Source organism: Hymenobacter sp. 5516J-16, from assembly GCF_022919335.1.
Classification (GTDB): domain Bacteria; phylum Bacteroidota; class Bacteroidia; order Cytophagales; family Hymenobacteraceae; genus Hymenobacter; species Hymenobacter sublimis.
This window is the reverse complement of sequence record NZ_CP095058.1, coordinates 3715428-3773098: the sequence shown is the minus strand read 5'-3', so window position 1 is coordinate 3773098 and position 57671 is coordinate 3715428. Positions and strand designations below refer to the sequence as shown.

46 protein-coding genes, 2 tRNA genes and 3 pseudogenes (2 of these 51 cut by a window edge) are annotated in these 57671 nt (G+C 58.1%); 24 read left to right on the top strand and 27 right to left on the bottom strand.

Annotated features, from left to right (window positions below):
* From MUN84_RS18710 to MUN84_RS18635, 16 genes are all read right to left on the bottom strand, one after another.
* Window positions 1-1696, bottom strand: partial view of a DUF4209 domain-containing protein gene (locus MUN84_RS18710; protein WP_244695484.1) — the 5' portion only. 215 nt of this gene lie to the left of the window's left edge; 1696 of the gene's 1911 nt are visible here — the first part of the coding sequence; it begins with the start codon at window positions 1694-1696; its stop codon lies off the left edge, out of view.
* A gap of 28 nt (window positions 1697-1724) precedes the next feature.
* Window positions 1725-3521 (bottom strand): DUF7017 domain-containing protein, encoded by a 1797-nt coding sequence (locus tag MUN84_RS18705; protein ID WP_244695483.1) that lies wholly within the window; start codon window positions 3519-3521, stop codon window positions 1725-1727.
* 35 nt (window positions 3522-3556) lie between these two features.
* A complete protein-coding gene (locus MUN84_RS18700) occupies window positions 3557-5662 on the bottom strand; it encodes an ATP-dependent RecD-like DNA helicase (RefSeq protein ID WP_244695482.1) in 2106 nt (701 codons plus the stop codon).
* A 12-nt stretch (window positions 5663-5674) separates the two neighbouring features.
* The gene (locus MUN84_RS18695) at window positions 5675-7738 is read right to left on the bottom strand and encodes a DUF1998 domain-containing protein (RefSeq protein WP_244695481.1); all 2064 of its coding nucleotides are present in this window, start codon (window positions 7736-7738) and stop codon (window positions 5675-5677) included.
* Window positions 7739-7763: 25 nt separating this feature from the next.
* Window positions 7764-10499: a DEAD/DEAH box helicase gene (locus MUN84_RS18690; RefSeq protein WP_244695480.1), complete on the bottom strand. Its 2736-nt coding sequence runs from the start codon at window positions 10497-10499 to the stop codon at window positions 7764-7766.
* Window positions 10418-11644: a hypothetical protein gene (locus MUN84_RS18685; protein ID WP_244695479.1), complete on the bottom strand. Its 1227-nt coding sequence runs from the start codon at window positions 11642-11644 to the stop codon at window positions 10418-10420. Before MUN84_RS18685 ends, MUN84_RS18690 begins: the two co-directional genes overlap by 82 nt.
* Window positions 11645-11665: 21 nt before the next feature.
* Window positions 11666-14083, bottom strand: a complete 2418-nt coding sequence (locus tag MUN84_RS18680) for a hypothetical protein (protein ID WP_244695478.1) — start codon at window positions 14081-14083, stop codon at window positions 11666-11668.
* Window positions 14053-14277: a hypothetical protein gene (locus MUN84_RS18675; protein WP_244695477.1), complete on the bottom strand. Its 225-nt coding sequence runs from the start codon at window positions 14275-14277 to the stop codon at window positions 14053-14055. Before MUN84_RS18675 ends, MUN84_RS18680 begins: the two co-directional genes overlap by 31 nt.
* A gap of 132 nt (window positions 14278-14409) precedes the next feature.
* A complete protein-coding gene (locus MUN84_RS18670) occupies window positions 14410-17415 on the bottom strand; it encodes a type I restriction endonuclease subunit R (RefSeq protein WP_244695476.1) in 3006 nt (1001 codons plus the stop codon).
* 128 nt (window positions 17416-17543) lie between these two features.
* Window positions 17544-18896 (bottom strand): restriction endonuclease subunit S, encoded by a 1353-nt coding sequence (locus MUN84_RS18665; protein ID WP_244695475.1) that lies wholly within the window; start codon window positions 18894-18896, stop codon window positions 17544-17546.
* A 5-nt stretch (window positions 18897-18901) separates the two neighbouring features.
* Window positions 18902-20632 (bottom strand): class I SAM-dependent DNA methyltransferase, encoded by a 1731-nt coding sequence (locus MUN84_RS18660; RefSeq protein WP_244695474.1) that lies wholly within the window; start codon window positions 20630-20632, stop codon window positions 18902-18904.
* 60 nt (window positions 20633-20692) lie between these two features.
* The gene (locus MUN84_RS18655) at window positions 20693-21706 is read right to left on the bottom strand and encodes a hypothetical protein (protein WP_244695473.1); all 1014 of its coding nucleotides are present in this window, start codon (window positions 21704-21706) and stop codon (window positions 20693-20695) included.
* Between the two features lie 3 nt (window positions 21707-21709).
* Entirely contained in the window at window positions 21710-23518 is a 1809-nt protein-coding gene (locus MUN84_RS18650; protein WP_244695472.1) for an AAA family ATPase, read from the bottom strand.
* Between the two features lie 304 nt (window positions 23519-23822).
* Window positions 23823-24857 carry a hypothetical protein gene (locus MUN84_RS18645; RefSeq protein WP_244695471.1) on the bottom strand — a complete coding sequence of 345 codons (1035 nt, stop codon included), beginning with the start codon at window positions 24855-24857 and terminating at the stop codon, window positions 23823-23825.
* Window positions 24858-24911: 54 nt separating this feature from the next.
* Window positions 24912-26528 (bottom strand): AAA family ATPase, encoded by a 1617-nt coding sequence (locus MUN84_RS18640; RefSeq protein ID WP_244695470.1) that lies wholly within the window; start codon window positions 26526-26528, stop codon window positions 24912-24914.
* 146 nt (window positions 26529-26674) lie between these two features.
* Complete coding sequence (locus MUN84_RS18635) at window positions 26675-28156, bottom strand: RNA repair transcriptional activator RtcR family protein (RefSeq protein ID WP_244695469.1); 1482 nt, start codon at window positions 28154-28156, stop codon at window positions 26675-26677.
* Window positions 28157-28715: 559 nt separating this feature from the next.
* On the opposite strand from MUN84_RS18635, the gene MUN84_RS18630 reads away from it, so the two are divergent.
* From MUN84_RS18630 to MUN84_RS18615, 4 genes are all read left to right on the top strand, one after another.
* Window positions 28716-29546, top strand: a complete 831-nt coding sequence (locus tag MUN84_RS18630) for a hypothetical protein (protein WP_244695468.1) — start codon at window positions 28716-28718, stop codon at window positions 29544-29546.
* 47 nt (window positions 29547-29593) lie between these two features.
* The gene (locus MUN84_RS18625) at window positions 29594-30190 is read left to right on the top strand and encodes a hypothetical protein (RefSeq protein WP_244695467.1); all 597 of its coding nucleotides are present in this window, start codon (window positions 29594-29596) and stop codon (window positions 30188-30190) included.
* A gap of 89 nt (window positions 30191-30279) precedes the next feature.
* Entirely contained in the window at window positions 30280-30798 is a 519-nt protein-coding gene (locus MUN84_RS18620; RefSeq protein ID WP_244695466.1) for a GreA/GreB family elongation factor, read from the top strand.
* A gap of 57 nt (window positions 30799-30855) precedes the next feature.
* Window positions 30856-31191, top strand: a complete 336-nt coding sequence (locus MUN84_RS18615; protein ID WP_244695465.1) for a hypothetical protein — start codon at window positions 30856-30858, stop codon at window positions 31189-31191.
* Between the two features lie 587 nt (window positions 31192-31778).
* Here MUN84_RS18615 and MUN84_RS18610 read toward each other — a convergent pair.
* Entirely contained in the window at window positions 31779-32321 is a 543-nt protein-coding gene (locus MUN84_RS18610) for a helix-turn-helix domain-containing protein (RefSeq protein ID WP_244695464.1), read from the bottom strand.
* Between the two features lie 538 nt (window positions 32322-32859).
* On the opposite strand from MUN84_RS18610, the gene MUN84_RS18605 reads away from it, so the two are divergent.
* The gene (locus MUN84_RS18605) at window positions 32860-34458 is read left to right on the top strand and encodes a recombinase family protein (protein ID WP_244695463.1); all 1599 of its coding nucleotides are present in this window, start codon (window positions 32860-32862) and stop codon (window positions 34456-34458) included.
* On the opposite strand, the gene MUN84_RS18600 is transcribed toward MUN84_RS18605, so the two are convergent.
* A tRNA-Ile gene (locus MUN84_RS18600) sits at window positions 34421-34497 on the bottom strand. The genes MUN84_RS18605 and MUN84_RS18600 overlap by 38 nt on opposite strands.
* A gap of 152 nt (window positions 34498-34649) precedes the next feature.
* Between MUN84_RS18600 and MUN84_RS18595 the strand changes: the two genes are divergently transcribed.
* Genes MUN84_RS18595 through MUN84_RS18580 form a run of 4 tightly spaced genes read left to right on the top strand, consistent with a single transcriptional unit; the run spans window position 34650 to window position 37214 of the window.
* Window positions 34650-35309 carry an HAD family hydrolase gene (locus tag MUN84_RS18595; protein ID WP_244695462.1) on the top strand — a complete coding sequence of 220 codons (660 nt, stop codon included), beginning with the start codon at window positions 34650-34652 and terminating at the stop codon, window positions 35307-35309.
* On the top strand, window positions 35269-36522 hold the full coding sequence (locus tag MUN84_RS18590) for a site-2 protease family protein (RefSeq protein ID WP_244695461.1): 1254 nt from the start codon (window positions 35269-35271) through the stop codon (window positions 36520-36522). Before MUN84_RS18595 ends, MUN84_RS18590 begins: the two co-directional genes overlap by 41 nt.
* Before the next feature lie 42 nt (window positions 36523-36564).
* Window positions 36565-36771, top strand: a complete 207-nt coding sequence (locus MUN84_RS18585) for a hypothetical protein (protein WP_244695460.1) — start codon at window positions 36565-36567, stop codon at window positions 36769-36771.
* Window positions 36772-36785: 14 nt separating this feature from the next.
* The gene (locus MUN84_RS18580; RefSeq protein ID WP_244695459.1) at window positions 36786-37214 is read left to right on the top strand and encodes a hypothetical protein; all 429 of its coding nucleotides are present in this window, start codon (window positions 36786-36788) and stop codon (window positions 37212-37214) included.
* A gap of 238 nt (window positions 37215-37452) precedes the next feature.
* Here MUN84_RS18580 and MUN84_RS18575 read toward each other — a convergent pair.
* Window positions 37453-38636 (bottom strand): annotated as a pseudogene (locus MUN84_RS18575) (phosphoglycerate kinase).
* 200 nt (window positions 38637-38836) lie between these two features.
* Entirely contained in the window at window positions 38837-39121 is a 285-nt protein-coding gene (locus MUN84_RS18570) for a GIY-YIG nuclease family protein (protein ID WP_244695458.1), read from the bottom strand.
* Window positions 39122-39351: 230 nt separating this feature from the next.
* Here MUN84_RS18570 and MUN84_RS24735 point away from each other — a divergent pair.
* From MUN84_RS24735 to MUN84_RS18540, 6 genes and pseudogenes are all read left to right on the top strand, one after another.
* A pseudogene (locus MUN84_RS24735) lies at window positions 39352-42185 on the top strand (D-alanine--D-alanine ligase).
* A 224-nt stretch (window positions 42186-42409) separates the two neighbouring features.
* The gene (locus tag MUN84_RS18560) at window positions 42410-43195 is read left to right on the top strand and encodes a PASTA domain-containing protein (protein WP_244695457.1); all 786 of its coding nucleotides are present in this window, start codon (window positions 42410-42412) and stop codon (window positions 43193-43195) included.
* 115 nt (window positions 43196-43310) lie between these two features.
* A complete protein-coding gene (locus MUN84_RS18555; protein WP_244695456.1) occupies window positions 43311-45185 on the top strand; it encodes a T9SS type A sorting domain-containing protein in 1875 nt (624 codons plus the stop codon).
* Window positions 45186-45299: 114 nt separating this feature from the next.
* Window positions 45300-45575, top strand: coding sequence for a rhodanese-like domain-containing protein (locus MUN84_RS18550; protein WP_244695455.1), 276 nt, complete (start codon window positions 45300-45302; stop codon window positions 45573-45575).
* A gap of 367 nt (window positions 45576-45942) precedes the next feature.
* Window positions 45943-46395, top strand: coding sequence for a MarR family winged helix-turn-helix transcriptional regulator (locus MUN84_RS18545; protein ID WP_244695454.1), 453 nt, complete (start codon window positions 45943-45945; stop codon window positions 46393-46395).
* 36 nt (window positions 46396-46431) lie between these two features.
* Window positions 46432-46869, top strand: a complete 438-nt coding sequence (locus MUN84_RS18540) for an organic hydroperoxide resistance protein (protein ID WP_244695453.1) — start codon at window positions 46432-46434, stop codon at window positions 46867-46869.
* Between the two features lie 144 nt (window positions 46870-47013).
* Here the strand turns inward: MUN84_RS18540 and MUN84_RS18535 are convergent, their stop codons facing one another.
* The 5 genes from MUN84_RS18535 to MUN84_RS18510 form a co-directional block, all read right to left on the bottom strand.
* Entirely contained in the window at window positions 47014-47160 is a 147-nt protein-coding gene (locus tag MUN84_RS18535) for a hypothetical protein (RefSeq protein WP_244695452.1), read from the bottom strand.
* Window positions 47161-47863: 703 nt separating this feature from the next.
* Window positions 47864-48424 carry a helicase-related protein gene (locus tag MUN84_RS18525; protein WP_244695451.1) on the bottom strand — a complete coding sequence of 187 codons (561 nt, stop codon included), beginning with the start codon at window positions 48422-48424 and terminating at the stop codon, window positions 47864-47866.
* Complete coding sequence (locus MUN84_RS18520) at window positions 48412-48930, bottom strand: DEAD/DEAH box helicase (RefSeq protein WP_244695450.1); 519 nt, start codon at window positions 48928-48930, stop codon at window positions 48412-48414. The genes MUN84_RS18525 and MUN84_RS18520 overlap by 13 nt, the downstream gene beginning before the upstream one ends.
* A gap of 244 nt (window positions 48931-49174) precedes the next feature.
* Window positions 49175-49987, bottom strand: a complete 813-nt coding sequence (locus MUN84_RS18515; RefSeq protein WP_244695449.1) for a hypothetical protein — start codon at window positions 49985-49987, stop codon at window positions 49175-49177.
* Window positions 49988-50550: 563 nt separating this feature from the next.
* Window positions 50551-51207: an ABC transporter ATP-binding protein gene (locus tag MUN84_RS18510; protein WP_110979954.1), complete on the bottom strand. Its 657-nt coding sequence runs from the start codon at window positions 51205-51207 to the stop codon at window positions 50551-50553.
* A 108-nt stretch (window positions 51208-51315) separates the two neighbouring features.
* Here MUN84_RS18510 and MUN84_RS18505 point away from each other — a divergent pair, with 108 nt between their 5' ends.
* The 4 genes and pseudogenes from MUN84_RS18505 to MUN84_RS18490 all read left to right on the top strand — a co-directional run bounded on the left by MUN84_RS18505 (window position 51316) and on the right by MUN84_RS18490 (window position 54951).
* Window positions 51316-52503, top strand: a complete 1188-nt coding sequence (locus MUN84_RS18505) for a glycoside hydrolase family 113 (protein ID WP_244695448.1) — start codon at window positions 51316-51318, stop codon at window positions 52501-52503.
* 243 nt (window positions 52504-52746) lie between these two features.
* Window positions 52747-53951: pseudogene (gene sucC, locus MUN84_RS18500) on the top strand (ADP-forming succinate--CoA ligase subunit beta).
* 215 nt (window positions 53952-54166) lie between these two features.
* A complete protein-coding gene (locus MUN84_RS18495) occupies window positions 54167-54493 on the top strand; it encodes a transglutaminase-like domain-containing protein (protein WP_244695447.1) in 327 nt (108 codons plus the stop codon).
* Window positions 54494-54504: 11 nt separating this feature from the next.
* On the top strand, window positions 54505-54951 hold the full coding sequence (locus MUN84_RS18490) for a hypothetical protein (protein ID WP_244695446.1): 447 nt from the start codon (window positions 54505-54507) through the stop codon (window positions 54949-54951).
* Window positions 54952-55071: 120 nt separating this feature from the next.
* Here the strand turns inward: MUN84_RS18490 and MUN84_RS18485 are convergent, their stop codons facing one another.
* Both MUN84_RS18485 and MUN84_RS18480 read right to left on the bottom strand, forming a co-directional pair.
* Entirely contained in the window at window positions 55072-55422 is a 351-nt protein-coding gene (locus tag MUN84_RS18485) for an Ohr family peroxiredoxin (protein ID WP_244699043.1), read from the bottom strand.
* Window positions 55329-55577 carry a hypothetical protein gene (locus MUN84_RS18480; protein WP_244695445.1) on the bottom strand — a complete coding sequence of 83 codons (249 nt, stop codon included), beginning with the start codon at window positions 55575-55577 and terminating at the stop codon, window positions 55329-55331. Before MUN84_RS18480 ends, MUN84_RS18485 begins: the two co-directional genes overlap by 94 nt.
* Window positions 55578-55725: 148 nt before the next feature.
* On the opposite strand from MUN84_RS18480, the gene MUN84_RS18475 reads away from it, so the two are divergent.
* The 5 genes from MUN84_RS18475 to MUN84_RS18455 all read left to right on the top strand — a co-directional run.
* A tRNA-Arg gene (locus tag MUN84_RS18475) sits at window positions 55726-55797 on the top strand.
* A 361-nt stretch (window positions 55798-56158) separates the two neighbouring features.
* Window positions 56159-56596, top strand: a complete 438-nt coding sequence (locus tag MUN84_RS18470; protein WP_244695444.1) for a hypothetical protein — start codon at window positions 56159-56161, stop codon at window positions 56594-56596.
* Between the two features lie 10 nt (window positions 56597-56606).
* Window positions 56607-56813: a hypothetical protein gene (locus MUN84_RS18465; RefSeq protein ID WP_244695443.1), complete on the top strand. Its 207-nt coding sequence runs from the start codon at window positions 56607-56609 to the stop codon at window positions 56811-56813.
* Window positions 56814-57074: 261 nt separating this feature from the next.
* Entirely contained in the window at window positions 57075-57602 is a 528-nt protein-coding gene (locus MUN84_RS18460) for a hypothetical protein (protein WP_244695442.1), read from the top strand.
* 25 nt (window positions 57603-57627) lie between these two features.
* On the top strand, window positions 57628-57671 hold the start of the coding sequence (locus MUN84_RS18455; protein ID WP_244695441.1) for a hypothetical protein. The gene runs 751 nt beyond the window's last position; the window shows 44 of its 795 coding nt (coding positions 1-44); it begins with the start codon at window positions 57628-57630; its stop codon lies beyond the right edge, outside the window.

Sequence of the window (57671 nt, the reverse complement as noted above, 5' to 3'; positions counted from 1 at the left end):
TGGCTAGGTCGAGCAGGTCGTCGAAGAATACCTCGCGCAAATCGTGGCGCTTGTGGGTGGCCAGCGTGTGGGCGCCCATGCGCTGAAGCACCTCGCGTAGCAGGCCTTCAATTTTCAACGTGAGCGAGTCAATGCAGAGCACAAAGCTGGCAGACTCGGGACCTTCGTGGATGAAGATGTGAAGCTGCGTGAAGAACTCGCGCAGGCTAGGATACAGCATGGGCTGCCAAGTGTAGCGAACTTCATTGCCACTAATGTCGTGCTCGGTTAAGGTTTGAGCGACCCAGCTGTGCGCATCGAGGTATTGACAGAATGCCTCGTAGGTAATCCGGCCGGCTTGGTACCCCTCAATGAACAACGGAATGAGGTATTGCAGGCGCAAGGACAAGCCAAGTGAATAAGAACGACGGATTCGCTGATGCAGGTCGATGCGCCGCCGGCGGGCTTCTTCGGTTTCGTTGTCGTCGCCTTTGTCGCGTAGGCTGATGTCGGCCCGGCTGGTATTCTTGTTGTCATCGATGTGCACCACGGAAATCATCGACATAAAGGACAACGGCTCTTGCTCGGCTTGGGACTTGATAGATGAGTAATCGGGCAAGGCATTGGCGTAATTTGCCAGGAAGTCGAAAATAGCCGACGGTTCACACTCCAGTAACGCGGTGGTGTGCCGTTTCACATCATCGAGCAGCAATTGGGTTTGCTCAGCCGTAAAGTCGATGCTGATGTTGCTTAGCTTCAGCTTAGGCTTAAATGCCTGGGCCTGTCGTAAGGCATCAGCTTCGGCGGTAGGGTTGCTGGCGAGCTGGTAAGCTTTGGCCGCCCGGGAATAGAACTCCATAACAATGAAGCTGGCATCGTCGTCGGCAAGTCGGTGGTTGGCCTCGCCTTCATAGGCTTGGCCGAGTAGTTGGTGCCACTCGCGAGGGTCGCGGTTTAAGCTCTGGGCATAGGGAGCGGCTTCTTTGCAGATGGATTCACAGGCGAAGTAATCAGCCGCGGCGTAGCACTCGGCGTACAGCTCGCGGGTACTGCGCAGGATGCGCTCTTGGTCGGCGGTTCTGAATAGCTTGGAGTACTCGGCTATTAGTCGTAACAGCGCCGGCCGGCTGTTGCGCTCGAATGGAATGGTACCGCTGTACCGTTCGAGTACGGCCGCCGCGGTGTCGGCTTCGCGGTGGCGAACGGTACTGGCCAATGCGCAAGCCTGATGTAAGAGGTCGAGGCAGTCGCGCCGGGCCTCGCGGGTACTAGCTGCGTGGGTTACCAGCACGCTTAGCAGGTGGTCGAGGGCGCTCTGGGCGTAGCGGATGTGCCTGAATGGCTTTGGAGCGTTCCACAAGAGCAAGGCGTATCGTGCTTGCAGATATGGATTGGTGCTGTGCTCTAAGCGTTGTTGGTAATAGCTAAAAGGCAGCGGCTCCAGCTCCTGCGGAAGCGCAGAGCCCCAGGTTTGTCCGACCTCGTCGGTATAGGAGCTTTCGCGTTGCACGGTACAGCCTTTGAACCAGACGCTCAAGCCGACCTTTTCGGCCTGCAGGTTGGGCAGCAGCTCGGCGGGGACAGTAGCTGTTTCAAGCACGGACAGCAGGTCCCGGTCGCGCATTCGCAGGTTCCAGTCTTCACAATTGTTGTCAAGAAAATGGGCCAGCTCGGTAAGCGTGGCAAAGTGCTGGGGTGCTTGGTAGGCATCAGACATGGTCACAAGCGAACTTCCAGTATAACTGCTATGAAATCAACGCACGAACAGCTACCCACCCGGATTTATTTTTCTTGTTGTCGTGGTTCCATACTGCCTGCAGGGAGACCGTTTGGCCAGTTTCCCACCCATGGGCACGAATCAATCCCGGAGGCACAAAAATCTGTTCAAGAAATCCGAACCCACCATCAAGCACTCGCAAGCTCCCAGTAGCACAGCGGCTCACACTTGCGGGAGGATTTTGCTGGGTAGCCAGTACCGACAACACATCAACCCGCGGCTGACCTTCTTTGTTGGTCCGATGGCGCAGCCGTACTTCCAAACTGTCGCCGGGCACTGGCTCGGGCAGATTGTGCTGCGGATACTTGAAGGTGCCTTGCTCCTGAGGACTGAGCACGAAACCAGCCGTCTGTTTTGCTGCGTTAGTGTAAGTCACCACGGCGCACCGGGCAGGAACTACGTCCCAAGGTTGCCCAATCGGCCGGTCGGTTAGTTGTAGAATCCGGTTGCGACCTGCTTCCGCTTGCAGGCGAACTTGTAGCGGATGTCCAAGCTGGCGCTTGCTCAACCATGCATAGCGCTTTAGCGGGACCCTCACGGGTGGAGTATCGGGCATCAGCAGCACCCGGGCCGCAGCAGGTTTTTCATCGGTGGCCTCTATAATGTCTAGTAGCACAGCTGGCTGCCAAAGCAAGTCGCCGTAGAGCAACTCATCTGCTTGCTCTAGCCAGCGGAAGTGCTGCTTTTTGTTGGGTTGGCCGGCAGTTACGCACCAAGGTTCGGCTAGCTGCTGCCGCAGTATAGCCGGCACATGGTACCCCTCGGCATCTTTGTGCGCAACTAGAAGCCGAAGTTGATGAGCAGCCTCTGCCTGAAAGCCCGCGTCACGCAAGAGGTAAAATAAGGCCTCCCGCACCTTACCCAAGAAGTGTTCTTCGGTGCGACAGTTAGCGGCCCTGTAGTAGCAAGCTAGGGTTGCGGCCTCATTGGTTGGTCGTAACACCTCGCCTAGCAGCTGCCAAGCCCAATAGTCGGTACTCTTCTGCCTTACCACGGGCATCAATGCCTGTAAGGCTGCCGTCAGGTCGTCGCCCAAGGCCACCAGCAATTTAGCGCGCTGATACGGCAGCCACTGGTATTCCGGATGCTCGGTGGTAACGACCTCCAACAGGAGCAATAAGGCCTCTGCCTCCCGGCGCCAGTGCGGTACCTGGCCGCCAACCAGGGCCCGATGAGCGGCATCCCCGGTGCGGCTCTTTTGTAGCGACTCAGCCAGCTGATTGGCCCAGGCACCATAGGCCCGCTCGGCATTGGATGGCAGCTTACGGGCTTTACCGGAGGCCTTGTCTGTTATCGTATCCTGAACAAAATCTTCGGCTCGCAGCAAGTTCAGGTTCCACCAAGCTAGCCAACCATCTGGTAAGTAGTCTTTTACCTTCAAAGCCGCCTGTAGCAGCACAGATCTGCCTCGGCTGGGTACCAACTCCGTTTGCCACTGGAGCATGCTGCGCAGCAGTTCGGTGATGATGGCTCCGGGCACCGGTTGGCGGGAAGCCAGGTCGGCCAGCAGGCGGCGCAACTCCCAGAAAACAGACTCTTCCCGACTGACGCAGGGCACCAGGCTTAGGTCGGCTAGCTTCTGCAGGCAGCGCCCCGCCGCCCGTCCGTCGACTCCTGCTACGGCTTGCCGAAAATAGGCAAGCAGTACCTGGTGAATGTCAATCTGATTGAACACGCTTTCAGGGCGCAGCCGGTAATTCTCTTCGGCCAACTGATACGCTTGTTTTAGTTGGCCAGTGCGGCACAGTTCACTTACGGCAGCCATATAACGGAATGTGATGGATGAGGAAAGGTGGAATGCTAATCCAGAGATTGAAGGATGGCATGCACCTTTTCCAGTAAGGTTTGGGAATTATGCTGCTCTACACGCACGCCCGTGATTCGTCCTTTTTTGTCGTAGTCCAGCATCAGCACCGCTCGGCCAGAGTTATCCTGCACCTGGTAGCGTTCCGCGTAAGGCTTGTGTTGAATAGCCAGGATGCTGACGGCCTGCCGCTGAGCCTGTTCAGCAAACTGTTCGTAGAAACCAGCTAGGGCTGGTGGTGCATCCATTGGAAAATCTACTTGCTGCATATTCACCGCCTCCGGGAGCGGAGCGCTTAGGTGGCTGACTGCAGATTCCGTGATGGGTGAAACCGGACCCGTAGGCTGCACGGAGCTCAGCGGCTGGTCTTTTTTATAGTACACCAACACTTGGCCCCGCTCCTGCCCTTTGCGCATGGTATAGCGCTCGGCATGGGGCAGTGACTCCACGGTTTCAATTTCTGCCCCTAACTCTTGCAGTTGGTGTGCTACGCGCCGAAACTGTTGCTTCTGCGGTTCGGGCCGGCTACCGATACCCAACCGTGCTTCCAAAGCGTCGAGTGGGTCGAAACGAGCCGTTTGGGCCGTCACTACTTCGGGAAAAAGCGGCACGCTGGGACGGGGAGCCTGCGTAGCGGGGTCGAAGACTCGCATCTGTTGCCAGGGTGTGAAATCAGCTGCATTGAGCAAGTATAATTGGTGGCTGGCGCGGGTCAGGGCCGTGTACACCCAGCGAAAATAATGCGCGTGTTGCCGCCCGGAGAAGCCCTGAAAATCGACAAAAGCGGTGTGCCAGGTGCCGCCCTGCGCTTTGTGACAGGTTATGGCGTAGCCGTACTTGGCGCGAATAGCATGGAAATGCTCATCCTGCCGCAGGAAGCTGCTGAATTCGGGATGGTTGTCGTCGTAGCTGAGCTGCTGACGGCAGCGCATCACTGCATCCACATACAGTGCCTTAGTTTCTTCCGGTCGTAAAGCGCTGTCAGCTGAATTCAGAAAGCTATCAAGCAGCAGACGCTCCACCTCGTAAGTGGAGTTGTCGGGGCGAGTTACTCGCAGGCGCACGGCGCGCCACGTCAGCCGCACCAGCACGGCTGCTTTGTTGATATGCACCTTCACTTGCCGGGTATAGGCCAAGCCAGCATGCTGCACCTCGACAAAATCGCCGTTGTATAGCGGTTCCAGGGGGCTCAGGTAATTGTTCTGGGTAATAATAAGCCGGTCGCCGGCCTGCACCTGCGTTTGATCCGGGAAAAAGTGGGCCCGCACCTGTTGGTTGTACTGCCGGGCTAGATTGTTGGAGTACGTAATCATGATGGCCCGGCTACCAGCATGTGGCCCGCCTCCTGCCTGCAGGTAAGCAGGCAGCAACTTGCCCGGTGGCACATCCTGCACGTCGGGGCTACGCTGCAAGCGCAGACCAGCAAACTGCCCGGTACGCAGGCATTCGCGCACCGCAGTCGCATTGGCCAGAATGCCGCTATCAGCCTGCTGGCGCACCACATCGGTCAGCTCTACTTCGCGCACCGGTACGCTGCCGAGCCGGCGACGCAACTCCGCCGCATCTAGGGCCAGTGAGTCCCGGTCGCCGACGGGCGGCAGCTGCGCACGGTCGCCGACGAGTAATATCTTATAGCCATTCTGCGCCGTGGGTTGCACGAAGCGCAACAGATCTGTAAGCAGGTGCCCGCTCCCAAGCCGAAAAAATTCGGACTCGCTGAAGGCATCCCCAATCATAGAGGCCTCGTCCACCACGAACACCGTACCTAGCGGCCACTGATTGTTAGCTAGGTCAAAGAAAAACTTGAACGACTTATCGGCATCGGCCCGGCCTGTTTGCAGGGGCTTCAGGGCAGAGTAGTCGTAGATGCCCCGATGGATAGTGCTGGCTTCGCGCTGGGTTTGCTGGCGCAATACACCAGCAGCTCGCCCGGTGGGGGCTAATAACACAGCGGGGCGCGACAGTTCGGCCAGCAGGGTTTTCAGCAGGAAGGTTTTGCCAGTACCCGCGTAGCCGCGCAGCAAGAATACAGGCTCGTTCGGCTGTTGCAGAAAGGAGCGGAAGGCGGCGAGGGCAGCCTGCTGAGCCGGAGTGAGTGACATAACTTAGGATGGCTAATACTTAGAAACCTGTGCTCCAACGGCTATCAAGCTTCGGAAATAACCCAAGTCCTCATCGACCACCAGCCGTCTGTCCAGCAGAGAATTAAACTCTTCGCAGGAGGTTTCGGGTAGCAGGGCGCAGGAAGCACAGGCGGCCAAGTTCAGCCCACCCACACCCTGGCCCTGCTCATCAGTGTGCCAGCAGATGGGGTCGGCGGCACAGTCAGTGGCGCGGTGCAGAGCCGAGCGTAGCAGGCCAGGCAACTTGCCGGTGCGGGCCAGCGACACCAGACCACCATAGCTTCCTTCGGCGCCGGCAATGGTGTAGAGCAGCAAGCCCTGCATGCCGGGACCCACGTAAAGGCGCTCCTGCAACGAGGTGGCCGGGTAGCCGCACAAGAACTCGAGTTCCTTGATAAGCAAGTGTGAAAGGGTGTGTAGCAGCACCCGGCGCGGAGTAGCCACACGGGCCGCGCCGGGCGAGCCGGCGGGCAGGCGGCCTTGGTTTTGCACCAGCTGCCGCAGATGTGCTACTACGGCGGGTTGCTGCTCCCAAGCCGTTAGCTGAGCCGGATCGAGGGAGAAGAACAATCCTTCGCCGTAGTTTTCCACCCCCAGCAACGTGTGGGTCCGGAGCTTGTAGCGCGTGGTGTAGCGCCGCCGGATGCTTACGGGGCTGCCGGCTTCGTCCTGGGCCAGGTAAGCGTCCCGATCCAAAGGCTGCTGCCGGGTATAAGAAGTTTGCACGGAGGTCATTTTGAGCCGATCCAGCCGCAGACCCAGACCCATACCCGGCACATCCGACCAGTCCACGGGTTGGGCCAGCAGGTCTGGGCTGCCGTCGGGGCTGACCGTAGCGGCTTCCGTTGTCAGGTAAGCGTATTCGGCCCGTCGATACTCTTCCTCGCCTGGCTCGCTTGGCTCGGGTAAAGGTGGTGGGGGACGGCGCACTACAAAATCTTCAGCCTGTAACCGGTCAAACTCCTGCTGAGTAAGTTCTATCTGATATGTCCTAAACAATAGCCGTAGAATATTCTTGACGGGCATCTCATCCTCGTACTGCACCTTCAACCATGCGCCGATTTCGGGCGTTATGCCGGCCGTTCCGGCCATGGGCTGTACCAACGCAGGCTGCTTGCCCGGCAAGTACAGGCTCTGAACAATGTGGGGGTAATACACGCTGTTACTGGCTCGCAGTACTGGTTTCATCGGAACGCCCGGCCGCGGGTGGTCCCGCTCGGAGTCCCGGACGCGGTAGGCCTCCATGGCTTCTTCAGGCACACGCAGATTAAACAGCCCTGAGAGGGTAGCGCTGCCCAGTAGTTCGGAAGATCCATCGCCGCGCCGGCGGCGGGCTTCAATACGAATGCCTTTCAGGTCGGTGAAGCGGCCTGAGGTGCGGTAATACAACTCTATTCCTTCGGGCAGTTCCGCCTCTACATCCAGTGTCAGCTTACCGCTTTCCTCCAACTCGTCAGCGCCGGGCTCATTCGCTCCGGAATCGTCGTCGGCAGCAAAAGCGGCGTAGCGGTGGCGCAGGGCCCAGGCGGGCCAGGGCACATCGGCCAGCGAGCCAGCCGGCGAGGTCATTACAAAGCGTACCTGCTCCAGCGTCTGCCAACGGGCAGTGCCTTGCTGCTGATGGAAACAATAGTCGCAACGCGGGGCCTCGTCAAAGCGTAGGGTTTCGGCGGGTGATTTGCGGCCGGCCGTCCGGTACCATTGTTGGCGCCACTGGTCGTAATGGTCGAAACGGGCGCAACTGGGGCAGTACATCCACTTTGGGAAATACTCCACAGCCACGCGAGGCGGGCTAGGTGCCCCCGCGAAGGCCAATGGCCGGTTGTAGGGCATCCGTGAGAGGCGGCGTAGCTCTGTAAAGACGGACCGCAGGCGGGCCAGCAGCCGGTCGTCGTTGAGGCGGTTTTCGTCGCGGTTGACTTTATTAGTGGTCACATAGGGCCACTCGCTGGCTGACAGGACGCGCAGGGCGCCCAGGCGCGACTCTATTAGGGAGCCGACACCGCCATAGGAGCTGCACAGCTTTCGGGTTTGAAGCGAATCAGTGGTGGGCATGAAGTGCGGGAAAGAAAGCCGGCTATTAGAGAGTAGGCATAACAGGGGGAGCAACTGCCGGGACGGGGGCCAGGATGCCCAGGGTGGTTTCGGTATCCACGTCGCGCATGGAGGTCGGCAGATTCCAGAAATTGGGCTGAGCAGCCGAGCCAGGCTCCTTGGTGAGCAAGGGAGTATTGTGCTTTTTGCCCTTGTACTTGAGGGGCTTGCCGATGGCGTGCGCGGCCTGGAGCCGGTCCAGCCAGTCATGGGCCAGGATGGCCGCGCGCTGCTCCAGATTGGCGGCCAGGGCAGGGTCAGCGTCGAGAGAAGCGGTCAGCAACTCGGTCAATTCCGTGGCCATTTCCCACGTAAATCCGGTAGCTTCTTTGCCCTTGTGATGCCGGACCCAGGTCACCAGTAGGCTGTTTAGCATCCGGTCCAGCGTTTGAGGGGTGAAGGGCGTGAGACTGAGCGGCTCTACAAACTTGTAATACGCCTGGTTGAAGCTGGTGTACTGCTCGAAGATGGATTTTTCTCGGGTGCGGTTAGCATCGAGCAGCGAAAACACCACCCCTGTGGTGTTGCGGGCCACGCGCGAGCTGGCCTGGATGTACTCGGCGCTGTTGCGCGGCTGCCCGCAGAGCACCATCAGGTTGAGGCGGCTGATGTCGATTCCCACAGAAAGCATATTGCTAGCCAGCACCAGGTCCACGCCTGCTGCTACCCGGCGCTGGTCGCCGGGCGCGTCGTTGAGCTTAAGTGGCTCGCCCAGTTCATGCAAGGCGTCCTTTATCTTGTTGCTTTCCACGCGGCTAGTCAGCTCGCGGGTACGGCTCATCAGGCCGTAGTACAGCCACTGCCGGCCGGGGCCTTCGAGGCCTCGGTGCTGGTGCCCGGCCTGTACCAGCCCAAACACCTCAGAGCTAATCTTATTGTACATCTTGCCCACATCGCGCAGGCTGTTGTAGTAAAGCACCAGCGTCCAGTACGGGTCTAGGGCAGTGAGAGCCGCATCCTCCGTAGGACTAGCCGGGCGCAGAGCGCGCCAAGCTTCGCTACGGGCCAGCAGTAGCAGCGAGGTAAGCTGGAGTTGCATGTCCAGGTTGGTTTTGCCGGTGGCCATTACCCCCACATGCCGGCGCTGACTAGCAGGCGTGTTGTAAGCAAAGAACGAGTCGTCGTACCGGATACCGGCTGGTGGGAACACCGCCACCGACCGGTCGTATAGGGCACGCACCTGGGCCGAGGTATTGCGCGTGGTAGCGGTGGAGGCAATTATTTTGGGCGGGCGCTGGCCCAGGCGGTCGGTACACAGCGCCAGCACCAGGCGCTCGAACAGCCCGGTCAATGAGCCCAGCGGCCCGCTGAGCAGGTGTAACTCGTCTTGAATAATGAGGCCGGGCGGAGCCACTCCGTTTTGCGAGAAAAAGCGGCCGGCCTGCTCTTTGTGCGGTAGCATGGCAAATTTATCGACCGTAGCGAAGAGCAGCGTGGGCGGAGTAGCGTACAACTCCTCGTCCACCACGTGTACGGGCACGGGACAGCTGCCTTGGTCGGCGGCATCGCGCTGGCCGAAGTGGCAGCGACGGTTTAGGCAAGTGAGCTGGCCGCGGGCATCGAATCCGGTTTGGTAGAGGCCGTCTACCCGGCTTATGCTCTCGCAGCCACACCACGGACAGGCGGCCAGCTGAAATACGTTTTTGTAGAATTTACGGGGTGTGCCAGCCGGCAGATGATTGGCTAGCTGCACTTCCTGCAACAGCTCCTGGTATGCCTGGCCGGCTTCGGCACGGGTGTTAGGCGTAGTGGCCTGGCCCACCCACAGGCCTAGCGTGAGCGGCTCACGGCCCAACACACGCTGGCCGGCATCGTTACGCCAGTGCGTGCGCAGAAACTCCAAGGCACAGAGCAGGCGCGAAGCCCGCTCCGACTGCTGGGTAGTGAGCAGGCGCAGGGTATAGCGCATGAGCACGGCCACCCCCTGCTGCCCCCGTGGCCCGCCGTGCCAGCGCCGCCAGATAATGCTTAGCGCCGTGACGGCCAGGTAGGCCTCGGTTTTGCCGCCCCCGGTCGGGAACCAGATAAGGTCTACCAGCTCCCGGTCTGATAGCGACTTCTGCTCCGACTCGGCCGGCTCGCGCACCTCATTTACGGTTACGGAGTTCAAGCTTAGCAGCAGAAAGGCCAGTTGAAACGGCCGGTAGCTGAACGGCTCGTGGCCTCCCCCCTCGCGCTTGCGCCGGCCGGGGTGCTGACGAAACGCTTCCAGATCGGTGTAGCTAGTGGCGGCGAATCGGGCGGCAAAGTCGGCGTGGGACTTGGTTTCGCCGGCGTAAGCTGGGTCATCCGACACTATCATTTGCATCAGCATGGCCGTATTAGCCCGCCGGAAGGCTTCGCGCACGGCTTCGTTGCTTTCCAGCAGCGTTACGGCGTGGCGCATGCGCGCCAAGGCCTGTCCCTGCGCCTGCAGCAGCGGCGTGTAACAGGACTCATCGGCGGGGTGGCGCGTAGCGTCGAGGCGCTGTTGCGTGGTCCACCGCTCGTACTCATCGAGGAACGCCGTTAGCAGCGCCACGAGGCGCGGGGCGGGGTACTGCTCAGCTCCCCAATGCGAGAGGGTGCGCAGCATCAGCACCTCCCGTAAGTCCTGGTAGCGAGCCGGGCTGGCATCGGGCGGCAGCCGCAACTGGTTGCTCACGCCGGGCACATCCACGGTGGGGAAAAATGTGGAGCTGATGGCCTGAGGCGCGCCCCCTCTGGGGGAGCGGGCCAGCACACGGCGGCCCCGTGCCCGATACCGTAGGCCAGGCAGTCGCGGTACTGGTAGTTGAGGATGGCGGCTTCCTGGTCGCCGGTCAGGGTATGGGTACGGTCGGGCTTGTAGGGCAGCAGGGGCACCCCGTCTGGCAAAGCAGCCATTAGCTCCACCTGAAACCGGCACTTCGCGTTCAGGTGCTCGTTGGCGTTGCTGAACTGCCGGGCCGGGTGCCGCTCGGCGGCGTTGTGCACCAGCACCTTTACGTAGCGGCGAGCGGGGTCGGCAAGGCGTGCGGGGTCGGGGGCTACCGTGTAGGCTTTCACCCAGCACACCATGCCGGTGGGGCCATCGGCCGGAACCTCGTACTTCTTTTCGGATTTCGGTTCCATGGGCCGCAGGTCGGCCGCGAACTGCCACTCGAAGGGCACGCGCTGCCACAGGCGGGCGGCAGGACGCAGCAGCTTTTCCAGGGCTGCTACCCCGGGGCTGCCGTGCAGGGCATGGCTACGGCTGCCCAGGCGGTCTACCTCTGCGTAGTCGCGGGTGCGGGGGCGGCGGCTCGTACCCTCGGGAGCTGCCAGCAGGGCCAAGGCAGCGGAGGCTTCGTCGTACGACAGCTTGCGGTGCAGCCCATCGCTGAGGGCCGGGCGCAGCCTCTCCCACTCGTTGGGAGCCAGCGTCACGGCTAGGGCATCGGTGCCGGCTTGCCAGGGGCGGTAGCTGGCGCCGCGCACGGTGATAAGCAGGACGGGCGCCTCGGCGGGCACACAGCAGGTCAGGCCCAGGCTGCTGGGGAAGTAATGATTGGCGGCAGCGTACTCGTCGCGGGACTCGGCGGCCTCGCCGGCTGATGCGGCAGCTGGGGCGACGCCGGGTGCAAAGCCAGCTTCCGCGTGGTTTTCCGTGCCGAAAACCGCGTCTGCGGATGCATCGTGGGGCAGGTCATCCGCAGCTTCGTTGCGGGTCAGGCGCTCGGCCTCCTCGCCCGGCGTCACCTCGGCTTCGCGGTCCGGAAACAGGATACCGGTGTAATAGCGCTGCAGGGGGAAGTCGTCGAGCACCTCGGTAGCGGCGGGGCCCAGGTACATATCACTGCCCGGCCCCAACAGCGACTGGTGCAGGCGGGAGGTAAAAAACTCACGGGTCTCGGGATAAGCCGTCATATCTCCAATGGGGGTAAACTTTTATTTGCGGCGCACCTGGTGCACGGTACGCTCCACGGCGCTCAGCAGCACCATCTCACGGGTGTCGGCATCGAGGCTATTAAGCAGGGGGCCGCTGGTACCAGTAAGGCGGTAGCGCAGCACATCATCGCTCAGGCCCTTGCCCAGGGCCACCGCCAGCTGCTGAAACTTGCCGCGGCAGTGCTTCACCTCCTCCACGGCGCCTGGTGCCAGCAGCGCACAGCTGGGCAGCTCGTGCCACTCGGCTAGGGTATGCAGAGCAGGCAGCGTGGTAGGGTCGCCGGGGAAGCGGCGGCGGCCATCCAGATAGGCTTGCAAGGTCTGCAGGCCCACGTCGAGGCCACCCCGCTCCTGCAAAGCACGGTAAAGGCTGTGGGTATGCTTGTAGCAGCCGGCCAGCTGCCGCAGCGCCTGCTGCCAAAGCCGGGAAGCCCGGTCGATGCGCTGGACCAGCCCGCCGCGGTCGTGCTGGCGCAGAATCTGCTCGATGAGCTGGCGCTGGTCGTTTTCGTAAAACAGCACCTCCTGGCCCACTTCCACCTGATCGGCGTGCACCGGCACCCAGCCTGGCTGGCCAGCCGCATCGGCGGTAGGCTCGCGGCGCAACACGCGGGTATGGCCGTCCAGCTCGGTGGCGTAGCCGTCGGTGAACGTGAAGGCGAAGAGCTGGCCGCTGGCGCGGCCGCGCTGCCGCTCGGTGGCGTAGCGCGTATCGCCTACGGCGTAGAGCTCAGCAAAATAATCGAGCTGTTCGTTCTCGGAAAATACCGGCTTTGCCCCCACCAGTGAGCGGTCGGACCAGGTAGGGCCGGCCAGCTGCTCGTAGGTTTTGCCCAGCAGCGCGGCACGGCCACTGGCCCGCAGCTGAGCCTGCTCCTGCTGCTGTTGGCGCAGCAGGGTACGCTCGTACAGACCGTCTTCCACCTCAGCCAGCAGCAGCAAGCACACCGGGCCGGGAGCGGTTTGCAGCAGGGCCAGTTGGTCGCGGTTGAACAGGAAGGGCACGGCCACCACATCGTCGGCCGTCAGCGCCCCGTTGAGCAGGCGGCGCCGCAGATTGTCGGCGGTGCCCAGCAGAGGCAGCACGGTAACGCCCGGCATGCCCTGCCACACGGACTGCAGGGCCGCCAGGCTTTCCCGGTCGGCCGTGATGAGCAGGGAGCGGCCGTCGTCCTGGGCTTCCTCAGCTAGCTGACGCAAGCACTGGTGCTTGGGGCTGTGCTGCTGGTAGTAGGTCAGCAGGGCCGTAAAGGCCGCGTGCAACTGCCGGGCCACTGCCTGCCGCTCTGGCCAGCGGCGGTCGGCCTCTATAAAGGCATCGGTTAGCTCGTCGTTGTCTTCGCCGAGGCAATCGGCTACGGTGTGGGTTAGCTCTTCCAGGTAGCGGCGGCTGGGGCTGCTTTCGGCGCCGGGTGGCAGGGCGAAGCGCAGGCAGCGGTGCAGCAGGTTCCAGACCATAGGCAGGCGCACGGGCCGCACGTCGGGGCTGGCTGGCTGACTCAGGCCCATTAAGATGCTCCGTAGGGCCTCCACTAGCGCGGGCAGGTCGGCGGCTCCGTCATCGGGCGCGGGCAGCGGGGCGGCTATCAGCTGCACGGGGTCGGGCGGGGCCTGGGGGCCGCGGGCCTCGGTGCGCGTCCAGGGCCACACGTCGCAGCCAGGGGTTTCGCCCACGCCCAGGTCGGGGCCCCAGAAGGTGAGGCTGGCCCACTGCTGCTGCTCGTAGGCCTGCACCAGCTGCGCTACCCGCAGGGAATTGCCCACGGCACGCTTGCCTACCACACTCAGGTTCCAGGTTTTAATACCGGCCCATTTGCGGCGCACTTCCAGCGCTTCCGTCAGCGAGCTTACCACATGGATAGAGGGCGCGAAGGGAAGATTCCAGCTATCCGCGCTGCCTTGGCGCCGGCTGCGCCACAGGGTGGGCACGCCACGCAGCTTGCCTAATACGTCGGCTTCAAACCCTGCGTAGCGCAGCTCGGTGGGTACCAACAGAATGGTGTGGCCGCCGTGGGGCCGGGGCAGACTGTCTTTGTCGGCCAAGCGAAATACCTGTTGGGCCTGGCGGGTGCCAGCCAATAGCTTTTCCAGCCAGGCTTGGTAATTCAGGAACCGGTAGCCGGCCCGGCGGTCATCGAGCAGGCCCGCAAACTCGAAGGGAGCCACCAGCCGGCGGCAGTCGGTGGCAGCCACCTGGCGGACGCGGTTGTCGCTCACGCGGCGCAAGCTGACCTGGCCAGCAGCGTTAGGCGGAGCCAGGACCAGCCAGATATCCTTGGCGTGGAATACGTGGTCGTCCTTTTTCAGTGGAACTCCGCCGCCGTGGCCTACCGGCGCTTCGTGGCCCGCCAGCCAGGCAGCGGCCGTGGCGGCGCGTAGCCCGCAGGTCAGGTCGTCGGTGTAGGCGGGCAGGGCCACAAACAACGGCCGGGGCGCTGGCCCTGCTGACTACCGCGCTGCCGTTGGCGCACCAACAAGGCCGCGTTCAGCCACTCAAATTCGGTGAGCGGCAGCGCCTCGGGCTGCCAGGTGCGGCGCAGGGGCGTTAGCAGCTCGTGCTGCAGCTGCCCATACAGGGTATCAGACTCGGTGGGAGTAGAAGAAAGGACCATAGGCGCAATAGGATGTACAACGGGAATAGGCCACAACAACGCCAGTCGAGCAAAACAGCGCTGGCGGGGCTAAGAAGCGGTTTGGGGCGTGGAACAGCACCACATATTCTGCTACCAGCATAACACGGCTTGCTACTGCGAAGCTGGAGACTGAGCCCCGCCCCGGCCCAGCCGGGAAGCCAGTAGCTGCTGAAACCACAGGCGCTTGAGCTGCGCGTTGGTTTTGTCCTCGCTGAGCTTGTTGAACAGATCGAGCTTGGTGTTCACGAATTCGTAGAGCACTTCATCCAGCACCTTGTCAAACTTGTCCTTGATGTTCTGCTCGGAGTTTTGCGGCACGAAGGCACCGGCCAGGTCGGCGTTGGCTTCTACGCGGGTGCGGATGGCCTCGAAGTCTACTTTGTCTTCTTCGGTCAACTCCAGGCCGAAGGTGTCGTTGAGGGTCTTGATAATAGCCGAGAGGTAGTCGTACTGCTCGTCTTTCCCATTGCCCCCGCCACCGGGCTTCTGGCCGTACAGCTCGCCCGGCTCGGCCGCCAGGCTTAGCTTCTGGGTGGCTTGCCGGTGTAGCTTGTAGGCATCCAGCTTCACGTCGTTGAGCACTTCGCAGGGCAGCTTGGAGCCGGCTACCGGTAGCTTCTTCACTAGGTGGCTGAGCAGGTAGTAGAGCTTGGCCAGGTCCACATCCTGGAAGGTGATGAGCTGGCTCAGGAAGCGGTACAGGCGCACGTAGTCGTTGGCAGCAGCCCGGAACGCGTCTTGCTGGTTTTCTTCCAGATTATCGGTGAAGCGCTGCACGCAACGGCCCAGGATGGGCTGGAGCAGGTGCAGGTTGTCGTGCTGGCCGAGATAGATGGCGGTGAAGTCTTCCAGGTCGTCTTCACTCACTACGGGCAGAGCGCGCACGGTGTCGTACACGTCGTAGAGGGCGTTGGGGTCCGTTTGCTGGTCCTCGGCCATAAAGTTGTTCTCGTAGTAGCCCTGAAAGTCTTCCTGCACCTGCGCGGGGTCGTTCACGAAGTCGAGCACCAGGGTGTCGTTCTTGTGGCGGGTGGTGCGGTTCAGGCGGCTCAGCGTCTGCACGGTGTTGATGTTGCCGAGCTTTTTGTCCACGTACATGGTGTGGAGCAGGGGCTCGTCGAAGCCGGTTTGAAACTTGTTGGCTACGATGAGCAGGCGGTAGCGGGGCAGCTTCAGGGCGGCCTCGATGCTGGCTTTGCCGTCCAGCCCGTTCATGCCCGCTTCGGTGTAGTCGGCGCCGGTTTCGGGGTCCGAGACGGTGCCGGAGAAGGCTACCAGTGCACGGTACGGCAGGTTCAGCTCTTGCATCACCTGGTCGAACTTGCGCTTGTAACGCACGGCGTGCAGGCGCGAACGGGTAACCACCATGCCCCGCGCCCGGCCCTGGATGGCCTTTTGGGTGTGCTGCTGGAAGTGCTCCAGCATGATGCGCGTCTTCTGCTCGATGGCGTGGTCGGTGAGGTCCACGAACTGGCTGAGCAGGCGCACGGCGGGGGCTTTCTCGTACTCCTTGTCCTCGGCGGCGGCTTTGGTGGCCAGCTTGTAGTAGCGCTTGAAGCTGGTATAGGTGCCCAGTACGTCCAGGATGAAGCCTTCGGCAATGGCTTGGCGCATGGTGTACTCGTCGAAGGGCTGCCGCTGACCGTCCTTCATGCGCCCGAACAGCTCCAGGGTCTTGTTCTTGGGCGTGGCCGTGAAGGCGAAGAACGACACATTGGGCTGGGGGCCGGTTTTGGCAATGTCGGCCAGCACCAGGTCTTCGGTGGTGGGCTCGTCGGCTTCCTGCTGCTCAGCTTCTTCCAGGCTCAGGGCTTTCTTGAGGTGGCGCGCACTCTCGCCGCTTTGGCTGCTGTGGGCCTCGTCGATGAGCACGGCGTAGCGGCGGCCGGGCACCTGGGCAATGGTTTCGGAAATGACCGGGAAGCGCTGCAGCGTGGTCAGGATAAGGCGCTGCCCGCCTTCGATGGCGGCTTTCAGCTCGGAGCTAGGGGTGGTGTCTTTCACCTGAAATACCACGCCCTTGGTTTGCTCGAAGCCCTTCACGTTGTCGGAGAGCTGTTTGTTGAGCAGGCGGCGGTCCGTCACCACGATGACCGAGTCGAACAGGGGCTTGGCGTCGGTAGGGTGCTGGTAGAAGTTTTCGAGGCGGTGGGCTAGCCACGATAGCGTGTTGCTCTTGCCCGAGCCGGCCGAGTGCTTGATGAGGTAGCGCTGGCCGGCGCCCTCGGCGCGCACGGCGTCCAGCAGGCGGCGCACGGCGCGGCGCTGGTGGTAGCGCGGAAACAGCAGGCGGGTGCTTTTCTGCATTTCCAGCTCGCCCTTCTTGTCGTTGTACACCTGCTCCTCGGTGGTCTGCTCGAACACGAAGTGCTGCACTAGCTCCAGCAGCGAGTCCGGGACCCACACGTCTTCCCAGAGGTAGCTGGTAGCGAAGCCCTGGGGGTTGATGGGGTTCACCACGTCCTGGTTGAAGGGCAGGAAGAAGGTGCTGGTGCCGCTCAGGCGGGTGGTCATGTATACCTGCTCGGTGCTCACGGCGAAATGCACCAGGCAATGCTTGTACTCAAATAGCGGCTCCTGCTGGTTGCGGTGTTCCTGGTACTGGCGGATGGCGTCGGAAACGTACTGGCCGGTGAGGGCGTTTTTCAGCTCGGCCGTGAGCAAGGGTAGGCCGTTTAGGGTCAGCACCAGGTCCACCGACTTGTCGGCGTCTTTCTTCACCACGTGGGCGTAGCGCACCTGCCGCAGCACGCCAAAACGGTTTTGCCGGTACAGTGCCTCGTGCTCGGGATTGAGGCCGCTGGCGGGGCGAAAGTAGGCCAGGTAGAGCTTCTGCCCGCTGTCCTTGAATCCTTCACGCAGCACGGGCAGCAGGCCCTTGGTCTTCACTTGAGCGGCTAGGCGGTGCAGCAGCCGCTCGTCGGTTTTGTCACCGTACTGGGCTTGCAGGGCCTGGTACTGCTGGGGTTGGGTTTCCCGGATGAAGGTGAGTACCTCGCTGGGCACTAGCCCCAGCGTCCGGTCGTAAAGCTGGGGCGCTACGGAGTTGTAGCCGTGAGTGGTGAGGTAGTCTTCAATATGCTGTTCCAGGTTTTTTTCCTGGGTGCCACTAGCCATAGGTTGGATTGCAATTGCCCCATCGGCCGCGGCAGCTACATAGACGCTGCCGCCGCGGCGTAGGCCATTGGTTGGGATGTGAATAATTCGAAGAAAGGGCGCTACCAAAAATTAGCCAGCCCGGCAGTTTAGTTAAATAAACTGGTCTGCACAACCGTTGGCCGGCTCCGATCCGGGGCTGCCGCTGACGCGGTAGGCCGCACGTCTACTTTGCCCGTCACTACTTCCGAAATCAGCGACTGACGGAAGGCTTTCAGGGTTCGAACTTGGGTGCGGATGGCTGTGCTTGCTCCGCTGATTTTTTGCAGGCGAAGGTTAATTGTCTGCACCAATACTTGCTGTTCTGCAATGGCCGGGCAAGGAATACGAAATTCTTTCAACTGACTGAACGTAAGCCCTTCACGGCTAGCGCCATTCTGGCTCATGTCAATCTGGTGCTGTCCCAAGTTTGAGGCAAGTACCAGTTGCAGGTATTCGGTAGTAACCTGCTCATTTGGGCGAATAATGCAAACGTGCTGATTCACATTAGCTCGTTTGTTTTCTCCTTGATAGAAGTAGCAGCGGCCAATGGACGCGCCGGTAATGTTCAACAATACATCCCCAATTTCTACCTGGCTGTTCTTCATGCTTTCATGTACCTCTTCGGTCACGAAAGCCACGTCATCTAAGCGCAGGCCGTCAGAGTAAATATTCTGGCTGCGGAAAAGTGGAACCCCTTTGTCCTGGTACACTTCCGCCCCACCAAGAGGCGTCACGCCACTGCCAATTTTCGTGGTAAGCTGCTTTAGCCGCTTTACCTCCCAATGTGCCGGCACCTCTCCTAGCCAAGCCACGCCAGATGGTTTGCGCGGGGCGGCCGGGTTCAAGCCTTGCGTTACAGCCTCGTTGATGAGGGCCTGCCGCTTCTGTTGCAGCTTCAGTAGCAGGGCTTCCTTCTGGGCGAGCAGCGTGTCGAGCTGGGCGGTTTTGCGGTCTAGGTAGGCGGCAATGACGCGCTGCTCTTCTACAGGCGGAACAGGTAAAACGATGTTTTTAATGTCATGAGTTGACAAGTGTTTCACTGTTGTGAAATACGTCAAGTCATTTATTACCTGCAGGTGGAATGGCAAAGAGTAGAACAAGTATTTGCTAAGCAAGCCATTCTTGCCGTCTACTTTGCAAACTCGTTGGTTCAGAAGTGCAGGCTCACTATTCCAAATGGCGCAGTTATAGTCGCCATCCATTCCTATAAGAATATCACCTGCATTGATGACATACTCTGGAAGCACATCTCCTTTGTAGTATGTATCCGTTGTGCCTGTAACAACATTTCTAATGCGGATCAGAGGAAACCCTGTAGCCGGGTCAATGTCAAAAAGCTCACTTGCAAATGGGAATCCGCTTAGAATGCTGATGACATCCTTGCCTCGCTTCAACTCCCAATGAGCAGGAATACTTCCGAACATAGTCTGGGTTTCCTTTAAGTTCTCGTACTTCTTCATCCTCACTAATCAGCCAGAATTTCGTGTAGCAGTCCGTCGATGCTGCGCTCCAATTCCAGAATCTGCTGTTTCAGCGCCTGGGAGCTTTCGGGCTGCTGGTACTGGTAGAAGTACTTGGTGAAGTTGATTTCGTAGCCGATGCGCGTCTGGGCCAGGTCTAGGAAGGCATCAGGCACATGGGGCTTCACCTCGCGCTCCAGGTACTCGGCAATGTTCTCGGTGAGCGGGATGTTCTCGTAGTCGCGCTTTTTCTTGTCGGGCTTGGGACGGCCGGTTTTCTTGTCGAGCACCACGCGGCCTTGGGCGTCGCGCTCGGGCTGCTCCACCACCACTTGGTAGAAGCCGAAGAAGTCGTTGGGAAAAATCTTCACCAACGGCCCTTCCTCGAAGGCCGTGTACAGACGCGTCACTTCTCGGATTTGCGATTCCGAAATCTTCTTGCGCTTATTGTTGAGGCTCTTCTGCATGGGCACGTACTGCTCCCGCGCATCAATGAGCTGCACCTTGCCCCGGCGCTGCTCGGGCTTCTTGTTGCTCAGAATCCAGAGGTAGGTATAGATGCCCGTGTTGAAGAAAATTTCGGAAGGCAAGGCCACCACGGCTTCCAGCCAGTCGTTCTGAATAATCCAGCGCCGGATTTCGCTTTCGCCTGAGCCCGCGTCGCCGGTAAACAGCGGCGAGCCATTGGTGACGATGCCGACGCGCGAGCCGCCGTGGGCCGGGTCGGCCATCTTGCTGATGAGGTGCTGAATGAACAGGAACTGCCCGTCGGAGGTGCGCGGCAGGCCGGCCGCGAAGCGGCCATCGGGGTTCAGAGCCTCATGCTTGAGGTAGAGTTCGTCGCGCTTCCAGCTCACGCCGTAGGGCGGGTTGGCCAGCATGTAGTTGAACTTCTTGTCAGGGAAGCGGTCCTCGGTGAAGGAGTTGCCGTGCCGAATGTTGTTGGGGTCTTCGCCCGTAATCAGCAAATCGGACTTAGCAATGGCGTACGACTGCTCGTTGATTTCCTGCCCGTAGATGTCAATCTGCGCCCGGCCCTTCAGCTCGTCCTGAATGAAGAGCTTCGACTGCGTCAGCATTCCGCCCGTGCCGCAGGCCAGGTCGTAAATGGTGCGAATCAGGTTGGCGTTGCTCAACTCCTCGGCCTCGGTGCTGAAGATGATAGAAGCCAGCAGCTTAATGACTTCGCGCGGGGTAAAGTGTTCCCCGGCCGTTTCGTTGCTCTGCTCGTTGGCAATGCGAATCAGCTCCTCAAACACGTAGCCCATGTCGTGGTTGCTCACGGCCGAGAGGTGCAGGTCCACTTTGCTGATAGCCTGCACCATCTGGTAGAGCAGGCCATTCTTCACCAGCCGGGCTACCACCTTATCGAGCTGGTAGTTATCCAGGATATCCTGCACATTGGGGCTGAAGCCGTTGATATAGTGCCGGAAATTCAGCTCCACGTTGGCAGAGTCTTCGGCGAGCTTGCGCAGGTCGTAGGGTGAGTGGTTCCAGAACTTCTGCTCCGCCGCCCGCTCCAGGATGGGCCCGAGCTTGTCGGGCGCTACTTTGCCATCGAACTGCTCGTAGGCGGCGCGCACGGCGGCCTTGTTCGGCTCCAGGATGCAGTCGAGGCGGCGCAGCACCACGAAGGGCAGCATCACGTCGCCGATTTCGTTTTTCTTGAAGGTGTTCCACAGCACGTCGTTCGTGATGCGGAAGAGGAAATCTATGTTGGGTCGTTGGTCGGCCATTTAGGGGAAGTAGCGCGAAGCAGTGCTTCGCGTGTCGTTATTTTGTGGGGCAGGAGAAGATTACTCGAAGCGCAGATAGCTGGAAACGCCGTTGCCCAGTACAGCACCGGGTTTGGCAAGCAGTGGCGTTAGCTTTTCTTGCAATTGAATGAGCACCTTTTGGGCCAGCTGGCGGTTTTCGCGGTCAGCCAGACTGCTGATCGACAGTTTGTCGCCTTGTCCGCGCAGTTGCCCGTTGGGCCAGAAATACATGAACGAGTCGCCGGAGTTAAACCACTGATAGTTGGTGATGATGTTGCGGCCGTGAGGCAATTCCTTTTCATTATCAGCCCACACCAACGTGAAGTCTGGCGCATGCACTGTGAGACGCTCCGCGATACTGCACGTCACAGCTTCGTAGTCTTCGAACACCCACGGCGCCGGATGATCGGGCCTAGTGGGCTGCTTCGGCTTCAAAGCCAAGATGACGATGCTCACCTTTGTGCGTTTGCCTGTCAATAGAGCTGTAAGCAGGCCGCGGTAGTTGTGTTCAAAAGTATCAGGGTCGCTCCGCAGAAAGTAGCGGTCCGAGATAATCAGGTCGTGAAAGGGCAATACGTCTGGGGTCAACTGCGACCAATTCGAAAATTCCGGGCTGCCGACCAGTACGTCCTTCTGAAACTTGAAGTCATCAGGCCGGCGCAGTTGCTTTAGAATATCCAATTCTTCACCCACGCCGCCAATAAATGCATTACCGGCTGCCTTACACGCCGACAAATTTTCGTCATTAATCAGCGCTATCGAGCCTAAGGGCAAGGGGGCCGGGGCATGGGCCTTAAAATTGGCCGTTATCGGCCGGGCCGGAAACTTATCTTTCAGAAAGTCATGCACCAGATTATTTCGGCCAGAGTTCATCTGATTTAGAAACTGACTAACGGTGTCCCTGTCTGCCGACATTTGCTTCACTTCATCTTTCGAAAAATTAAACCCAATGTTGAGGTGGCTCAGAACCGAGCGGTAAGTGTCGCGGGTTTCCTCCGCTTTGGCCAGCTTCAGAAAGGATACCAAGTTTTCCAAGTCGAAATAGACAGTCATGGCTTACAGCAGGTCAAAGGTTTTGTTAGCTGCTTCGTCCAGAAAGCCAGAGCCAAACTCATCCATAAAAATGCCATCTGCACGTAGACGCATTTCGTGGCCGTATTGCCAGTTGTTAGCCTCGCTAGGCCGGTCGAGGTAATAGACTTTGAAGAGTCCTGGCGTTTGCTTTTTTTCGCGACTCTTCCGCTTGAAATCAGCGGGTATCAGAATAGGTTGTCCTTGCGCATCCTTAATCGGTTCACCAATGCGCTCCTCTTCCTCCTCCTTTTTTCGCAGCAGACCATAGTTGCCACCTGCATTCTTCACCAGCACCTGCGCGTTGCGGATGAGGTATTCCGAGTGCGTTTCGATGACGAATTGCAAGTAGCGATGCTGCCGGGCGGTTTCCGCAAATAGCTCCGCCAACAGGGACTGGAATTGCGGGTGCAGGTTGGCCTCAGGCTCCTCGATGAGCACCACGCGGGTTTGCCATTTACTATGAGCAGTATCCGCCTCGCGCTGTTGCAGAATGGAGGCGATGTGCAGGAGCATGGTCAGCAACTGCCCGGCACCGAAACCCAGATCCGCCAGGTTAATGCGTTGCTCTCCGCGCAACACTTCAATGCGAACGGCTGCGTTGTCCAAGTTGGTGATGTCCACCCCATCGCCGATGTCGAAGCGCGGCATCCAGTGCTTCAGAAAAGCTTGCGCCGCGCTGCCTTGCGCGCAGCCGAGGCGTTGGAATCGGTCGGCTACTACATTGATTTCGGCACCTTGCCCGCTGCTGGTCAGGTACAGCCGAGCCTGATGGGTGCGGTTAGCGCCCAAGTGCTCTACAATTGGAATGCGGCTTTCCAGCTCCCGTCGAAACTGACGGGACGTGCGGTACTCTTTTCCGGTAATCTCCTGCCTACGAAACTCTTCCTCTTGAGCTTCTATTTGATGATGCATGTTCCAAGCATTCATCATCTCCTCCTCGTCATATTCCCCATTTTCGTCCGGCGAAACTCCGAATTGAGCCGCAATTTGCTCTGCCGTATACGACACTTCTTCCACTGGTTTACCGCTGTCAAAAGCGTGTTTATCCAGAGCGCCCTCTATAATTGCGCCCAGCGTGGGGCTTCCGTCTAGGTGCCGTGTGGCAATGCTGATCTGGTAGTTTTCGTCAGCACTTTGATTCATGGAAGCAGCTTTACTACGCAGCCTCTCCAGACAATCAACGTTCCTCTGACGATCCTCAATTAACCTTTGTTTTACCTCCTCATATTTAGGACCAATACGCTCCAGGATATAATCTAGCTCCGCCACTTCATCCTCATGGTGTGCCTGCCATTGCGCATTGCCGCCTGGATATGAGCGGCGTATCATCTGTTGACCCAGCCCGTCGGCTGTCACATAGTCTAGGAATTTTTGCGACACGCTCAACTGGTAGATTTGGCTGCCATCGTTGCTGGTGAGCGTGAGTTGGTCGATTTCGGGCTCATCCATGTGAAAGCGGCGCAGGTGGCACAGTTTACCATCTGGCGCTACTTCAAACTCGTACGTGAAGCGGAAGCGGCCGCTCTGGTAGCCAATCTGAAATACCTTAGACCCATGCTGCCAGTTCACCAGGTTTTCCCAGCTATTGATGCGGTGCCGGCTGGCCCGGGGTCCATCCAAGCGCAACACCGTCTGGTCGTCCTGCTCCAGGTAATCGGCCAGCACCAGAAAGGCCTTAATTAAGGACGACTTTCCGGAATTGTTCTTACCAGTGAGTAGAGTCACGGGGGTCAGGTCAAAAGCGGCCGGGGTGCCGTAAACACGGAAGTTATCGAGTTCGATGCGTTGCATTCAGTAGTTGTTGCTTCAAAGGCGGATCTGAGGAGAGATGTGCCAGAACCTAGCCAGAACTATAAATGTGGGCTTGTGTGCTAAAAACGCACTTTCCTTATTGAAGACGGCAGCAAAGGTTGCGGTATGTATAGCAAATCCTGCTGTCTTCCGTCATGCTGTTAACTGCTTGCGGTTGCCTGCAACTTACAAGCGCAGAGTTTAGTGGCTAGGTTGCTTTCGTCAATGTTCAAAACCAAAGCGGCTTGCCTATTAACAATATTATTTAACACGATGGTGGAGAAAGTACTTGCCGAAGGGCTATTCAGGGGACCAACTCCAGTAGCCGATTATCGCAGAAACCATACACCAGGTGGGTTGGGTCATCGTAGCCTGAATCCGGATTGCGGAGCTTCCGATTCTTGTCACGTTGTATTCTGACGGCTCTCAATTCGTCATGCATGCTTATCCAGGGCACGTCGAACCCTTCTTCCTCCACATTCCTAAATATTCCGCTTACTACTAAGTCATTGGGCCACTGGGTTTTGTGGCCTTTAAAACAGGCAAAACCATGATGACTTGCCCCGAAATAGTAGTTGCTGATCAATGCTCGCCGGTGTTCAGGCGACACATCTCTGGTAATTACGCCTACCTGTATTGCATAGGGGCGCTTCAATTCCCCCTGCAGGTATTGTGTTAACTTATGCAGGTTACGGGATTTGAGAAATGCCTGCTCATTGGCCGTGACTAATAACAGATGAAAATCAACCGACAAGGAACTTGGCAATAGCGCATCCAGGAGCGAAAGAATGTTTTCCTGTCCGATAGCAAGCCTGTCTCCCTTGTCGCCAAACATATAGTTGTCTATCACGACCAGGGAATTCATCGGAGTTGCCTGCCATCTTTTCGAACGTGGGTTCAGTGCAGCTTTCCAGCCAACGTACACCTTACCCTGAGTCGAATACCGATAGCTATTTGCAGTCCTTATCTCTTTACGCGCCAGCTCCTCCGTCAGGTACGACGCTTCTGCGGGATTCTGCCTGGATACAATACAGACCCCGTATTTATTGCTCAGCTCAGCACATGATTCCGGTGTATCATCCACTATGAACACCGTGCCAGCTAATTCTTCGCTGGGAGTAGCAGCAACCGTTTCGTGGTACGACAGAAGGGTATTTGTTATGTCCAATTTCTTGTTTACCAGCGTCCTCTTAGCTAGATACCGTAAACATTCATTGGTAAACACCAGATCATCAAACTCATCGTCTGATAAATACACGCTAACATGATGATGAGCCACAAGTAATTTGTGCAGGACTTCATAGGGCTGCTCATCCTGAAAGGCATAAATTTCTTCCAATGCCTCAAGCGTACAGTAAGCTTTCCGTACCATACTTTACACGTTGAATAGGATTTAGGATTGAGTGCGCGCAGCTTTCTTTTGAGCACGGAAAAGGTGCATAGCACTTTCATCGGCTTCATCGAAAAAGCCAGAGCCAAAAGCTTCGCTTAGTTTGCCATCAGGCAGAATTGTAATGCGTCGGTGCCCCATATCCTGATCGAGGTAGTACACCAGCACTTTCGCAGCAGCACATGCTTCTGTAGCCACGAGCAGCTGTAATTTTCGGATAAGGTATTCCGAATGAGACTCGATGACAAAGTGCAACCCGTACTCGTTGGCCGTTTCAGCAAACATCTGCGCCAAGAGGGACTGCAGCCGCGGATGCAGGTTGGCCTCTGGCTCCTCAATAAGCATAACGACTTGACGCGCCGCTGCCTGCTTACTAAACTGCTGCTGCTCTTTCTGCTGCTGAATAATGGATGCAATCTGCAACAGGATGGTCAGTACCTGCCCGGCACCAAAGCCTAGGTCAGCCAGGTTTACGGGTTGGCGGGTAGTCTTGCGGCTTACCGCTATTTTGAAAGCCATGCCCTCCACCTGCTCCACGTTTACGGAATCCCCGACGTTGAACTGCGGTAACCAGCGCCGCAGAAACTTATCAGCTTCGCTGCGGTACCGTATGCCGTTGTGTATAAACGACTCTACAACTGCAGCAATTTCGCTGCCTGCCTGCTGATTGAAGTACAGTCGGGCCTGGTAGGTTCGGTTTGGCCCTAAATGCGCACTGCTGAAACGCATTAGCAGAGCCAGCTCCTGTTCAAAGCGTACAAGGCTGCGTAGCTGCTCCTCGTAGCGGAACTTGAAGTACTTTACCTTACGCGTGTTATCAGCTTCTACGTAGCTGATCAGAGCCTGCTGAATAATCCGTGAAAGTGTACTGCTGCCAGGGAGTACCTTGCTTAGCTCTACTTCAGCGTGGTATACAATGCCTTTGTCGCGGGTTTTGCCGATGGTCGCGTATTCTTCAAACTGACGAATCCGCTTCAGAGCATCTTCTCTACGAGTATTGAGCTCGGCAAATGCTGATGCAACAGCCTGGTGTCGGGCAAGATCAGGATTCTTCTCGAACTCTGCCCGGCGCTTCTCTATCTCCCCTTCTATTTTGGCCAGCCGCTCGCGCTGCTCCTGTGCCTCACGCTGCGCCTCCAGGCTACGCTCAGCCAGATAAACTTCTTCGCTGACTATGAAGTCAATAAAACTCTGCCGGGCTAGCAGAATCATAGTGTTGTCTGATGCGCTTACCCGTTCCAGCACCAGGTCTTCATCGAGCGCCTCTGCCACCATGCGGAAGCGGTTAAGCATTGCCAGATTGGCTGACTCCGGATGTGGCCCGAATTCAAACTCAAACTGGTATTGCCCCAGGCTGTAGCCGAGTTGTACCCTAAGGTTGCTGCCTTCCCAATTCTTCAGGAAATCAAACCCGCTGATCTTGTGCCGTAGGGCTCGTGGTCCGTCCAGCCGCAGCACCGTCTGGTCGTCCTGCTCCAGGTAGTCGGCCAATATCAGAAAGGCCTTAATCAAAGAAGACTTGCCGGAGTTATTCTTTCCCGTTAGCACCGTTACCGGAGCCAGGTCAAATTCAGCCGGGAAGCCGAATACCCGAAAATTATCAAGTTTAATGCGTTGCATTCAGTAGTTGTTGCTTCAAAAGCGAATACAAAGGGGACGTGCCAGAACCTGGCCATTATTAGGGAAATGAATTTACGAGCTGGATATCTACTATATCATCTCGGATCAGATAGCAAAACCCGCAACAGCTATAGCAAACCCTGCTGTCAATTACTTTCGGCAGTGCCCAAATCATAAGAGCGCAGCTTGGCAGCCAGAGTGCGTTCATCAATATCCAGGGCCAAAGCGGCCTGCCGTTTAATGTTGTTCTTCAGCGCCATTACGCGCAGAAGGTGCTCCTTCTCCACATCCGCGAGGCGCAGCGAGAAGCCATTCAGGGCAGTGGTGTTTCGCATGCGACGCGGCAGCGCGGACGGCTCTATTGCCGCATCCGCGTGAAACACATACAGGGATTCCAGCAGGTTTTCCAGTTCCCGGATGTTGCCTGGAAAGGGGTACTCTAGCAGTTGCTTGCGCGTGGTTTCGCTGAGCTGCAGCACTTCCGCTTTCCCCAGCTCGTGGCGTTTGTTTTCAAGCAGATAGTCGAGCAGCGTCCGGCGCTCGGCAGCTGGCCACTCCCGTAAACATGGTAGTTCCAGCTCAGCCACGGCTAGGCGGTAGTACAGATCCCAGCGGAAACGACCGTCTCGGCATTTATCTTCCAGCTCAGCGTTGGTGGCGGCTACTACGCGCACGTTCACCCGCTTAGGCTGGCCGCCCACGGGCTGTATCTCGCCCTCCTGTAGCACCCGCAGCAGCAGCACCTGCAGGGCCGGCGAGATGTCGCCGATTTCATCCAGGAACACGGTACCGCCCTCGGCCTGCTCGAACAAGCCTGATGTAGTTTTGTCGGCCCCGGTGAAAGCGCCTTTTACGTAACCGAATAGCCGGGACTCCAGCACGGTATCAGTAAGTGCGGCGCAGTTGAGTGTGAGCAGTGGTTTGGCTGACCGCACCGATTGAGCGTGCACGTAGCGCGCGAGTTGCTCCTTGCCGGTGCCACTTTCGCCGCGAATCAGCACGGTTACCTTATCGGTTTGCGCCACCAGATTGGCCCGGTGGTACACGGCTCGCAGGGCCGGAGGCAGAATGTGCGACTGGTAGTGCGCTTCAGCAGCAGGCTTCTTCGCTTTCTCATCCCGGATAATGACCGAGCGCGGCACATCGGAGCGCTCCTCCCGGATTTCCGTCAGGCCCGACTCGCCCGCTTTCACGAACTTCTGGGCGCGAGTTTGGAACAGACGCGTTTTCAGGCCCAGCGTGGTGTGGCAGATGTACCAGCTCAGCTGCATGATGCTGGTACCAGGCGAGAAAAACAGGCATAGCTCATGCTCGCGGTGAGCCAGTAGCCAGGTTTCCACCTTGGTTTTTACCTCGGCTAAATCAATGATATCACTTAGCTCTAACAGCTGCGCTTCGACACTGCGGCCGGGAAACGTGCGGCGCAGGTGAGCCACTAGGTGCTCGGCGTACATTTCCTGCCGTGCTTCGGCATACAGGAGGATATGTTGGTCAAGCTGCTCGGCCTGGAAATAAAGGTGGTGAAATTCCGGATTGGGCCCCTCAGGGTTGACGCCTCCGAAGCCGCCCCGATCATTGGTTAGAAAATCGTGGTTGCGGGCAATCCAGGAGACTAGTACGCGAGCCATGGGTTCAGAAATAATTGTAGGCTAATAGCCGGGCAAGCTACGCAGAAGCAGGCTACCACAAAAGCTTGTTCCAGACTCAAAGCGAGGTTTGATAACACTTTTTTGTACTGCTGATGTGATGGCTTCTCTGGCCCATTAACCTTAATAATGCCAGCCGCTAGCCTCTTGTCTTCCCCACCGGAAAATGCCTGATCGGGGCCCACAATGGAGCCAAGGGCTAGGAATACTTCAAATTGCCTTTGTCATACCTAGCATCGGCGCATCCTGCGCCCGGTGACGGCACTCCACAGCGTGAGCAGGATGCTATGCTGGCGGTGGCGGCGCAGCTCGTGCTGTTTTGATCCTGCATAATTCAGGGCACCCGGTGAGGAAGCAGGGCGACTCGCCTTTCGGCGACTTTCCGCACCTCATCAATTGCTATACGCGTTGCACTTACTGCGCTATCCACTTTGGCCAATATGTAGTTTCCAACTGAATTAGGCGGTTTTCACTGGGTGGCATTCTGTTCGCATCATGAGTAAGTACCTCCGGCAACGTGGCCTGGGGCTACCCCTCTCCTATGCAGCTTGCCTACTCCGCCGCCTCCGCTTCCACCGACACCCTGCGTCTGTGCACCCCGGCCGACTGGCTACCGGCGGCACAGGGAGCTGTGCGGACAGCAGTAGGCCAAGGCATTGCCGCGCTGGAAGCGGTGGTGGCGGAGCTGCTCGCCGGTACGCCTCAGGGCCGGGGCGACTGTGCGCTGCTGGGCAGCATTATCGGCGAGCTCAGGCAGCCCGATACCCTACGCCTGCTGCTGGCCCAGCTGCTGTGCGATGAGGCCGCTCTGGCCGGGGTGCAGGAGCGCTCCTACTACCACCACAACGGCTTCCGCAAGCTGGTGCTGCTGCAGAACCAGGCCTTTAAGCTGCGGCTGCACCTGTGGGAGGCCAACAGCGAGCGGCACCACGAGAACATCCACGACCACCGCTGGAATTTTGCTTCCTGCCTGCTGGCCGGCCGCTTCCAGACGGTGGTGTGGGAAGAGGACGCTGCGGGTCCCGAAACCCGCCTCAATTGCACCTACACCCCGGCCCAAGCCGACGGCTGCTATGGCGTGCATGAGCACGGCCAAGTGCGCCTGCGCCAACGGGCAACCCACGTACTGCAGGCCGGCGACCAGTACTACATGCCAGCCAGCACCCTGCACCAGGTAACGGACCCCGGCCAGGGCGAGACTATCACGCTGATGCTGACGGCCACGCCCGTTCTGGGACATTGCAAGCTGTACGCCGAGCATTCCATACCGGAGCAGGACAAGCAGAACGTGCCCTTCTCGGCGGCGGAAATCCGGCGGGAGCTGACGGGCCTGCTCCTAACTACCTGCCAACCGTTGGCCCTGGCGGCTTAGCCTGTGTTTCCGGCCACCCTACCCCATTCGTCCCCATTCTATTTTCTATGTACATCTGTTTGGAAGGCCTGAAAGGCTGCGGAAAATCTACGCTTCTCACCAGCGCACAGCAGCTGCTAGCCACGCACAGCGTGCCCTTTGACCTGGTGGCCCCTACCAACTCCGCCCCGCTGGAACACAGCTGGACGGAGCGACTGTCGGCTTGGTTGCCCTGCCTGCGTCGCCTCGATGCGTGGAATGAGCATCTGTATGCCGAACGCTCCCGGTACGCCACCGATGCCGGGCAATGGCAACGCCCGCTTATCCTGGGTGACCGGAGCATTGTGACCAGCTACGCCACCCGCTGGTACAAGTGGGGTAACCCCAAACGATGCGTGGAGCGGGTAAATACGCTGGAAGCCCATCTGCCTGCTCCTGACCACATCATCCTGCTTGATCTGACGCCGCAGCAGGCCTGGGCGCGGGCCCGCACCCGGGGCGCACCTACGGTCAGCACGACGAAACCCTGCCTCGCCTGCACCAAGCCCGGGAGGCTTACTTCCAAATTCAGCGGTTCGGCATTCCGCGGCTGCGCCACACCCAGTGGCACGTGCTCGATGCCGGCCAGACTCCCGATGCCGTGTTCCGCGACTGGCAGCGACTGATGGCGTGGCTTGCGCCCACCACTTTTCCGTCGCTCGCCGCCTGAGCGGTACACTACCCACTCCGTTTTTCAACACCTCCAACCTTGCCCATGAAATACTACATCACCGAAGCCGGCCGTCAGCTCCTCGAAACCCGCATCAACGAGCAAAATCTGAAAATCCGCTCCATTCAGGCGGAAAAAAGTATCGCGTACACAGCCAGTGGCGACGGGTGGCACGACAATCCCGGCTATAACCAACTCATCCAGCTGGAGGAGCGCGCCATCACGGAGCTGAAAAACCTGGAGCAGCAACTCGCCAGCGGCGTGCTGTGGCTGCGTCCCGACCGCAACACGGCGCAGGTGCAGATTGGCTCCATCGTGCGGTTTTCCATGCAGGCCGCCCGCGACCGGGTACCGCGGGAGGTGGTGTATGAGATTGGGGGCCACGGCGAATCAGACCTCGGGCGGCAGCTCATCAGCTACACCTCCCCTATCGGGGCCGCCTTGTACGAGCTGCTTCCCGGCGCAGAAGTGGAGGTTCAGATTCCGGCCGGCCGCACCAAGCTGCGCATTCTGGGCCTATACGGTAGCTGGGACGATGTCCGGGCCTTAGCTGCGCGGGCATAACGGGGCCCCGGCGCGGCGCCGTTTTTGTCACCTATTCATTTTTAGCTTTTTACCCTGATGCCCTGCTCTGATCTGCTATCTACGCTTTGCCACTCGGGCCACTTGCTGCGTACAAACGACGACCACTACCGCCGGCAGGAACAGCGCAGCATAGAGCGGCTGCTTGCCCGGCCCCGACGCACCTATCTTCAGGAATATGATTTGTTGTTTCGGTACGTGAGCTTGTGGCTGTTGGAGCGTGGCTATGTGCTCACCGGTTACCAACCACACCAAGTATTAATGCGTGTGTGCTGTCAGCACATCTCGCCCGCGCTTGTAAAGGAAGTGGTACAAAGTCGCCACGCGCTCAAATACAACAGCTTACCCCCGCCCAGTTGGCCATTAGCACTTTAGCGCAGTTGCTAACTACCCTCCGCCCGGCCGAGCTCCCTTCTCCTATTGCTTAGCCAAGCCAAATTCGCTGCTGTGCTCAGGATAGCACTGCCGTGTAGTTTAGAGTATAGACGTTTTCCAAGATCATTTGTAACATTGTTATTTACCCCATACACGAAATAAAAACCGCTTGACGGCTTACCCCGGATCCAGCATGTAATGATGTCACCCGATTCAGCTTGATTGAGCATTCACAGCTGTTCCTTCGCTGGAAAGACACAAACACTGCTGCTACACTGTATCAACTGAATAAAAAACAAAACGCCGAAAGGAGCGAATTGACCGGAGAGATCCGGCCAATTCGCTCCTTTCGGCGTTTAGGGGCTTTTTTGAACTTTTTCAATTCACCTTACACCCGTTGACCGGAGCCCCAACCGGAGGTCTGACCGGAGCCTTCACCGGAGCTTTCTCCGGAGGCGCCACCGGTCATTATTTTTAATAACGACAATGTAAATTGTTGAATTTCAAATTTTTATGTTATATCACTTAGATGAATATGACGCATTGTTTAGATAAAAGATATTTCACTCCAGCTACTAAGGACTAGATTATTGGACTTTACCTTTTTCATGGTGAAAAAACTGTTGACGCATGCCCATCACCGCACTATCAAAATCGCGTTGCTTAGCAATACCAAGCGGAGACTCGTGGCGATGCGCTTCATACTCTTGGAGCGAATAGCTCACCAGCTTTGCCCACTCCTGATTAAGCTGCGATAAAGAGACTGAGCTTTTCACGTTATCTGGAAAAACCTGCAATAACAGCTTAAAGAAATAGTGGAAGAACGTTTGAGACTCTGTTAGCAGATCATCAGCCTGGCCGATATAGCTTTTCAACTGCGCGATTTCGCGCTTCAGTTGATCGACCTCAGCTACCGCTTGGTCCTTTTCAGACTGGAAATTCTTAATCTCTGTTGGGCTCATTTCAAACAGTTCGGCCAGCTTGGCCAGTTTGGCGTCGCTAACGTCCACATGGCCTTTCTCGATGCGGTTAAAGTTGGCCTTGGTCGTACCTAAAAACTGACCTGCCTTCTCCTGAGTAATGCCTTTGAGTAGGCGTATTGCTCGGACTTTTTCATTCAGATTCTGCATAAAGCAAATATAATTGAAATACTTTTGTTTACTTGTAAACAAAAGTATTTATGTTTGCATCAACCGAAAGCAATACATAGAAGATTCATCCTAGGTAAGGTTCGTCTAAGTCATTCCTCCTTTAACCCCAAAGCCCCGCATGAACTGCCAACAGGCAACTGGGGAGGCTATGCAGCACTCAGCTTCGCGTGCTCCTCCCATGTACTCGTTCTCAACTTAGACATGCATTTTAAATGTCTAGTAGTGTCTGAATTAATTAGAGAGCATAGCGGGCAAGGGTATGCTCTCCCTCACCACGGATTCAAAGTAGCCACGCTCACATTGCGCCGAAGCCACTGGACTCCCTCAGAAACGGCATTGACCGTGAAAGCTCCATCCAATCCTTGCCCATCCTTCGACCTGTCGGCTGCTGACCTCCTAAAACACCCTGGCTGCGCCCACTACTCGCTTACTGAGGCTGAGCAAATCGTTGCGCAGCTCACTCACTACGCTCATTTGGCGTACGAAGCCTTCCGTCAACTCCAGCCCTCCGTTGCCAATGCTTAAGAACTTCGCACTGCAACAATTTGGAAAGCCCAGCAAACAAACTGTGCTAAGCGCGACGAACCGGGTGGTAATCTACACCCGCGTCTCCACGAAAGAACAAGCTGACACCAATCACAGCTTGGCCCTGCAAAAGAAACAATGCTTGGAGCATGCTCAAGTCAACGGCTACGAAGTTGTTGAGCATTTCGGCGGCACCTACGAAAGTGCCAAGGACGACGGTCGCAAAGAATTTACCCGTATGCTGAAGTTTGTTCAGCAGAAATCCAATCGCATCAGCCGCATTGTTGTAGCTAGCTTCGACCGTTTTTCGCGCAGCGGCGGAGCTGCAATTGCTTTGATCACCAAGCTGCGCGGCGAGGGCGTCTCGGTTGATGCAGTAACCCAGCAGATTGACGCAAGCACACCGGAGGGCCAGCTGTTCCAGGCAATCCAGATGCTGATGAACAATTTCGACAACGCACTTCGTGCGCGTCGTGCGAAATCCGGCACCGAGGAACGTATTCGGAATGGTTACTGGACGGCGCGCGCCCCTCTTGGTTATACGATGACCAAGCAGGGCAACGAGCAGATCATCGTTGTCAACGAAACCGGTGAGCTGCTGCGGCAAGTTTTCCGCATGAAGCTCGAGGATGGCTTCAGCAACACGCAGCTGCTCGCGTGGCTGCGCAAACGGAACGTCAAGGTGGCAAACGGTTCGCTTACGCAAATCTTTCAGAACCCCTTTTACTGCGGCTTCATCCGTCACAGCAGCCTTGATGGCGAAGTAATCAAAGGTCGGCACCCCGCCCTGATCACGCCCGAACAATTCTTACGGCTGCATACGCTTAAGCAACGGGAAACCGGCTACACGCATGCGAAGGAAATCTCGCCTCTGCCGCTGAAGCACCATGCCCATTGTGGCCGCTGCGGCAAACCGCTCACAGGGTACGAAGTCAAAGCAAAAAAGCTCTGGTACTATAAGTGCAATACCATCGGCTGCAAACTCAATGTTAGCGCCCGCCAGCTGCACACTGTATTTCAAGACATGCTCAGCAAGTACGCGCTGCACCCACACCTAGTAGAGCCCTTGAAAGTCATAACAGCATCTGTGTTCACCGAACTCAACCAAGAAGGCGTTGTGGAGAGGAAGGCCGTGGAAACCTCCCTCCAGCAAGTGCACCGCAAACTGGAGAAGATGGAGAGCCGGTACGCACTGGGGGAGCTTGACCAAGCCACCTATCAGAAATACAGCCGCAAGATTATCTCCGAGGAACTGGAGCCTTTGCAAACCACTTACCAGACCTTCGGCTCTAATTTATCGAACCTGCAAGCTTACACGGATTTTGCGGTTGAAATGGCCGCTAAGTTGCCCATTCTGTGGGAGAAAGCTGATTTGCTCACCCGCCAAAAACTTCAACACATGTTCCACCCCAACGGCATCGCATATGCCCCTGAAAAAGGCCTTTATCGAACCGGTCGCCAGAACGTTATTTTTGGCATAATAGCCTCTATGTCAATCATTGACACCAAACAAAAAACTGGTCTTAGCACGTCAAAACGTGCTAAGACCAGTTTGGTGGGCCCAACTGGAATCGAACCAGTGACCTGCTGATTATGAGTCAGCTGCTCTAACCGATTGAGCTATAGGCCCGGCGCGAAACCTCACGCAAGGCGGTTGGTTTCAGCAGCACAAACTTCGACTTTTGTCGGCAGATTTGCAAAGGCCACAGGCTGGGCTAGCTTCCGAAATTGGAATTTGGTTTGTCTGGGCTGCAGGTTTTGTTACCCTCTTATCCTACATTGATGGCACTAAAGCCCAACCTGCTCTTCGATTTTGGGGGCGTTATCATCAACATCGACTACAGCCTGACGCTGGCAGCCATGCGCCAGTACGGTAGCAGCATTGAGTTTACCCAGGCGGCCCAGGCCGAATTGTTCGACCTGATGGAAACGGGCCGCCTTTCGCCCCAGGAGTTTCGGGAGGGCTTGCGCCGCCACTACCAGCTCACGGCCTCCGATGAAGAGCTGGACGCGGCCTGGAACGCCATGCTCCTGGACGTGCCGGCCGAGCGACTGGCCCTTATTGCCGAGCTGCGGGCCCAGGGCCACCACACGGCGCTGCTGTCCAATACCAATCAGATTCACATTGAGGAAATTAATCGTCGGCTGCAAGAGCAGTACGGCTTCAAACACGGTATTGCCGACTGCCTCGACCGGGTATTTTACTCCCAGGAAGTGGGCTGGCGCAAACCCGGGGAAGAAATTTTTCAGCATGCTCTAGAGCAGATGAACTGGAAGGCGGAGGAAACGTTGTTTATTGAAGACAGTCCCCAGCACATTGAAACGGCCCGCCGGCTGGGACTTCGTACGTTATTCCTGACTCCGCCGCTCACGCTGCAAGACGCATTGCCCGCTGCCCTTCGTGCCTTTCCCCGAGAATACTCCGCCCCTACCCCTGCCTGACATCCCGGCTTCCTTCACGTCTGCTGACCGGGCCCTGGCTGCCCGCCAGGCGCAAGAAGCCTTCACGCGCTACGAGCGGGCTACGTTGCCACGCTGGTGGCGCTACGGGTTGCACCTGCTGCTGTTCCTGGTTACGCTGCTTACTACTACGCTGGCGGGTTTTTCCCTACGGGCTGGTGCCCTCGACTACGTGCATCTGGAGCTATTCTGGCAGCTTCCGGTAGCGCAATGGTCCCGATTTCTGGAGCCCGGCCTGTGGTTTTCCGTGCCGTTTCTGGGCGTGCTGACGGTGCATGAGTTCGGGCACTACTTTGCGGCCCGTTACTACCGCATCCGGGCCACGCTACCGTACTTTATTCCCTTTCCCCTGGGCATTGGTACGTTTGGGGCAGTTATCCGCATCAAAGACCGAATTTTTTCCCGGCGGGAGTTTTTCGACGTGGGTTTGGCTGGTCCGCTGGCCGGGTTTGTGGTGGCAGTGGGCGTGCTAGCCTACGGCCTGACGCATTTGCCCCCGCTGGACTACCTGTACGGAATTCATCCGGAATACCGCTTCTACGGGGCCGAGTATGCCCGCTACGTGTACCAGCCGGGCCAATCGGCAGGCGTGGTGCTGGCCCAGCCCCTGCTGCTCCAGGGCATGGCCGCGCTACTGGCCGATCCGGCCCGGATGCCCCACGCCAATGAGCTGATGCACTACCCCCTGCTGGTAGCCGGGGTACTGGCCTTATTTTTCACGGCCCTGAACCTGCTCCCCATTGGACAGCTAGATGGCGGCCACATCGTGTATGGCTTGCTGGGTCCGCAGCGGGCGGCGCGGGTCTCGGTTCTGCTGTTCATAGGCTTTATTTTTTACGCCGGCCTGGGCTTGTTTTCGCTTCGCTCCGAACCGAACACGTGGCTTTATTGGGCTGCCCCGTACGGCTTTTATCTGTATCTGGTATTTCGACGCGCCGTGCCAACCGTCCGGCGGGCGCTGCTACTTAGTGCTGGCGTGTGGTTAGGCCAGGTGGCTTTGGCTTCCGCTGTTCCTCCTATGGAGGGCAATCCGGGCTGGTTGGTGTTTGGCCTCATGCTGGCCCGGCTGACTGGCATCTTTCACCCACCGGCTCCGGATGAGCGTCCGCTTTCCCGGGGCCGCAAGGTGTTGGGGTGGCTGATGCTGGTTATTTTTGTGTTGTGCTTTACGCCTTCTCCCATTCTTATCCGCTAAAGCTTGCTTCGGAGAGGCCACTTCGCCCGCTCCGTTTTCCGAATGACAGTACCCCAGTTTTCTCAGTCTCACTTTTTCCGGGGCTCCACCTTGCTAGTTATGCGCCAGCACGGCCTCTACCTGAGCCAGCGCAACCGGCGTGGGGTAGCCTGGCTGGAAACCGAAATTCCGTACGAAGAACTCCTGCCCGTGGGGCTGGAATATAACCGACCGACTCCGTTGCGCCTACCCCCGTCGGCACGTGGGTAATTCTGTGGCTGCTGGTGCAGGTAGTGCACCAAGCCCTGAAAAATCAGTCTGGTATCTCGCCCGAAATCTGGGTTGCCGGCCTAGGCTTTCTAGTCGGATTAGGGGCGGTGTACCTGGTGCGCCGCCATCTGGGCCACTCCGTTACGCTGGGCACCAACCGCATCCGTATTTCTCTGCGCGACCAACCCAGCCAACGCGCCGACCTGGAAGCCTTTACCAACGAACTCCGCCAGCGGGCCCACGGTTACCTGCGCGACGAATACGCCCAAATTAACCCGTTGGGTCCGATTGAGCTGCAGCTCCACCGCCTCAATTGGCTGCACCAGCTCAAGGTGCTGTCCTCAGCCGAGCGACAAGCCCTGAGCACCCGCCTCACCGGCCGCCTTTCCCTTAACCCGCTCACGCTCATGGGCCAGGAGCTAGAAACGCCTTATGTCAATTAGTGAGATGGTGAGGTAGTAAATGAATACATGAGTGGGGTGGTGCCATGGCGAGGCGAGGAGACACGCCGCTGTCCTTCCTCGCTTCTATAACAAACGTGTTAACGCAACAAGCCCTTATCTCCAGCGCGGAGTAAGGGCTTGATACTTTAGTAGGCTTTGGGCAGATGTGAGGGCGTTTTCGGTGCTCTTGCCATGACGCCACCTCACTCATGTACTTATTTACTACCTCACTTTAAGGCTACCCCAGTGCGGCCACGCCGGGTAGTTCCTTTCCCTCCATGTACTCCAGCAGGGCACCGCCCCCGGTGCTGATGTAGGAAACTTGGTCGGAGAAGCCGAGCTGATTTACGGCCGCGGCCGAGTCGCCGCCACCGATGAGGCTAAAGGCGCCTTGTTGGGTAGCGTCGGCAATGGCTTGAGCTACGGTTTCAGTGCCTTTGGCGAAGCTACTCATCTCGAATACACCCATCGGGCCGTTCCACAGGATGGTTTTCGACTGGCGCACGATGTCCGAAAACACCTTGATGGACTCCGGGCCGAGGTCCAAGCCTAGCCAACCGTCCGGAATCTGGTTGTTTTGGGCCACCTTGGTTTCGGCATCGTTAGCGAATTTATCGGCAATGACGCTGTCGGTGGGCAGTACCAGGTTCACGCCTTTGGCTTTGGCCTTTTCGATGAGCTCCAGAGCCAGGTCCATTTTGTCAGCTTCCAGCAGAGAGTTGCCAATCTGCCCACCCTGGGCCTTAGCGAAGGTGTAGGCCATGCCGCCGCCGATGAGCAGGTTGTCGACCTTGTCGAGCAGCTTCTCGATGATGAGGATTTTGTCGGAAATCTTGGCCCCGCCCATGATGGCCGTGAAGGGGCGCTCGGCCTGTTCCAGCACCTTCTTGGCGTTGTCCAGCTCGCCTTGCAGCAGGTAGCCGCCTACCCGGTCTTCGGGCGCAAAGCTTTCGGCAATAACGGCGGTAGAGGCGTGCTTGCGGTGCGCGGCCCGAAGGCATCGTTCACGTACACCTGGCCCAGCTTGGCCAGCTTGGCGGCAAACTCCGGGTCGCCCTTCTCTTCCTCGCCGTAGAAGCGCACGTTTTCGACCAGCAGAATCTGGCCGGGCTGCAGGGCCTGGGCCTGAGCTTCGGCTTGCAGGGCGTCCTCGGCAAACTGCACCTGCTGGCCGTACTCCTGGCTTAGGCGGGCAACGATGTGCTTCAAGGAGTATTTCTCCTCCGGTCCGCCCTTGGGCCGGCCCAGGTGCGAGAGCAGCACCACGGAGCCACCATCCTGCAGGATTTTCTTGATGGTAGGCGTAGCCGCCCGGATACGGGTGTCGTCGGTGATGGCGAAGCTCTTGTCGAGCGGCACGTTGAAGTCCACGCGCACCACGGCACGCTTGCCGGCGAAGTTGTACTGATCGAGGGTTTTCATGGAAAAGGAAATGGGTTTGGCTGAGGCGAAGGTAAGATTTTGAGGGAATGAGGGAATGGCAACAAGTTATTACCCTTAGTTTCTACGGCGGCACCTGACCTTCCAGAGTGCGGCTCTTCCGCATGTCATTGCGAGGAGGCACGACGAAGCAATCCGTCCTGATCAACGTGCTACCCCTGAAATGTGACAAGCCTTACCCTCTACAATTGCTCAAATAAATCTACCCACTTGCTGTTGAACCCATTTATCAAGTCAAGCTTTTTCTGGCGAGAGCCTCCCTTGAGTTGCTTCTCACGCGCAATAGCCGCATTGATATCTGGGTACGTTTCAAAATACATTAACTGATGTACATTGTACTTCCTGGTAAAGCCAGCGTGCGTACCCGCTTTGTGTTCTCCTACCCGTCGTTTCAAGTCACTTGTAACACCGATGTAAAGGGTTGTGCGGTTTTGGTTGGTAAGAATGTAGGTGTAATACTGATTCATAGGAGTAGAATTAGGTTCCGGAAAGATAGAGGGTAGAGGTTCTCACTTCTCAAGGCTTGGCACTTTGCCAGGACGGATTGCTTCGTCGTGCCTCCTCGCAATGACATGCGGAAGAGCCGCACTCTGGAAGGTCGGGTGCCGCCGTAGAAAGCGGATTGCTACGACACTGACCTGATACGCCCGCTACATACTCGCAATGACGCGGCGGGCTTGTACCTTTGCCCCTACGTATGAAAATAGGCATCTTCTTCGGCGGCCCGTCGCGTGAGCGGGAAATCAGCTTCGCGGGCGGCCGCACCGTGTACGATAACCTGGATAAGTCCTTGTTCGAGGCTGTGCCCGTGTTTGCGGACAGCCGCGGCAACTTCATTCAGCTCAACTGGGAGTACATTTATAAAGGCACCATCCGGGACTTTTACCCGCCCGTGTCGGCGCTGCCGCCGGTAACACTGCCGGTGCAGATGTACTTCGAAAGCCTGGGCGAGCTGAGCCTGGAGGAGCAGGACCGCATCATTTCCGAAGTCGGCCGGCGCATCCAGCCCCAGGAGCTGAGCAGCCTCATGGACTTTGCCTTCTTGGCCTTGCACGGGCCAGCCGGCGAGGACGGCGCCATTCAGGGCCTACTGGAGTGGTACGGCATTCCTTACTCCGGTTCCGGCATTTTGCCCTCGGCCTTCGGCATTGATAAGATTGCCCAGAAAAAGCTACTCAAAGCGCTGGGCCGCCCTACCCCCGACTTCCGCCTTATCACGGCCGAAGAGTGGGATGTGGCCGATGCGCAGGCTACTCTCGACTACCTGGTGCGCGAGCTGGGCCTGCCGCTGGTATTCAAGGCCCCGCGCCAGGGTAGCAGCATTGGCGTGAGCATTCTGCGCGAAGCTGATGTAGCGAAATTCGCTACGGCCGTGGAGCGCAGCCTGTTCCGCAAAACCGTCACCCAGCAGGAGTGGCAGGCGCTATCGGAAGAGAAGAAAACCGTGTGGCTGCAGCAACTGGTGGATATTCGGGAAGGCATCGGCCTACCGGTGGTTATTGAGAATGAAGAATTAGGAATGAAGAATGAAGGATTGGCCGCCGCCGATAATTCCTCATTCTTCCTTCCTAATTCTTCATTCATAATCTACCAGCCTGAGGAGCTGCTGAACGCCCTGAATGAGCGGCTGCAAACCGCTGGAGCTGTGCGTCTAACCAGCGTGGAGGGCGAAACGCAGGTGCTGGTCGAGAGCTTCGTGCAGGGTCGCGAGTTTTCGTGCATTGTGGTGGAAGACCCCGATGGCAAGGCCTTGGCCCTACCCCCACAGAGATTGTGAAGGGCGAGGAAATGTTCGATTACCGCTCGAAGTATCTGCCGGGCCTCTCGCGCAAAGTCACGCCCATTGACCTACCCGAAGCGGAAATTCAGCGCATCCGGGAGGCCTGCGAGGAAATGTTCCGCACCTTTGGCTTCCAGGTGTACGCCCGCCTCGATGGCTTCATCGTGTCAGGGCAAGAGGGTAAGGAGGTAGGAGTTCAAAAGGGCTCTGATTCGATTCCTGCCCTCCTACCCGCACACCATCCTACCCTTTACCTCAACGACCCGAACACGACTTCGGGCATGTTACCGGCCTCGTTCTTCTTCCACCAGGCTGCCGAAATCGGGCTGAACCCCTCGCAATTCCTAACCTACCTGATCCGCACCTCGTTGGCGGCGCGGCGACGGGCGGGGCTGCGGCCAGTAAAGCTGGCAGGCCTGTTGGCGCAACTGGATGCGGCTGTAGCGGCCCGAGCTTCGGAGGAGCGCACCCGCACCAAGGTGGCCGTAATTATGGGCGGTTACTCCTCAGAGCGCCACATTTCCGTGGAAAGCGGCCGCAACATATACGAGAAACTCAGCTCCAGCATCAAGTACGAGCCGGTGCCGGTATTCTTGACGGGTAGCAGCCAGGAGTTCCGCCTCTACGTGCTACCCATCAACGTGATGCTCAAGGATAACGCCGACGACATCCGCGAGAAAGTAGAGCACATGGAAGCCGGTCACGGCCTGCACCCCATTCTGGAACGCATCCGCCGCGAGGCTTCGGCTATTACCAGCACCTACGCCGGTCAGCCCACGGCTCAGCCGCGCCGCGTCTCCTTCGAGGAGCTGGCGGGCATGGTCGATGAGGTATTTATTGCCTTACACGGCCGCCCCGGCGAGGATGGGGCTCTGCAGCGGGAGCTGGAAAAGTTCGGCCTGCCTTACAACGGCTCGGGCGTGGAAAGCTCCAGCATCACCATCAATAAGTTCGAAACCAACCGCCGCCTGCGCGAAGCGGGCCTGCGCGTGGCCGAGCACCGCATGGCCAGCCGCCTGGAATGGGAGGCCGACCCGGAAGGCTTCTACCGCAGCCTGGAAACCCAGTTTCCCTATCCCTTTATTGCCAAGCCCGCCGACGACGGCTGCTCCTCGGCCGTGAAGAAAATCAAGAACCGCCAGGAGCTGGAGGCCTTCACCCGCCTCATCTTCCGCGACCAGCTGGACCTAACGCCCGCTGAGGCCACTACCCTTAGCCTGGGCTTTAAGGAGGAGTTTCCGCAGAAAGATGCCTTCCTAGTGGAGACCCTGATTGACCGCGACGGTGCGGCCCACTTCCTGGAAGTAACCGGCGGCTTGCTCACCCACTGGACCAACGCCGGCGAGCTGCAGGTAGAAGTATTTGAAGCCTCCGAAGCCCTGGCAACCGGCGAGGTGCTGAGCCTAGAGGAGAAGTTCCTGGCCGGGGAAGGCCAGAACATTACGCCCGCCCGCTACGCTGCTGACCTCACGGAGCGCCAGCGCGTGTCGGAGGAGGTAAAAAAGGAGCTGGGCCGGGTGGCTGAAATCCTGAATATTCAGGGGTACGCGCGCATTGATGCCTTTGTGCGAGTGCGCCAGAACGGGGCTGTGGAGGTCATCATCATTGAGGTGAACTCCCTACCCGGCATGACGCCCGCTACCTGCATCTTCCACCAAACCGCCCTGGCCGGCTACACCCCCTACGACTTTATCGACCGGATTCTGGAGTTCGGTAAGCAGCGCACGGAGAAGGCCGCCGCTGTGCAATAAGGCTAGCAGACCGTCATTCCGAGCGGAGCGAGGAATCTGGCGCGCTGACGTTGAGTTACCATTACAACATCGGCAGGCCAGATTCCCCGCTCCGCTCGGAATGACGGTCTGGTTAAACTCTACTTCGATACCCTTCGCCCTACCTTTCTAATTCCTAGTTTTGTCCGCTGACTTCTAGCCGCTGTATTCTAGCTCCCCGCTTCCTACTTCTTAGCTTCTCCCTGATGTCTTTCTTTAAATCCGATACTCCCGCCGACCTGTTCAAGCATGTGCTGGTGATTCTGCTGGCGACGGGTATCCTGGTATTCGGGTTCTTTTACGTGTACTTGCCCATCACCACCAACCACGGCGAAACCATTGTGGTGCCCAAGGTAACTGGCATGAGTCAGGCCGAATTGGAGGACTACCTGGACGAGCGGGACCTGGCTTACTTCGTCGATGACAGCACCTACGACGCCTCCATCCGGCCGGGCACGGTGCTCACCCAGGAGCCCAAGGCCGGCGAGAAGGTGAAAGAAGGCCGCAAAATCTACATTTCGGTGGCCATGAAAAACCCGCCCGTCATCAAAATGCCCAAGCTGACGGACGGCTCCCTGAAGAATGCCCAGCTCATCCTGAAAAGCTACGACCTGATTGTGGGCCAGATCAAGCTGGTGCCCAACATCCAGAAAGACGCCGTGCTGCGGCAGTTTGTGGGCGGCAAAGAGGTAGCGCCCGGCGCGGCCATCACCAAAGGTACCCGCGTGGACCTGGAGGTAGGCGACGGCCTGGGCAACCAGGAATTCCCGGTGCCCAACCTGGTGAACATGCCCGCCGATGAAGCCACGACCCTGCTTGTGGGCCAGGGCCTGCAGGTGGGCGAAATCTTCTACCAGGAGCCCGAAGAAGGCCAGACCGAAGGCACTGTGGTGAAGCAGCGCCCCGTGCCCGGCCCCGGCACCACCATCCGCATGGGCCAGTTGGTGGACTTGTGGGTAGCGGGCCAGGCGCCGGTGAAGGAAGTGCAGTAACTTGGGTGAAATACCCGCGAAAAAGGTTCGTTGTGTTAAGCAGCGAACCTTTTCTCGTTTAAGTCCGTGAGAGCAAAACGGATTACATGCTCCAGTTGGTTTTTACCTTGCTTTGATGACCCATTCACTACGCTTTCTTCTCGGGATACTTGCGCTCCTGGGCGGGCTACCGCTGGCGGTACCGGCGCAGGTGCTGGTGCACCCCTTGGGGGCCGAGCCCGCCCACACGGCCTCACCGGCACCCCAGTCGGCCGGCCGGCGGCCAGCGGCCCTAACCCTGCCCTTTTTTGATGATTTCGCGCGGCAATCGGAAGGTCGGCCCGACGCCCAGCGCTGGGAGACGGCTGGTGGGGCGCTGGTTAACAATCGGTTTCCGCGCCGCCCGCTCACGAAAGGCGTGGCTACGCTGGATGGCCTAAATGCCCAAGGTCGGGCCCGGGGCCCCATTTCGTTTATTGGCGATGGGGACTCGCTGGTTTCCCAACCCCTGGACCTGAGCCGCCTTACGGCCACCGATAACGCCTACCTGAGCTTTTTCTGGCAGGCGGGCACCATCTTCGGGCCGCCCGCCCCAAGCGGTACCCGCCCCATTGCGCTATACGTCGATTTTCTGGATAAAGACCAGCAGTGGCAGCAGGTATGGCAGCTGCGCAGCCGAGGCGACACGACCAATTTTCGCTTCAAGTCGCTACCAGTCAATCAGGCCCAATTTTTCCACAGCGCCTTCCAGTTCCGCTTCCGGGTGAGCGGCTACCTCTACAACAACCGCGACGCCTGGAGCGTGGACTACGTGCGCCTGGACCGCAGCCGCACCGCCACTGACTCCACCTACCGCGACATTGCCATCAGCCGCGCCCTGCCCAGCGCCCTGAAGCGGTACACGGCCTTGCCCGTGGCGCAGTTCAACCAGAATCCCACGCAGGAGCTAACGGACCGCATCGTTACCACGGCCAACAACCTCGACATCGGGCCCGCCCCTACCCCCATTACCTGGACCGGCACGCTGGAAGTGTTGCCGGGTGGACCTACTACCCAGTTCCCGACGGCTGGCCGCTCCCTCGATGCTAACTCGCGCCAGCAGCCAATAGTAGTCAGTGGCACAGCAGCCGTACCACTCACTACCACGCCCAAGTTTCTGCGCCAGCGGGTTACCCTGCTCACCAACGAAACTAGCCCGCTGACCCAACCCAACGACACCATCACGCGGGTAACGGAGCTAAGTAATTACTTCGCCTACGACGACGGCACGGCCGAGTCTAGCGTGAGCTTGCCCGTCGCCTCTACTGGCCCCGCCAGCTACCTGGCCCTGCGCTTTGATCTGAACCGAGCCGACCAAATTCGGGCCATTCGGCTGTATCCGGTGCTGACTACGGCGGCGGGCCGTACCATTAGCCTCAACATCTGGGACGATGACGGCACGGGCAAGCCTACGGCCACGCCCAAAGCCACCAAGTCTTACACCATTCCGGCGCGTTTACCGGCCGGTCAGTCGTTCGTGGAAATTGCCTTTGATGCTCCCGTGCCAGTGAGTACCCGTTTTTATGCGGGCTACGGGCAGGCGGCCAGCCCCCAGTTCGTCGAGTTTGGCCTCGACCTGAATAACTCCTCGCCCCCGGGCTACCTCTTGCTAAACGCCCTGAACGTGTGGAGCGTTAACAACACCGCCACGGCTAACAGTCCGGCCGGCGCCCTGATGCTGCGACCGGTAACCGGTAGCACCGTGACAAGCTCCACGGCCCCGGACGAGGTAGCGGCTACGTACCAGCTCTATCCCAACCCAAGCCCGGGCGGCTGGGTTACGGTGCAGGGCCGCTACGCCCGTGCTACGGCGCTTGATGCGCTGGGGCGGGTGGTTTGGGAGCAGCCCGCCGCGCAAGCAGGCCAGGCGCAGCTGCAACTCCCGCCGCTGGCCGCCGGCGTATATTTCGTGCGGCTTACCTTGCCCGATGGTCTGGTTGTCACGAAGCGCCTTTCCGTGTTGGCCCCGTAACTGCGAGTTTGTCGATTTCTGTCTATTGTTGCAGGAAATGCTGGCCCTGGGCCACGTCGTTTACTTGTATCACCTTTCTGAAGCACTGTCTATGACTGACATCACCCCACCGAATTGAAAGAGCGCCAGGCTGCTGGCACCGCCCCCGTTATCATTGACGTGCGCGAAACGTGGGAAAACGAAGAAAGCCGGATTGCCGGCAGCCAGAACATTCCGCTCGGGGAGCTTCCCAACAAGCTCGACGACCTGGAAGACTTGAAAGACCAGGAAGTGGTAGTGCACTGCAAAGGTGGCGGCCGCTCCGCTTCGGCCAAGGCCTTCCTGGCCCAGCAAGGCTTCCAGAACGTGCGCAATTTGGTGGGCGGCATGCAGGCCTATCAGCAGGCGTAGCTTTTAGCTAGCTATACCTCTCAACCGAGCCACGCGACGCGTGGCTCGGTTTGTTTTTAGGATTTGATAAGCGACCTGTCAAATCCAATGGCTTGTTAATCAAAATGTAGTGCATATACAAGGTAGTTGTCATTCCGAGCGGAGCGAGGAATCTGGGTTTACCACTCAACGGCTTAACCCAGATTCCTCTCTCCGCTCGGAATGACATTTCAACGGCACTTTTGCTGAATTAGGTGAGGAAGCTGTAGCTCACAGAGTGCGTAAGCGGAATATTTCTCACTTACAGTCAGTCTTTTATCCTAATTGTAATTAATTTAATTGCACACAATTAAACATCACGCAATTATTTTCATTCTTTTGTTTATCCATGAGCAACACTCCTGCCGATATCTCTCCCAATCCTTTGCTGCAGCTGGAAAATCAGCTGTGCTTCCCATTGTATGCCTTGTCGCGGATGATGACGAAGGCCTACCAGCCCTTGCTGCAGGAGCTGGACCTGACGTACCCGCAGTACCTCGTGTTTCTGCTGCTCTGGGAACACCAGGAGCTGACAGTTAAAGAATTGGGCGACAAGCTGCTGCTGGATTCTGGCACGCTCACGCCCCTGCTCAAGCGCCTGGAACAAAAGCAGTGGATCAGTCGGCGCCGCGACCCGCGCGATGAGCGTTCCGTAATTATCGGGTTGTTGCCGGCGGGCCAGAAGCTGCAACAGCGCGCCTGCCAGGTTCCCGAGCAGATTTTCGCCAAGCTCAATTTGCCGCAGTCCGAGTTTGAAACCCTGCGGCAGCAACTTACTACGCTACTTACCCAGCTGGGGTAGTCCCGGCTTTTATTCACCTTCTCTTCCCTCTTTCTCATGAAAATCGAGAAAATCTTCACGGCTCAGGCCAAGGCCAAAGGCGGCCGCGACGGCCACGTTACCACCAACAACAACGTGCTCGACGTGGACCTGAGCACGCCCAAAGAAATGGGTGGTCCGGGCAAAGCCGGCGCTACCAACCCCGAGCAACTGTTTGCCGCCGGCTACGCAGCTTGCTTTGAAGGCGCCCTGGGCGTAGCAGCCCGTCAGGCCCAGGTGAAGCTGGACAACGTGACGGTAGAGGCCTTCATTGGCTTCGGCAAAGCGGAAGACGGCGGCTACGGCATCTCGGCCGATCTGCACGTGAACATTCCCGGCGTAGAACAGGCGCAGGCGGAGCAGCTGGTAGAAGCGGCCCACGGCATTTGCCCTTACTCGCGCGCTACCAAAGGCAACATTGAGGTGAACCTCACCACAACTACCAACGCTGCGTAAGGCATCCGGTTGGCACGTTTCCTTCTGTCATCCTGAGCGGAACAGTAGGAGCTTTTCCCGAGAGGCGGTTACTCCTACCGCTCCCGCGTGAAATGCCCTGCGCCGCTTAGGATGACAGTTTTTTTACCCCCTCGGCGTCCCTGATTAGGTTAGCCGGCCGTCGGGGGCATACGTCAATTCCCCTAGCTCCACCAGTTCCCGCAGCAAACTCGTGACGGTAGTGGCCTGGCCCGGGGCGAAGTGCGTCAGAACTTCCCGGGGCGTTTGGGGGGTAGCCTTGAGCAGCGCCACCAGGTGCCCGCGCAGTTCCGGGGCCGCTGGTGTTTCCTGCCGGGCCTTTTTCTTCGCCAGGCAGAAGTCGCAGACGTTGCAGGCCGGGGCGTCCAGCTCCCCGAAGTATTCCAGCAGCAGTTGCTGGCGGCAGCGCCCCCGGCAGCGTACCGAATGACGGACTCGGTTTTATGGCGGGCCAGCTCCCGGGCTTCGTTCAGCCGTTTTTGATCCAGCGGAAGTTTATCGGCATCATAGCGGGCGGTAGTAAACAGGGCCTGCGGCGACTCGTGCTTGGGCTGGTAGTGGATAATGCCAGAACGGTGCAGAAACAGCAACATCTTGCGCACATCCACCACGCTCAGGCGCAGGTACTGGGCCAGGCTATTCTCCGAAATCCGCTGAAAGCCGGCAAACAGCTCGCCCCCGTTAAAGCGCAGCAGGCTCTTAATGAGCTGGTCGTGCTGCTGGTTGGCCACTTGAAAGTGGTAGAGGTCGGTGTGGTTGATGGGGATATGAACGCGGGCCGGGTTGTTTACGGCCTCATTCAGCTGCACAAATCCCTCCCGCTCCAGAATGCGCAGGCTATTGTGCGCATCCAGGGCTTTAATGCGGTAGGTTTCGGCGAACTGCTGGAGGTCGAAATCAAAGGCCACCAACTCACCCCCGCCCACGGCCGTGCGAGAAAAGTTGGCCAGGGCCTGGTACACCCGCCGCACAGTATTCAAGGGGGGAAGGCCTGCTGGGTGCGGCGGCGCAACTCCTCGGCATCATTAGGCCCTTGCAGCAGCACGGCAAAGGCGTATTTCTCGTCGCGACCGGCCCGGCCAGCTTCCTGGTAGTAGGCCTCCAGGTTATCGGGTGCCTCTAGGTGCACCACCAAACGCACATCGGGCTTGTCGATGCCCATGCCGAAGGCATTGGTGGCCACAATGCAGCGCGTTTTGTTCTGCATCCAGTCTTGCTGGGTGCGGGTGCGCTGCTCGCTGGGCAGCCCGGCGTGGTAGGGCGCGGCGGCCAGTCCCTGCTGCCGAAGGTAGGTAGCGGCCTCCTCCGTTTGGCGGCGGGTGCGGGCGTACACAATGCTGGTTTTCTGGGCGCCTACCCCGCGCACTACCTCCACTAGGCGCTTAAACTTATCCTCGGTGCTCAGCACGGAGTACGACAGATTAGGCCGGGCAAAGCTCTGCTGAAACACCTGGTGCGTGGCCCCGAATGCCAGCTTCTCCACAATATCCTGGCGCACCTGCTCGGTGGCGGTGGCCGTGAGGGCTATGCAGGGCACCCCGGCAGCAGTTCCCGCAACTCCTGAATGCGCAGGTAGGGCGGCCGGAAATCGTAGCCCCACTGGGAAAGGCAGTGCGCCTCATCCACCGCCAGCAGGTTAACCTTCATCTTCGGAACCCGAGCCCGGAACATGTCGGTTAGCAGCCGCTCCGGCGAGACGTACAGGAATTTCACCGGCCCGTACACGCAATTGTCCAGGGTCTGGTCGATTTCCTGGTGGCTCATGCCCGCGTACACGGCCTCGGCCTTGATGCCGCGCTTGCGCAGGTTTTCTACCTGGTCCTTCATCAGGGCAATCAGTGGCGACACCACCAGGCAGAGCCCCGGTCGGGCCAGGGCCGGCACCTGAAAACAGATGCTTTTGCCCCCACCTGTGGGCAGCAAAGCCAGCGTATCGTGCCCCGCCAGCACCGCCCGGATGATATCTTCCTGCATGGGCCGAAACTGCGTATGCCCCCAGGTGTGGCGCAGTACGTGCAGAATATCGTCGGTAGGAGGCAGCAAGGGAAGCGGGTGTTCGGCAGAACTACGAAGGTAGCGCCGCCCAGTGGGAAAAGGAAAAAGGGTTGCTGTCCAGCCGCCGCACTACGGCTGCTTTCCTTCCGTCCCCACGCCTGTCATCTTGATGCGCGGAATGCTCAGGATGATAGGTGGTTGTGTTGGTTGGTAGCGGAAGAAAGTAGTAGCCAACAAAAAAGCCCGCTGCCAAATGGCAGCGGGCTTTCGATATATGGAGTGGGGAGAGAACTTAAGCAGCGGCCGAAGTCTGGCCGTTCTCACGGTCGTCGATGGCCTTCTTGAGCTTGGCAATGGCCTGCGTAGCACGCTCCTCGTCCAGACGGTTGATGTTCAGTAACATCTTGGTCTTCTCCGGACGAGTAATAACTGGGTGGTTCAGCAGGCGAATGATTTCCTCCTTCTGCGAAGCTGAAGCGTACGTGGTGGCTGGAGCGGCAGCTTCGGTTACTACCGCCGCCTCAGCGGGTACAGCCTTCATAGCAGCGGGCGCCTCAGCAGCAATGGCTACCGGAGTGGTGGCGGGAGCTACTATCATGGCAGGCTGAGCAGCGGGCGTGTTACCACCGTACTCCATTTCCTCCGCAGGGGTAGGCTCGTAACCAGCCGCACGGATAATCCAGGCCAGGATGTTCCGGTAGGCCTTACCAATGGCCCGAGTCTGGGCCATGCTCATGATGGCAAACTCCTGGTAGAACTTCTTGCCCTGCTCCTTATTCGAGCAGATAGCAAAGCCAGCGCCTACCGTGTGCCCCGACTTCATGTCGAAGAGGGTCACCTTTGCCTGATATCTGATTTCCTGCTCGGTCGAGACGTTAATGACGTGGTCCACGATGGGCACAATACCCAGGCGCGAGCCAGCGTACTGCCAGCCCTCCACGTTCACGAACTCCTTCCCCTGCACCGTGGTGCTGAGCTTGTTGTCCTTGATGAATTTAGCTAGGTCCGTCGCCAGATGCAGCGTCTCGTCGGAGCGTGAGATATCAAAGCTCTCAACTTTAGTCTTACGAACCGGCTCTTTGATGTTCTTGATTGCTTCGCTCATGGCGTCTTTCCTTTAGTGTTCTGTAGTACCGTATTGTTGTTCGAGTATATAACTATACGGGCGCGCGAAAGGTGCACATAACGGCCTGTTTTTATAGAATTTTTCATGCTGTATATCAGCATGTTACAAATAATATTTCCAACCACATTAGGCAACCACCGTTTTTAGCTAATCAGCCGGCTACCCCAACATGAACACGGTTACCTGATGAGGCAAAAAACAACCCGCTGCCTTCGTTCCGGAAACAAAGTAGCGGGTTCACCAACTGTCCGGGGCACACCGGACGCGTTACCAGAAGAAAGCAAAAAGCGTATCTGAAATCTGCTTTCAGATACGCTCCTAACAGGCACTGCCACGAAGTAGTTTCCTACTGGACAATTAGTTATGAATCCACAGCCTAGTTAGATAGTAGCTGAAATATTAACAACATGAAGTTGTCATTCCAACGAAAGAATTTGGGTTAATCATCCTACAGCCTGGTCCAGGTTCTTCTTCGCGCCGCTCGGAATGACAGAGTTGGAGCGCTTCGTAGATACCCGTCAAGGTGCTAGCAACGGCCTCTGCTACCCTTCCCAGATGTTGCCATCCTTCATGGTAATCTTGCGGTCCGCCATTTCGGCCAGCTGGTCGTTGTGGGTCACAATGACGAAGGTCTGGCCCAGCTCCTTGCGCAGCAGAAAGAAAATCTGGTGCAGCTCCTGGGCATTCTGCGAGTCGAGGTTGCCGCTGGGCTCGTCGGCGAAGATGATTTCGGGCGAGTTGATCAGGGCCCGGGCTACGGCCGTGCGCTGCTGCTCGCCCCCGCTCATTTCGGAGGGCTTGTGGTCGGCGCGGCGCTCCAGGTTCAGCATCCCGAGCAATTCGCGGGCCCGCACCCGGGTCTCCTTCTCCGAGCGACCGGCCAGATAGGCGGGCAGGCATACGTTTTCGAGGGCCGTAAACTCGGGTAGCAGGTTATGAAACTGGAAGATGAAGCCGATGTGGCGGTTGCGGAACCGGGCCAAATCAGAGCGACCCAGGGAGCTAACCGACTCGCCATCAAACAACACTTCCCCCGAATCAGGGTTGTCGAGGGTTCCCAGGATGTGCAGCAAGGTACTCTTTCCCGCCCCCGACGAGCCAACGATGGACACAATCTCCGATTTCTCAATCGTCAGATCAATGCCTTTGAGGACTTCCAGTGTGTTGTATTTTTTGCGGACGTTGATGGCTTGCAGCAAAACGGAACCAGATGTAAGTGAGCCGAGGGTACGGGAAACAAATCTACGGAATGTAGCGCTTTGCGGGGGTGCTTCGGCGCGGAAACTCTCCTGGCTCATCCGCGGGCTTTGTTCCTCCCCCTTGGCAACACCAAATTCCTGCTCTCACCTCCTATCTTAAGCGGCCAGATGCTGCCTGCTATGCTCTCCCCCGCTTTTGCAATTCGCCGCTGGCGACTCGTGGTTTTTCTGCTGCTAGCGGTGGTGGCTACAACGGCCGCTTGGTGGCGCTGGTCCCGGCCCCGGTTTGTCGCCAGCACCCATGTGGCTGGCCCCACTACCCCGCCCCCCGCCGATAACCGCCTGCGGGGCGTGAGCTGGGTAGCCGGCGACTCCGTGTCGTCCCTGGATCTGGAGCCGCTGGTGCGGGCCCGCGTCACCTGGATTGCCCAGACTCCCTTTGGCTGGCAGGCTGGCGCTACTACCCCCACTATTCAGCTGCATACTGGCGTAGGCCACCGCGGGTATTGGGGCGAAAGTGACCGGGGCTTGGTGCTCACCAGCCAGCGGGCCCGGCAGCGCGGCATCCGAACTTTGTTGAAGCCCCACCTGTGGCTGCGCGGGGGTAGCGGCACCTGGCCCGGCGACGTCAAAATGAGCTCGGAGGCCGATTGGCAGCGGTGGTTTGCCAGCTACTCGGTGTTCATGCTGCATTACGCCCGCCTGGCCGAAAGCAGCGGCATGGCGGCCCTTTGCATTGGCACGGAGCTGCAGCACAGCGTAGGCCATGAGGCGGAGTGGCGGGCCCTAATTGCCCAGATACGAGCCGTGTACCGCGGCCAGCTCACCTACGCCGCGAACTGGAACGCCGAGTTTGAGCAGGTGGGCTTCTGGGATGCCCTGGACTTCATCGGTATTCAGGCCTACTTCCCACTGAGCACTACCGAGCGGCCTACCAAAGCGGCCCTGCTCAAGGCGTGGCAGGGGCCGTTGCGCCGCATAGAAGCACTTCAGAAGCGGGTTAAAAAGCCGGTTGTTTTCACAGAAATCGGCTACAAGACGACGCCTGATGCGGCCATTGAGCCCTGGGCCTGGCCTGACCGCACGGCCATAGCTGCTACCCCTGATGAAGCCACCCAAGCCACCTGCTACGCTGCCATGTTCGAGACCTTTTGGCCCCGACGGTGGTTTCAGGGCCTGTTTGTGTGGAAGTGGTACCCAGGGCTGCAACCCGCAGGCTCGGCCCGGCGCCACCTCGATTTCACGCCCCAGCACAAGCCCGCCGAGCAGGTGATGACAGCGTGGTTCGGGAAGTGAGGGGTAGCGGTTAGTTGTCAGGTGATAATTCTGGGTTACTGCTTGTGAGTTCCTTGTTTCTCAAGCTGAAAGAAGCGCACAAGCGGTAGGGCCAGTTCCGCTCCTGCCGGCCAGTGCGCCCCGTTTCTTACGCCAGAACAAGTGAACAACCGACAACTAACAACCGACAACTAAACTATCAACTCATTTCTGCCTACTTTCGCGCCTAGTAAACCACCCCGAAACCCCTCTTAACTGACCTCTATGAACATTCACGAGTATCAGGGCAAAGACATTCTGAAGCGTTACGGCGTACGCGTGCAGGAAGGCATCGTAGCCGATACGGCTGAGGAGGCCGTAGAAGCCGCCAAAAAGCTGAACGCCGAAACCGGCACTAGCTGGTACGTTATCAAAGCCCAGATTCACGCCGGCGGCCGCGGCAAAGGGGGCGGGGTGAAACTCGCCAAAAACCTGGAGCAGGTAAAAGATATTGCCGGTCAAATTATTGGCATGCAGCTCGTTACCAAGCAAACCGGCGCCGAAGGCCGTAAGGTGCACAAAGTGCTGGTTGCCCAGGATGTGTACTACCCCGGCGAGTCGGAAACCAAGGAATTTTACATGAGCGTACTGCTGGACCGCGCTACCGGCAAGAACGTTATCATCTATACCACCGAGGGTGGCATGGACATCGAGGAAGTAGCGGAGGCCCACCCCGACAAGATTCTGAAGGAGCACATAGACCCCGCGTTGGTCTGCGCCCCTTCCAGGCGGCTAAAATTGCCTTTAACCTAGGCCTCGAAGGTGCTGCTCAGAAGGAGATGGTGAAGTTCGTAATGGCCCTGTACAAGGCCTACGACGAAACCGACTCGGCCATGTTCGAAATCAACCCCGTGTTGAAAACCTCGGACAACAAAATCCTGGCCGTTGACGCCAAAGTAACTCTCGACGAAAACGCCCTCTACCGCCATAAGGACTTCGTGGAGTTGCGCGACACCAACGAGGAAGACCCGCTGGAAGTAGAAGCTTCGGCCTCGAACCTAAACTACGTGAAGCTCGACGGCAACGTGGGCTGCATGGTAAACGGCGCGGGCCTGGCCATGGCTACCATGGACATCATCAAGCTGTCGGGTGGCGAGCCGGCTAACTTCCTCGACGTAGGCGGTGGAGCCAACGCCCAGACCGTAGAAGCTGGTTTCCGTATCATCCTGAAGGACCCGAATGTAAAGGCCATCCTGATCAACATCTTCGGTGGTATCGTGCGTTGCGACCGGGTTGCGAACGGGGTAGTGGAAGCCTACAAAAACATCGGTTCCATCAACGTGCCCATTATTGTGCGTCTGCAGGGTACTAACGCCGAGGAAGGCGCCCGCATCATTGACGAGAGCGGCCTGAAGGTGTACTCGGCGGTGCTGCTGAAGGACGCCGCCCAGAAAGTAAAAGAAGTACTGGCAGAGCAGGGCATTTCCTAGTCTTTAAACCAGAAATTATATTACTTTGCAATGCCCACCTGTTTACGCGGGTGGGCATTTCTGTTGGGTACCAACCTCCGGTTAGCCTTTCTCGTTTACAGCAGCTCACTCAGGTTTACCGTATGCACAGTAAGACATTTACTCTTTTTTTGCTGGCTCTGAGCTTAGGTAGCCCAATGGGAAGGGCTCAAACGGCAGGAAAATCGGGCCCCGGTTTGCCTTACCTAACTACTCTGGACCCGGTAGCTTACCCTTTTCAATACAGCTCGCCTAAGTCGGACTACCTCACCCGGTTTCGGGAGATGTACGGTTTGGATCAGGTTATTGCGCAGGAAACCACCGATTTGGGCCGGGCCCGCGCCTTGTGCCAGTGGGTGCATTTCCGCCTGGAGCATGACGGCCACAAGCGGTTTGAGTCGCAAGACCCATTTGCCATTTTGAAAGCGGCCATGCTGGGCCAGCAGGTGCAATGCGTAGAGTTTGGCCTGGTGCTAGCCGCCGCCTTTAACGCCGTGGGCATTCCTGCCCGCCCCTTTACCTAAAGGCCGCCGACGTGCAAACCCGGGCCTCGGCCGCTGGGCACGCCTTGGCTGAGGCTTGGCTACCCGACCTGGGCAAATGGGTAATGGTGGACAGCCAGGCCGACATCATTCCCATGCTGGGCGACAAGCCTCTCAACGCCGTGGAACTACAGCAGGCTCTGCTCACGGACGCCCCCAACCTGACGGTTCTTACCTCCACGGATGCCAAGCCCAGGTCTTACTTCAAATGGGTGAATCAGTATCTGTTTTACTTTGATACCGTGATGGACAACCGCTACGGGGTGAAATCAAGCCGTACGGGGTTAATGCTCGTGCCCCTGGGGGCTCATAAGCCGGTAGTATTTCAGCGCACGGAAGCCATTCACAACATCCGCTACACCAATTCCGTGGCTACCTTCTACGCCCCTCCTACCGGCACCGACTGGCTGGCCGCGGGTAGTGAAATAGAAACGCGCTAACCGGTAATTCTCCCGAAAACAGTCTGCCCCACCAAGTCTCGGCCGTTATTGGCCAAGACTTGGTGGGGCAGACTGTTTTTGTGTGCAATTCCTACTCAGCGAGCAGCAAACGTCGTAGGACTAGGCGTTCTGGGTGCTTTCTACTCCGCCTTTCTCTGCTACGCCAATATTTTCCTCGGGCTGCACCGGAATTTGCTCTCCTTGGACGCGCAGTTCTACCTCAATATTACCGCGGGTACCTACCGAGTACGGGCAGATTTTATGAGCCTGGCGCACCATGTCAATGGTTTTTTCCCGGTCGAAGGACTTCAGGTCCACGTCCAGTATAGCGGATAGGCCGTAGCCTTCGCCTTCCTGGAACAGCGATACAGAGCACTTCACCTCGGTTTGCGGATCAAGCTTGTCGCCGCCGCGCTGGGCAATAACGAGCAGCGCTTGCTGGAAGCAGGAAGAATAGCCCGCAGCGAACAGCTCCTCGGGGTTGGTAGCGCCCTTCTTGCCCCCAGACCCTCGGGAACCGACATGTCCAGGTCGATGATGCCGGTGGCGGAACGAACGTGGCCACTACGGCCGCCAATGGCCGTTGCATCGGCTGTATATAGGGTCTTTTTTTCAGTGCTTGCCATAAAAGATACGTTCAGGGTGTGTTGGTTTGATAGGTTAACTGTGCTGAGCCGCCGAAGGTTACTTCTCAAGAGTATATGATTTTGCCGAAAATGCGAATTACCGTTTGGCAGCGCCATATTTTCTCTCTAGTTTTGCCACCCACTAGCCGGTCGCGTAGTACAACGGATAGTATGGGAGTCTCCGAAGCTCTTGATCTAGGTTCGATTCCTAGCGCGACCACAAAAATACCTCCTAACACCCTGTAAGCCATAGGCTTACGGGGTGTTTTTGTTTGTAGATTACGTATGCAGTCTTGCTGGCAGCTCCCCTGTATAACTGCCACGTAAGGTTGCCTGGCGGCAAGCTAGCTGGTGCGTAATCAACTTAGTAGGACCCAAAAGAGTTATTAGCTGGAATGGCGGTAGCACTACTCGCTCAGGGCCTCCGGACTGACCACGTTTCCGCCCGTACCAGTCGCGTCCACCTGCACAAGACGGGCCCATTCCGGAAGGAACTGAAACCACTGGTGAGGCGTTGGCCGCTGCCTTCCCCTGCACACCTACCCCCTGCCCTAGTTCCTACCTTAGAGGCCTTTCGTTATGTGCTGCACCACGATGGTGTGTACGCCGCCTTGTGCTACCTGAACCGATATACACCGCACCGGTACACGGGCATCTACCGCTTCGAGGATGGCCTGAGTCGTAATGTGGCGCTGGTAGACCGCTATAACATTCAGGTGCAGCAGGGAGCAGACGTACCCCTGGATGAGGCGTTTTGCTCCCTAGTGGGCCGGCAGCAGGCCACCCTGCAGCTCTGGAACGCCCCGCTCAACCTCAGGGCCTGGGAAGTGAATACGCTGGTGGTATTCTACTGCGGCGTACTCATCTGCGACAAGCAGGGCCAGATCTACGGTACCTTGTGCCATTATGACCTGGACCTCTGCCAGGAAGTTCCTCCCCTCTTGCCCCCGCTCGAAGCAGCCGCTCCCTTGCTCTACCAAGCCCTGCACGCTACTTCGGCCCCCGCAACTAATCAGTAGCCTACACTTGTTGAGCAGATTGCTGACTTCCGATGGACTAGCTCAACTGGGCTTGCTACGAGCGGCGGTGATAGTTGCGCTTGCTACCCTGCTGCACCCGCGCAACGTGGAACGCGCCCAACCCCTGCCCGTGTCCGGCTTTCCGACCAAAGCCCTCACTATGGGCAAAGTCACGGGAATCATACGGGCGCATTTTGCTGCCATTCAGCCCGGATAAAGCAAAGTAGCGGCTTAGGTCAGGTCGGCCCGCTGAAGCGTTCTTGGTAGTCAGCTCGTTGCACCTGCCTATAAATTCACGGAAGTAGTTATGCCTCTACGTACAGGCAGGAAAGAATCCTCAGAACTGTTTTCTAGTGACGGTATGTTTATAAGGATTATTCTAATAATTTTTGTTATCTTAACGAGCAAACCTTAGCAGAACACCTGTAGAAGCGTGTCTCACTAGGCCTTGTATCTTAGACCCTTTCTCTTCCTGCTTATGAAAACCTGGCGCTTTCTTTTACACGGGTTACTCATTACGGCTGGGGGCGCTGGGGCAAGCAGCTGCGAACAAAAGCCGGCCACCAGTGAGTCGGAAACAGCCCAAAAACAAGCCGTGGCGCTCCAGGGCCCCGAATCCAGCCAGAAAAAGCCGGAATTCCCGAAAGGCGTTGGGGAAAGAGACGCGAAGAAACAACGGGGATTTAAAAAACTGACGGGCTATTTCCTTGCTGACCACAATAAGAATCGGTACGGACAAGGATTTTTCGTTTCCCGAGAGATAATGGACGAAGTCATTCATCAGGACGGGTCGGATGGTGTGCGCATTTATCTGGCGCAGGCCAAGAAGAATGATGCGCCGTACTTAATCATTGTGGGCACCAAAAAGGACTCTACCCACATACACCGCGACCTGGTTTCAACGGACAAGACGGGGAACATTGTGGGCACTTCGTACCTGGTAGTCCGGTCTGACGACAAGTGCCCAGAGAACTGTGACGCGGATAGTCCATTCTACCATAAATAACCGTGCAAGCTGCACTGCTGTAGGCATGGACACTTCCGCTAGCTTGCAGGTACTTAACCGGGCGCTGGA

Bases quoted from the DNA above. Each gene is read 5' to 3' on its own strand.
- MUN84_RS18705 (WP_244695483.1), bottom strand. From the start codon at position 3,521: ATGGCTGCCGTAAGTGAACTGTGCCGCACTGGCCAACTAAAACAAGCG.
- MUN84_RS18700 (WP_244695482.1), bottom strand. From the start codon at position 5,662: ATGTCACTCACTCCGGCTCAGCAGGCTGCCCTCGCCGCCTTCCGCTCC.
- MUN84_RS18695 (WP_244695481.1), bottom strand. From the start codon at position 7,738: ATGCCCACCACTGATTCGCTTCAAACCCGAAAGCTGTGCAGCTCCTAT.
- MUN84_RS18685 (WP_244695479.1), bottom strand. From the start codon at position 11,644: ATGACGGCTTATCCCGAGACCCGTGAGTTTTTTACCTCCCGCCTGCAC.
- MUN84_RS18675 (WP_244695477.1), bottom strand. From the start codon at position 14,277: ATGGTCCTTTCTTCTACTCCCACCGAGTCTGATACCCTGTATGGGCAG.
- MUN84_RS18670 (WP_244695476.1), bottom strand. From the start codon at position 17,415: ATGGCTAGTGGCACCCAGGAAAAAAACCTGGAACAGCATATTGAAGAC.
- MUN84_RS18665 (WP_244695475.1), bottom strand. From the start codon at position 18,896: ATGAAGAAGTACGAGAACTTAAAGGAAACCCAGACTATGTTCGGAAGT.
- MUN84_RS18660 (WP_244695474.1), bottom strand. From the start codon at position 20,632: ATGGCCGACCAACGACCCAACATAGATTTCCTCTTCCGCATCACGAAC.
- MUN84_RS18655 (WP_244695473.1), bottom strand. From the start codon at position 21,706: ATGACTGTCTATTTCGACTTGGAAAACTTGGTATCCTTTCTGAAGCTG.
- MUN84_RS18650 (WP_244695472.1), bottom strand. From the start codon at position 23,518: ATGCAACGCATCGAACTCGATAACTTCCGTGTTTACGGCACCCCGGCC.
- MUN84_RS18640 (WP_244695470.1), bottom strand. From the start codon at position 26,528: ATGCAACGCATTAAACTTGATAATTTTCGGGTATTCGGCTTCCCGGCT.
- MUN84_RS18635 (WP_244695469.1), bottom strand. From the start codon at position 28,156: ATGGCTCGCGTACTAGTCTCCTGGATTGCCCGCAACCACGATTTTCTA.
- MUN84_RS18630 (WP_244695468.1), top strand. From the start codon at position 28,716: ATGCAGCTTGCCTACTCCGCCGCCTCCGCTTCCACCGACACCCTGCGT.
- MUN84_RS18625 (WP_244695467.1), top strand. From the start codon at position 29,594: ATGTACATCTGTTTGGAAGGCCTGAAAGGCTGCGGAAAATCTACGCTT.
- MUN84_RS18620 (WP_244695466.1), top strand. From the start codon at position 30,280: ATGAAATACTACATCACCGAAGCCGGCCGTCAGCTCCTCGAAACCCGC.
- MUN84_RS18615 (WP_244695465.1), top strand. From the start codon at position 30,856: ATGCCCTGCTCTGATCTGCTATCTACGCTTTGCCACTCGGGCCACTTG.
- MUN84_RS18610 (WP_244695464.1), bottom strand. From the start codon at position 32,321: ATGCAGAATCTGAATGAAAAAGTCCGAGCAATACGCCTACTCAAAGGC.
- MUN84_RS18605 (WP_244695463.1), top strand. From the start codon at position 32,860: ATGCTTAAGAACTTCGCACTGCAACAATTTGGAAAGCCCAGCAAACAA.
- MUN84_RS18595 (WP_244695462.1), top strand. From the start codon at position 34,650: ATGGCACTAAAGCCCAACCTGCTCTTCGATTTTGGGGGCGTTATCATC.
- MUN84_RS18585 (WP_244695460.1), top strand. From the start codon at position 36,565: ATGACAGTACCCCAGTTTTCTCAGTCTCACTTTTTCCGGGGCTCCACC.
- MUN84_RS18570 (WP_244695458.1), bottom strand. From the start codon at position 39,121: ATGAATCAGTATTACACCTACATTCTTACCAACCAAAACCGCACAACC.
- MUN84_RS18560 (WP_244695457.1), top strand. From the start codon at position 42,410: ATGTCTTTCTTTAAATCCGATACTCCCGCCGACCTGTTCAAGCATGTG.
- MUN84_RS18555 (WP_244695456.1), top strand. From the start codon at position 43,311: ATGACCCATTCACTACGCTTTCTTCTCGGGATACTTGCGCTCCTGGGC.
- MUN84_RS18545 (WP_244695454.1), top strand. From the start codon at position 45,943: ATGAGCAACACTCCTGCCGATATCTCTCCCAATCCTTTGCTGCAGCTG.
- MUN84_RS18540 (WP_244695453.1), top strand. From the start codon at position 46,432: ATGAAAATCGAGAAAATCTTCACGGCTCAGGCCAAGGCCAAAGGCGGC.
- MUN84_RS18515 (WP_244695449.1), bottom strand. From the start codon at position 49,987: ATGAGCGAAGCAATCAAGAACATCAAAGAGCCGGTTCGTAAGACTAAA.
- MUN84_RS18480 (WP_244695445.1), bottom strand. From the start codon at position 55,577: ATGGCAAGCACTGAAAAAAAGACCCTATATACAGCCGATGCAACGGCC.
- MUN84_RS18460 (WP_244695442.1), top strand. From the start codon at position 57,075: ATGAAAACCTGGCGCTTTCTTTTACACGGGTTACTCATTACGGCTGGG.